General features: G+C 70.0%; 59 protein-coding genes (2 of these 59 running past the window's edge). 20 read left to right on the forward strand and 39 right to left on the reverse strand.

Annotation, left to right across the window (positions count from 1 at the left end; genetic code table 11):
* The 5 genes in view from ACZ6R6_RS04515 to ACZ6R6_RS04535 are tightly spaced (at most 5 nt apart) and all read right to left on the reverse strand, a layout consistent with a single transcriptional unit that may run on beyond the window.
* On the reverse strand, window positions 1–357 hold the start of the coding sequence (locus ACZ6R6_RS04515; RefSeq protein ID WP_470090147.1) for a DUF4910 domain-containing protein. 918 nt of this gene lie to the left of the window's left edge; 357 of the gene's 1275 nt are visible here — the first part of the coding sequence; its start codon is at window positions 355–357; its stop codon lies off the left edge, out of view.
* 4 nt (window positions 358–361) lie between these two features.
* The gene (locus ACZ6R6_RS04520) at window positions 362–1405 is read right to left on the reverse strand and encodes an NAD-dependent epimerase/dehydratase family protein (protein ID WP_470090149.1); all 1044 of its coding nucleotides are present in this window, start codon (window positions 1403–1405) and stop codon (window positions 362–364) included.
* A 5-nt stretch (window positions 1406–1410) separates the two neighbouring features.
* Entirely contained in the window at window positions 1411–2088 is a 678-nt protein-coding gene (locus ACZ6R6_RS04525; protein WP_451929544.1) for a PIG-L deacetylase family protein, read from the reverse strand.
* Window positions 2085–2879, reverse strand: a complete 795-nt coding sequence (locus ACZ6R6_RS04530) for a sugar phosphate nucleotidyltransferase (protein WP_470090151.1) — start codon at window positions 2877–2879, stop codon at window positions 2085–2087. Before ACZ6R6_RS04530 ends, ACZ6R6_RS04525 begins: the two co-directional genes overlap by 4 nt.
* Window positions 2876–4111 carry a methyltransferase domain-containing protein gene (locus ACZ6R6_RS04535; protein ID WP_470090152.1) on the reverse strand — a complete coding sequence of 412 codons (1236 nt, stop codon included), beginning with the start codon at window positions 4109–4111 and terminating at the stop codon, window positions 2876–2878. The genes ACZ6R6_RS04530 and ACZ6R6_RS04535 overlap by 4 nt, the downstream gene beginning before the upstream one ends.
* A 130-nt stretch (window positions 4112–4241) precedes the next feature.
* On the opposite strand from ACZ6R6_RS04535, the gene rfbC reads away from it, so the two are divergent.
* Window positions 4242–4865, forward strand: a complete 624-nt coding sequence (gene rfbC, locus ACZ6R6_RS04540) for a dTDP-4-dehydrorhamnose 3,5-epimerase (protein ID WP_470090154.1) — start codon at window positions 4242–4244, stop codon at window positions 4863–4865.
* Here rfbC and rfbD read toward each other — a convergent pair.
* The 7 genes from rfbD to ACZ6R6_RS04575 all read right to left on the reverse strand — a co-directional run bounded on the left by rfbD (window position 4855) and on the right by ACZ6R6_RS04575 (window position 11806).
* On the reverse strand, window positions 4855–5712 hold the full coding sequence (gene rfbD, locus ACZ6R6_RS04545) for a dTDP-4-dehydrorhamnose reductase (RefSeq protein WP_470090155.1): 858 nt from the start codon (window positions 5710–5712) through the stop codon (window positions 4855–4857). The genes rfbC and rfbD overlap by 11 nt on opposite strands.
* Entirely contained in the window at window positions 5709–6710 is a 1002-nt protein-coding gene (gene rfbB, locus ACZ6R6_RS04550; protein WP_470090157.1) for a dTDP-glucose 4,6-dehydratase, read from the reverse strand. The genes rfbD and rfbB overlap by 4 nt, the downstream gene beginning before the upstream one ends.
* Before the next feature lie 265 nt (window positions 6711–6975).
* Window positions 6976–8043 (reverse strand): glucose-1-phosphate thymidylyltransferase, encoded by a 1068-nt coding sequence (locus ACZ6R6_RS04555; protein ID WP_306860293.1) that lies wholly within the window; start codon window positions 8041–8043, stop codon window positions 6976–6978.
* Window positions 8044–8045: 2 nt separating this feature from the next.
* Window positions 8046–9500: a sugar transferase gene (locus ACZ6R6_RS04560; protein WP_306860295.1), complete on the reverse strand. Its 1455-nt coding sequence runs from the start codon at window positions 9498–9500 to the stop codon at window positions 8046–8048.
* A 242-nt stretch (window positions 9501–9742) separates the two neighbouring features.
* Entirely contained in the window at window positions 9743–10087 is a 345-nt protein-coding gene (locus ACZ6R6_RS04565; RefSeq protein WP_470090158.1) for a hypothetical protein, read from the reverse strand.
* A gap of 226 nt (window positions 10088–10313) precedes the next feature.
* Window positions 10314–10937 carry a GntR family transcriptional regulator gene (locus ACZ6R6_RS04570; RefSeq protein WP_470090159.1) on the reverse strand — a complete coding sequence of 208 codons (624 nt, stop codon included), beginning with the start codon at window positions 10935–10937 and terminating at the stop codon, window positions 10314–10316.
* Window positions 10934–11806: a DMT family transporter gene (locus tag ACZ6R6_RS04575; RefSeq protein WP_470090161.1), complete on the reverse strand. Its 873-nt coding sequence runs from the start codon at window positions 11804–11806 to the stop codon at window positions 10934–10936. The genes ACZ6R6_RS04570 and ACZ6R6_RS04575 overlap by 4 nt, the downstream gene beginning before the upstream one ends.
* A gap of 89 nt (window positions 11807–11895) precedes the next feature.
* Between ACZ6R6_RS04575 and ACZ6R6_RS04580 the strand changes: the two genes are divergently transcribed.
* A complete protein-coding gene (locus ACZ6R6_RS04580) occupies window positions 11896–12342 on the forward strand; it encodes a guanyl-specific ribonuclease (protein ID WP_470090162.1) in 447 nt (148 codons plus the stop codon).
* A 6-nt stretch (window positions 12343–12348) separates the two neighbouring features.
* Window positions 12349–12708: a barstar family protein gene (locus ACZ6R6_RS04585; RefSeq protein WP_470090163.1), complete on the forward strand. Its 360-nt coding sequence runs from the start codon at window positions 12349–12351 to the stop codon at window positions 12706–12708.
* Here the strand turns inward: ACZ6R6_RS04585 and ACZ6R6_RS04590 are convergent.
* Window positions 12618–12959 (reverse strand): hypothetical protein, encoded by a 342-nt coding sequence (locus ACZ6R6_RS04590; protein ID WP_470090164.1) that lies wholly within the window; start codon window positions 12957–12959, stop codon window positions 12618–12620. The genes ACZ6R6_RS04585 and ACZ6R6_RS04590 overlap by 91 nt on opposite strands.
* A 222-nt stretch (window positions 12960–13181) precedes the next feature.
* Here ACZ6R6_RS04590 and ACZ6R6_RS04595 point away from each other — a divergent pair, with 222 nt between their 5' ends.
* Together ACZ6R6_RS04595 and ACZ6R6_RS04600 are read left to right on the forward strand one after the other, a co-directional pair.
* Window positions 13182–15200, forward strand: a complete 2019-nt coding sequence (locus ACZ6R6_RS04595; RefSeq protein ID WP_470090166.1) for a sensor histidine kinase — start codon at window positions 13182–13184, stop codon at window positions 15198–15200.
* On the forward strand, window positions 15197–15553 hold the full coding sequence (locus tag ACZ6R6_RS04600) for a DUF742 domain-containing protein (RefSeq protein ID WP_470090167.1): 357 nt from the start codon (window positions 15197–15199) through the stop codon (window positions 15551–15553). Before ACZ6R6_RS04595 ends, ACZ6R6_RS04600 begins: the two co-directional genes overlap by 4 nt.
* Before the next feature lie 115 nt (window positions 15554–15668).
* Here the strand turns inward: ACZ6R6_RS04600 and ACZ6R6_RS04605 are convergent, their stop codons facing one another.
* Window positions 15669–16160 (reverse strand): GNAT family N-acetyltransferase, encoded by a 492-nt coding sequence (locus ACZ6R6_RS04605; protein ID WP_470090168.1) that lies wholly within the window; start codon window positions 16158–16160, stop codon window positions 15669–15671.
* A 115-nt stretch (window positions 16161–16275) separates the two neighbouring features.
* Between ACZ6R6_RS04605 and ACZ6R6_RS04610 the strand changes: the two genes are divergently transcribed.
* Window positions 16276–16908 carry a GNAT family N-acetyltransferase gene (locus ACZ6R6_RS04610; protein WP_470090169.1) on the forward strand — a complete coding sequence of 211 codons (633 nt, stop codon included), beginning with the start codon at window positions 16276–16278 and terminating at the stop codon, window positions 16906–16908.
* Here the strand turns inward: ACZ6R6_RS04610 and ACZ6R6_RS04615 are convergent.
* Window positions 16853–17581, reverse strand: coding sequence for an NUDIX domain-containing protein (locus ACZ6R6_RS04615; RefSeq protein ID WP_470090171.1), 729 nt, complete (start codon window positions 17579–17581; stop codon window positions 16853–16855). The two genes, ACZ6R6_RS04610 and ACZ6R6_RS04615, sit on opposite strands and share 56 nt — an antisense overlap.
* 105 nt (window positions 17582–17686) lie before the next feature.
* On the opposite strand from ACZ6R6_RS04615, the gene ACZ6R6_RS04620 reads away from it, so the two are divergent.
* Window positions 17687–18004: a hypothetical protein gene (locus tag ACZ6R6_RS04620; RefSeq protein WP_470090173.1), complete on the forward strand. Its 318-nt coding sequence runs from the start codon at window positions 17687–17689 to the stop codon at window positions 18002–18004.
* Window positions 18005–18122: 118 nt separating this feature from the next.
* On the opposite strand, the gene ACZ6R6_RS04625 is transcribed toward ACZ6R6_RS04620, so the two are convergent.
* The 7 genes from ACZ6R6_RS04625 to ACZ6R6_RS04655 all read right to left on the reverse strand — a co-directional run bounded on the left by ACZ6R6_RS04625 (window position 18123) and on the right by ACZ6R6_RS04655 (window position 27433).
* The gene (locus ACZ6R6_RS04625; RefSeq protein WP_470090174.1) at window positions 18123–19298 is read right to left on the reverse strand and encodes a PP2C family protein-serine/threonine phosphatase; all 1176 of its coding nucleotides are present in this window, start codon (window positions 19296–19298) and stop codon (window positions 18123–18125) included.
* Entirely contained in the window at window positions 19285–20100 is an 816-nt protein-coding gene (locus ACZ6R6_RS04630; protein WP_470090176.1) for an alpha/beta fold hydrolase, read from the reverse strand. Before ACZ6R6_RS04630 ends, ACZ6R6_RS04625 begins: the two co-directional genes overlap by 14 nt.
* A 274-nt stretch (window positions 20101–20374) precedes the next feature.
* Window positions 20375–21775 (reverse strand): dihydrolipoyl dehydrogenase, encoded by a 1401-nt coding sequence (gene lpdA, locus ACZ6R6_RS04635; RefSeq protein ID WP_470090177.1) that lies wholly within the window; start codon window positions 21773–21775, stop codon window positions 20375–20377.
* Window positions 21776–21862: 87 nt separating this feature from the next.
* On the reverse strand, window positions 21863–22531 hold the full coding sequence (locus ACZ6R6_RS04640; RefSeq protein ID WP_470090178.1) for a TetR/AcrR family transcriptional regulator: 669 nt from the start codon (window positions 22529–22531) through the stop codon (window positions 21863–21865).
* Between the two features lie 111 nt (window positions 22532–22642).
* Entirely contained in the window at window positions 22643–23644 is a 1002-nt protein-coding gene (locus ACZ6R6_RS04645; protein WP_470090179.1) for a P1 family peptidase, read from the reverse strand.
* Between the two features lie 168 nt (window positions 23645–23812).
* Entirely contained in the window at window positions 23813–24286 is a 474-nt protein-coding gene (locus tag ACZ6R6_RS04650; protein WP_470090181.1) for a hypothetical protein, read from the reverse strand.
* Window positions 24287–24694: 408 nt separating this feature from the next.
* Window positions 24695–27433, reverse strand: coding sequence for a helix-turn-helix transcriptional regulator (locus tag ACZ6R6_RS04655; protein WP_470090183.1), 2739 nt, complete (start codon window positions 27431–27433; stop codon window positions 24695–24697).
* Between the two features lie 138 nt (window positions 27434–27571).
* Between ACZ6R6_RS04655 and ACZ6R6_RS04660 the strand changes: the two genes are divergently transcribed.
* Window positions 27572–28387 (forward strand): DUF2306 domain-containing protein, encoded by an 816-nt coding sequence (locus ACZ6R6_RS04660; RefSeq protein WP_470090184.1) that lies wholly within the window; start codon window positions 27572–27574, stop codon window positions 28385–28387.
* Window positions 28388–28563: 176 nt separating this feature from the next.
* On the opposite strand, the gene ACZ6R6_RS04665 is transcribed toward ACZ6R6_RS04660, so the two are convergent.
* Complete coding sequence (locus tag ACZ6R6_RS04665; protein WP_470090186.1) at window positions 28564–29316, reverse strand: TetR/AcrR family transcriptional regulator; 753 nt, start codon at window positions 29314–29316, stop codon at window positions 28564–28566.
* A 112-nt stretch (window positions 29317–29428) separates the two neighbouring features.
* On the opposite strand from ACZ6R6_RS04665, the gene ACZ6R6_RS04670 reads away from it, so the two are divergent.
* The 4 genes from ACZ6R6_RS04670 to ACZ6R6_RS04685 all read left to right on the forward strand — a co-directional run bounded on the left by ACZ6R6_RS04670 (window position 29429) and on the right by ACZ6R6_RS04685 (window position 33486).
* A complete protein-coding gene (locus ACZ6R6_RS04670; RefSeq protein WP_470090187.1) occupies window positions 29429–30628 on the forward strand; it encodes a DUF418 domain-containing protein in 1200 nt (399 codons plus the stop codon).
* 282 nt (window positions 30629–30910) lie between these two features.
* Window positions 30911–31480: a dihydrofolate reductase family protein gene (locus ACZ6R6_RS04675; RefSeq protein WP_470090189.1), complete on the forward strand. Its 570-nt coding sequence runs from the start codon at window positions 30911–30913 to the stop codon at window positions 31478–31480.
* Between the two features lie 219 nt (window positions 31481–31699).
* Window positions 31700–32839, forward strand: a complete 1140-nt coding sequence (locus ACZ6R6_RS04680) for a sensor histidine kinase (RefSeq protein WP_470090190.1) — start codon at window positions 31700–31702, stop codon at window positions 32837–32839.
* Entirely contained in the window at window positions 32836–33486 is a 651-nt protein-coding gene (locus tag ACZ6R6_RS04685) for a response regulator (RefSeq protein ID WP_470090192.1), read from the forward strand. Before ACZ6R6_RS04680 ends, ACZ6R6_RS04685 begins: the two co-directional genes overlap by 4 nt.
* On the opposite strand, the gene ACZ6R6_RS04690 is transcribed toward ACZ6R6_RS04685, so the two are convergent.
* On the reverse strand, window positions 33483–34169 hold the full coding sequence (locus tag ACZ6R6_RS04690; protein WP_470090193.1) for a DUF2306 domain-containing protein: 687 nt from the start codon (window positions 34167–34169) through the stop codon (window positions 33483–33485). The genes ACZ6R6_RS04685 and ACZ6R6_RS04690 overlap by 4 nt on opposite strands.
* Window positions 34170–34510: 341 nt before the next feature.
* Between ACZ6R6_RS04690 and ACZ6R6_RS04695 the strand changes: the two genes are divergently transcribed.
* Window positions 34511–35497 carry an NAD(P)-dependent alcohol dehydrogenase gene (locus ACZ6R6_RS04695; RefSeq protein WP_470090194.1) on the forward strand — a complete coding sequence of 329 codons (987 nt, stop codon included), beginning with the start codon at window positions 34511–34513 and terminating at the stop codon, window positions 35495–35497.
* 115 nt (window positions 35498–35612) lie between these two features.
* Here the strand turns inward: ACZ6R6_RS04695 and ACZ6R6_RS04700 are convergent, their stop codons facing one another.
* Complete coding sequence (locus ACZ6R6_RS04700; protein ID WP_470090196.1) at window positions 35613–36284, reverse strand: hypothetical protein; 672 nt, start codon at window positions 36282–36284, stop codon at window positions 35613–35615.
* A 305-nt stretch (window positions 36285–36589) separates the two neighbouring features.
* Window positions 36590–37159, reverse strand: a complete 570-nt coding sequence (locus tag ACZ6R6_RS04705; RefSeq protein ID WP_470090198.1) for a CGNR zinc finger domain-containing protein — start codon at window positions 37157–37159, stop codon at window positions 36590–36592.
* A gap of 66 nt (window positions 37160–37225) precedes the next feature.
* Here ACZ6R6_RS04705 and ACZ6R6_RS04710 point away from each other — a divergent pair, with 66 nt between their 5' ends.
* Complete coding sequence (locus ACZ6R6_RS04710; RefSeq protein WP_470090200.1) at window positions 37226–37987, forward strand: class I SAM-dependent methyltransferase; 762 nt, start codon at window positions 37226–37228, stop codon at window positions 37985–37987.
* Between the two features lie 467 nt (window positions 37988–38454).
* Here ACZ6R6_RS04710 and ACZ6R6_RS04715 read toward each other — a convergent pair whose 3' ends face one another.
* Both ACZ6R6_RS04715 and ACZ6R6_RS04720 read right to left on the reverse strand, forming a co-directional pair.
* Window positions 38455–39612, reverse strand: coding sequence for a hypothetical protein (locus tag ACZ6R6_RS04715; RefSeq protein WP_470090201.1), 1158 nt, complete (start codon window positions 39610–39612; stop codon window positions 38455–38457).
* Window positions 39613–40774: 1162 nt separating this feature from the next.
* On the reverse strand, window positions 40775–41599 hold the full coding sequence (locus tag ACZ6R6_RS04720; protein ID WP_470090202.1) for a haloalkane dehalogenase: 825 nt from the start codon (window positions 41597–41599) through the stop codon (window positions 40775–40777).
* Between the two features lie 354 nt (window positions 41600–41953).
* On the opposite strand from ACZ6R6_RS04720, the gene ACZ6R6_RS04725 reads away from it, so the two are divergent.
* Both ACZ6R6_RS04725 and ACZ6R6_RS04730 read left to right on the forward strand, forming a co-directional pair.
* Window positions 41954–42154, forward strand: a complete 201-nt coding sequence (locus ACZ6R6_RS04725) for a hypothetical protein (RefSeq protein WP_470090204.1) — start codon at window positions 41954–41956, stop codon at window positions 42152–42154.
* A 175-nt stretch (window positions 42155–42329) separates the two neighbouring features.
* On the forward strand, window positions 42330–42518 hold the full coding sequence (locus ACZ6R6_RS04730; RefSeq protein WP_470090205.1) for a hypothetical protein: 189 nt from the start codon (window positions 42330–42332) through the stop codon (window positions 42516–42518).
* Between the two features lie 77 nt (window positions 42519–42595).
* Here ACZ6R6_RS04730 and ACZ6R6_RS04735 read toward each other — a convergent pair whose 3' ends face one another.
* Genes ACZ6R6_RS04735 through ACZ6R6_RS04745 form a run of 3 tightly spaced genes read right to left on the reverse strand, consistent with a single transcriptional unit; the run spans window position 42596 to window position 43571 of the window.
* A complete protein-coding gene (locus ACZ6R6_RS04735) occupies window positions 42596–42742 on the reverse strand; it encodes a hypothetical protein (protein WP_470090207.1) in 147 nt (48 codons plus the stop codon).
* Window positions 42743–42750: 8 nt separating this feature from the next.
* A complete protein-coding gene (locus tag ACZ6R6_RS04740) occupies window positions 42751–43104 on the reverse strand; it encodes a hypothetical protein (protein ID WP_470090208.1) in 354 nt (117 codons plus the stop codon).
* Entirely contained in the window at window positions 43101–43571 is a 471-nt protein-coding gene (locus tag ACZ6R6_RS04745; RefSeq protein ID WP_470090209.1) for a hypothetical protein, read from the reverse strand. Before ACZ6R6_RS04745 ends, ACZ6R6_RS04740 begins: the two co-directional genes overlap by 4 nt.
* Window positions 43572–43723: 152 nt before the next feature.
* Between ACZ6R6_RS04745 and ACZ6R6_RS04750 the strand changes: the two genes are divergently transcribed.
* Window positions 43724–44581, forward strand: a complete 858-nt coding sequence (locus ACZ6R6_RS04750) for a PD-(D/E)XK nuclease domain-containing protein (RefSeq protein ID WP_470090211.1) — start codon at window positions 43724–43726, stop codon at window positions 44579–44581.
* A gap of 178 nt (window positions 44582–44759) precedes the next feature.
* Here ACZ6R6_RS04750 and msrA read toward each other — a convergent pair whose 3' ends face one another.
* Window positions 44760–45422, reverse strand: a complete 663-nt coding sequence (msrA, locus tag ACZ6R6_RS04755) for a peptide-methionine (S)-S-oxide reductase MsrA (protein WP_470090212.1) — start codon at window positions 45420–45422, stop codon at window positions 44760–44762.
* Between the two features lie 132 nt (window positions 45423–45554).
* Here msrA and rarD point away from each other — a divergent pair, with 132 nt between their 5' ends.
* Complete coding sequence (gene rarD, locus ACZ6R6_RS04760; RefSeq protein ID WP_470090213.1) at window positions 45555–46463, forward strand: EamA family transporter RarD; 909 nt, start codon at window positions 45555–45557, stop codon at window positions 46461–46463.
* A 116-nt stretch (window positions 46464–46579) separates the two neighbouring features.
* Here rarD and ACZ6R6_RS04765 read toward each other — a convergent pair whose 3' ends face one another.
* Entirely contained in the window at window positions 46580–47047 is a 468-nt protein-coding gene (locus ACZ6R6_RS04765; RefSeq protein ID WP_470090215.1) for a MarR family winged helix-turn-helix transcriptional regulator, read from the reverse strand.
* 130 nt (window positions 47048–47177) lie between these two features.
* On the opposite strand from ACZ6R6_RS04765, the gene ACZ6R6_RS04770 reads away from it, so the two are divergent.
* On the forward strand, window positions 47178–47549 hold the full coding sequence (locus ACZ6R6_RS04770) for a DMT family transporter (RefSeq protein ID WP_470090216.1): 372 nt from the start codon (window positions 47178–47180) through the stop codon (window positions 47547–47549).
* Window positions 47550–47743: 194 nt separating this feature from the next.
* Entirely contained in the window at window positions 47744–48064 is a 321-nt protein-coding gene (locus ACZ6R6_RS04775) for a DMT family transporter (RefSeq protein WP_306860404.1), read from the forward strand.
* 35 nt (window positions 48065–48099) lie between these two features.
* Here the strand turns inward: ACZ6R6_RS04775 and ACZ6R6_RS04780 are convergent, their stop codons facing one another.
* From ACZ6R6_RS04780 to ACZ6R6_RS04805, 6 genes are all read right to left on the reverse strand, one after another.
* Entirely contained in the window at window positions 48100–49095 is a 996-nt protein-coding gene (locus ACZ6R6_RS04780) for a polyprenyl synthetase family protein (RefSeq protein ID WP_470090218.1), read from the reverse strand.
* 14 nt (window positions 49096–49109) lie between these two features.
* Window positions 49110–50660: an NADH-quinone oxidoreductase subunit NuoN gene (nuoN, locus tag ACZ6R6_RS04785; RefSeq protein WP_470090219.1), complete on the reverse strand. Its 1551-nt coding sequence runs from the start codon at window positions 50658–50660 to the stop codon at window positions 49110–49112.
* Window positions 50657–52186: an NADH-quinone oxidoreductase subunit M gene (locus tag ACZ6R6_RS04790; RefSeq protein ID WP_470090220.1), complete on the reverse strand. Its 1530-nt coding sequence runs from the start codon at window positions 52184–52186 to the stop codon at window positions 50657–50659. The genes nuoN and ACZ6R6_RS04790 overlap by 4 nt, the downstream gene beginning before the upstream one ends.
* On the reverse strand, window positions 52186–54027 hold the full coding sequence (nuoL, locus tag ACZ6R6_RS04795; protein ID WP_470090472.1) for an NADH-quinone oxidoreductase subunit L: 1842 nt from the start codon (window positions 54025–54027) through the stop codon (window positions 52186–52188). The genes ACZ6R6_RS04790 and nuoL overlap by 1 nt, the downstream gene beginning before the upstream one ends.
* Window positions 54028–54097: 70 nt before the next feature.
* Window positions 54098–54394 carry an NADH-quinone oxidoreductase subunit NuoK gene (gene nuoK, locus ACZ6R6_RS04800; RefSeq protein WP_306860411.1) on the reverse strand — a complete coding sequence of 99 codons (297 nt, stop codon included), beginning with the start codon at window positions 54392–54394 and terminating at the stop codon, window positions 54098–54100.
* A protein-coding gene (locus tag ACZ6R6_RS04805) for an NADH-quinone oxidoreductase subunit J (RefSeq protein ID WP_470090221.1) crosses the window boundary here: on the reverse strand, window positions 54391–54633 show its 3' portion. It continues 567 nt past the right edge of the window; only the last 243 of its 810 coding nucleotides appear in the window; its start codon lies beyond the right edge, outside the window; it ends in the stop codon at window positions 54391–54393. Before ACZ6R6_RS04805 ends, nuoK begins: the two co-directional genes overlap by 4 nt.

Consider the following 54633-nt stretch of genomic DNA (forward strand, 5'->3'; position numbering starts at 1 on the left):
GTAGTAACTCGTCCGGTAGGGGATCAGGTCGGGCTGCTCGGGCAGGGTGTGCAGATGGGGGCGGAGCTCCCGCAGGGACATGACGGCCGACACCGGGACGCTGTAGCCGACGACGTGGAGGTTGGACTCGGCGAAGTCGACCACCCGGGCGCCCGAGGCGTCCTTGACGTAGGCGTCACGGATGTTCCACTCCTTGGGCACCGTCCAGTCGAGGACCTCGGTCCCCGTCGGCACCTCGTGGATCCGCAGGGGGACCGACTCGCCGACGATCTCCAGAGTGCGGCGCACCCCGTCGCCGGTGATGCTCCGGCACAGCGGGTAGAGCCGCTCGACCAGGGCGTGCATCTGACGCCCCACGGTCTCAATCGTCACCGGCGACCGCCCCGTACGGGCGCAGCGCGCCGTCGACGCTGCCCTCGGCGCGGCGGGCCGACAGCCGGGCGAGCCTGGTGAAACGGTGCTGGAAGTCGTGCTCGGTCAGGCCGTGCCGCTGGTACGCCTCGACCAGCTCGACCGCGCCCTCCTTGACCGTCCAGCGCGCCTGGTAGCCGGGCAGTGCGGCGCGGATGCGGGAGAAGTCCACCCGGTAGGAGCGCGGGTCCGCCCCGGCCTCACCGGTGATCACCAGCTCGGCGCCGGGCACCGCCTCGACGACCTCGGCGGCGATCTCCGCCACGGTCACGTTGTTCTCCTCGGTGCCGACGTTGAACGCCCGGGCGTGCACGACCTCCCGGGGGGCGGCCAGGGCCAGGACGAACGCCTCCGCGATGTCCTCGGCGTGCACCAGCGGCCGCCACGGGGTGCCGTCGGACAGCACCCGCACCGTGCCCGACAGCAGCGCGTGCCCGACGAGGTTGTTCAGCACGATGTCCGCCCGGAGCCGGGGCGAGAACCCGAACGCGGTGGCGTTGCGCAGGAAGACCGGGGTGAAGTCGTCGTCGGCCAGCTCGGCCAGGTCGTCCTCGACCCGGACCTTGGACTCGGCGTAGGGGGTCACCGGGCGCAGCGGCGCGTCCTCGCCGACCAGGCCGTCGCCGCCGGAGGCGCCGTAGACCGAGCAGGTGGAGGCGTACAGGAACCGGCGCACGCCCGCCTCGCGGGCCAGCCGGGCCAGGCGCACCGACGCGTGGTGGTTGATGTCGTAGGTGAGCTGGGGCGCCAGCGAGCCGAGCGGGTCGTTGGACAGCGCGGCCAGGTGCACCACGGCGTCCACCCCCGCCAGCTCGTCGGCGGTGACGTCTCGCAGGTCGACCGAGTGACCGCGGGGGTCGTCCGGCATGGGACCCAGAACGCAGTCGGCGAACAGCCCCGAGTCCAGGCCGATCACCTCGTGGCCCGCCTCGGCGAGCGCCGGAGCCATCACACTTCCCAGGTAGCCCTGGTGCCCGGTCAGCAGTACGCGCATCCGGTTCATCCTCCAGCCAGATCGAGAGTCAACTTGTTGACGTGGAACGCCTCCGCGTAGCGCGCATGGCACTCGATCCCGCGGATGCGCGCCAGCCCGAGGAACGCCTCACGGTCGTACCAGGGACGCCGCCGTTGTGAGGGGTAGTGCTGTTGGAGCAGGGTCACCTTCGCCTCCGCCACCTCGGGGGTGAGCGGCTGGTAGACCGACGGCCGTCCGAGATCGCCGTCCCATTTGACGATCTCGTAGCCGAGCACCTGGTGGTCGCGGAAGGCCGTGGGCACCAGCCGGGCCAGTCCGCGGTGGTCCTGGTGGGCGTCGCCGGGGTGCGGCGCGAACATCAGGTCCGGGTCGGTCCGCGCGCGCAGCTCCTCCACGGCGCCCTTCGCCTCGTCCCAGTGCGCGGGCAGCCGCCCGTCGGGCAGCTTCAGCACGGTGAGCCGCAGGTCGGCGCCGGGGCAGAAGGCGGTCAGCGCCGCGTGCTCCTCGTCCTCCCGCTCGGTGCCGCCGCCGGAGAGCACCAGCGCGTCCACCCGGACGCCGGGGTGCGCCGAGCAGACGGTCAGCAGGCTGCCGCCCGCGCCGATGGCGATGTCGTCGCAGTGGGCGGCGAGCAGCGCGACGCTCCGCACCCCGCCGCTCCCGGCTGTCCCGCCCGCCCCGGCCGGCCGAAATCCGATCATGCCGGCTGCCCCGCGGGCTCCCGCTCCCACAGCGCCCACGGTCGATCGCCCCGCGAGTACGCCTCGTCGAGGGCGACCCGCTCCTTGACCGTGTCGGTCGGCCGCCAGTATCCGCGGTGCGGGTAGGCGAGCATCCGGCCGCGCTTGGCGAGCTCGGCGCAGCCGTCGGCGACGAGGTCGCCGCCCGGCGGGATGTGGTCGAAGACCTCCTGGCGGAGCACGAAGTATCCGCCGTTCACCCAGAGCGGCATCTGGCTGACCGGGGTGATCCCGCCGACCATCCCGCTCTCGCCGAGCTCCACGCAGTGGAAGGTGTCCGACGGCGGGACGACCATCATGGAGGCGCCCGCGTCGGACGCGGCGAAGCGGTCGATGATCTCCGGCAGCGGCGCGTCGGTGAGCACGTCGGCGTAGTTGGCCAGGAACATCTCCGCGCCGTCGAGGTGGTCGCGGACCCGGCGCAGCCGCTCGCCGATCGGCGACTCGATCCCGGTCTGCACGAAGGAGATCGACCATTCGGAGATGTCGGTGGACAGCAGCTCGACCCGGCCGCCGCGCAGGATGAAGTCGTTGGAGATGGTCTCCTGGTAGTTGAGGAAGAAGTCCTTGATGTGGTGCGCTCCATAACCGAGGCAGAGGATGAACTCCGTGTGCCCGAAGTGCGCGTAGTAGCGCATCACATGCCAGATGAGCGGCCGGGGGCCCACGAGCTGCATGGGCTTGGGCACGTCACCGGGGGTGCCGGTGCGCATCCGCGTTCCGTATCCGCCGCAGAAGAGCACGACCTTCACGGGTTCACCTCGACGATCTCCAGGCTGGGGATGGGGAAGACCAGCCGGCCTCCCCACGTGTGTACGGAGGACAGCTGGCCGGTGAGCTCCTCGCGGAGGTTCCACGGCAGGACCAGCACGTAGTCGGGCCGGTCCTCAGCGATCCGCTCCGGAGGCAGGATCGGGATCCGCGTGCCGGGGGTGAACCTGCCGTGCTTGTAGGGGTTGCGGTCCACTGTGTACGACAGCAGGTCCGGGCGGACCCCGCAGTGGTTGAGCAGCGTGTTCCCCTTGCCGGGGGCGCCGTAGCCGACCACTGTCTTGCCCTGCTCGGCGGCCTCGACGAGGAACTTCAGCAGCTCCCGCCGGACCCGGGCCACCCGGGCGGCGAACTCGGTGTATCCGGCCAGCTCGTGCAGGCCCGCGGCCTTCTCCGCGGCGAGCACCCGGTCCACCCGCTCGCCCGGCTCGCCGGCCGCCTCCTGCGGCCGCGCCCACAGGCGGATCGAGCCGCCGTGGGTCGGCAGCAGCTCGACGTCCACGAGGGACAGCCCGCCGGAGGCCAGGGCACGCTGCGCGGAGGCGACCGTGTAGTACTGGAAGTGCTCGTGGTAGATCGTGTCGTACTGGTTGTGCTCCATCAGGGTGAGCAGGTGCTGGACCTCGATGGAGACCCACCCGTCGTCGGCCACGAGCGCGCGCAGGCCCTTGGTGAATCCGATGACGTCGGGGATGTGGGCGTAGACGTTGTTGGCCACCACCAGGTCGGCGGGCCCGTGCTCGGCACGGACCGCGGCGCCGGTCTCGGGGCCGAGGAAGGCCGTCAGGGTCGGCACGCCCTTCTCCCTGGCCGCCTCGCCGACGTTCTTCGACGGCTCGACGCCCAGACACCGGATCTCCCGCTCGACCACGTGCCGCAGCAGGTATCCGTCGTTGCTGGCCACCTCGACCACGAACGAGTCGCCGTCCAGCCCCAGCCGGTCGACCGCCCCGGCGACGAACTCCCGGGCGTGCTCCACCCACGAGGTCGAGTACGACGAGAAGTAGGCGTACTCGGTGAAGGTGTCCTCTGGCGTGATCAGCGGCGGGATCTGCGCCAGCCAGCAGTCGGTGCAGACCCGCAGGTGCAGCGGGTAGGTGGTCTCGGGCTCGTCGAGCTGCTCAGCGGTGAGGAACCGCTCGCAGGGCGGTGTCGCGCCGAGGTCGACGACGCTGGCGAGGCTCGGGGAGCCGCACAGCCGGCAGGTTGTCATCAATACACTCCCTAGCCGCGGAACGCGGCTCGACCGGTCTCCATAAAGATCATTTCATCGAGCGCGAACCCTAGGATTTCGCCCGATACTTCGGCGGTGTTACACGGGTCCGCTGTGGCATGCTTCGGCCATGGAACCCCTCAGCATCGCCGGAATCTGGTGCCATACACCGCGTATCCACTCCGACCCCCGCGGCGCGGTCCTGGAGCTGTACCGCTCCGCCGACCTGGAGCGATCCATCGGCCATCGGCTGGATCTCGCCCAGGCCAACGTCTCGGTCTCCAAGCGGGGCGTCCTGCGGGGCATCCACTTCGCCGACGTCCCGCCTGGCCAGGCCAAATACGTCACGTGTGTCTCCGGGGCCGTCCTCGACGTCGTCGTGGACATCCGCGTCGGCTCACCCACCTTCGGGCGGTGGGAGGCCATGCGCCTGGACGAGGAGTCCCGGCGCGGCCTCTACGTCGCCGAGGGGCTGGGCCACGGGTTCATGGCACTCAGCGAGCAGGCCACGGTCGTCTACATGTGCTCGCAGCCCTACGCCCCCGGGCGCGAGCACGGCGTCCACCCCTTCGACCCGACCCTCGCGATCGACTGGCCCGCCGGGGTGGAGCCGATCCTGTCGGACAAGGACGCCGCCGCCCCCACCCTCAAGGAGGCCCTGGACGCGGGGCTGCTGCCCGACTACGGCGCCTGCGTGGCCTACTACGAGGGCCTCGCCTCTCCCGAGGGCCGGCCGGCCGCGCCTAGCAGTTGACGAGCACATCGGATTCCCGTAGCGCCTCGCGCCAGTCCCGCATCGGCGGCAGTCCCGCCCGGTCCCAGCGCTCGTGTCCCAGCACGCTGTAGGCCGGCCGCGACGCGGGACGCGCGAACTCCTTGGCCGGCACCGGGTTGATCCGGTCCGGGTCCGCGCCCAGCAGCGTGAAGATCTCCCTCGCGAAGCCGTACCAGCTCGTCTGACCCGCACCGGTGGCATGGTAGATCCCCGGCGGGGGGCCGGTCCGCCCCATCTCGACGAGCCCCGCGGCCAGGTCGCCGGCCCAGGTGGGCGGGCCTATCTGGTCGTCGACGACGTCCAGCACCGGCCGGGTCCGCTCCAGACCGGCGATGGTGCCGACGAAGCTCCTGCCGGCCGCGCCGTACAGCCAGGCGGTCCGCACGACGTAGCCGGTCTCGGGCAGCACCTCCAGCACGGCGCGCTCGCCGGCGAGCTTGGTGCGCCCGTAGGCGTTGACCGGGCAGGGCCGGGCGTCCTCGGGGTAGGGGTCCACCCCGCTCCCGTCGAAGACGTAGTCCGTGGAGGGATGGATCATCCGCGCGCCGAGGCGCCCGCACGCCTCGGCCAGTGCCCGCACCCCGTGCCCGTTGACGGCCAGCGCCTCGTCCTCGCGCGTCTCGGCGTCGTCCACCGCCGTCCACGCGGCGCAGTTGACCACGATGTCCGGCCGGCAGGCCGACACCAGATGGTGCACGGCGGAGGTGTCACGGAGGTCGAGCTCGTCCTTGCGGAGGGCGAGGACGGGCTCCCCCGCGGCCTTCAGGCGGCTCAGCAGCTCGGTCGCGAGCATGCCGGAGGCGCCGGTGACCAGCCACCGGCTCATGCGCCCGCCTCGCCGCGCTGCCCGGCGCCGGTGGCCGCGAGCGCGCCGTGCCCGTCGGGCCGGTTCGTCGCCGCCTTCCACCAGCCCGGGTTGTCGGCGTACCAGCGGACCGTGTCGGCCAGGCCCTGCTCGAACGGGACGCCCGGCCGGTAGCCGAGGGCGCGCAGCCGGGAGTCGTCCAGGGAGTAGCGGCGGTCGTGCCCCTTGCGGTCCTCGACGCGCTCGACCATGTCCCAGTCGGCCCCGCAGGCCGCCAGCAGCTGGGTGATGAGCTCGATGTTGCTCATCTCCGCCGTGCCGCCGATGTGGTAGACCTCGCCGGGCTCGCCCCGCTCGGCGACGAGCCGGATGCCCGCGCAGTGGTCGTCGACGTGGACCCAGTCCCTGACGTTGCCGCCGTCGCCGTAGAGCGGGACCTTGCGCCCCTGCAGGAGGTTGGTGACGAACAGCGGGATGAGCTTCTCCGGATACTGGTAGGGCCCGTAGTTGTTGCCGCAGCGGGTGATGGAGACCGGCAGGCCGTGGGTGACCGCGTAGGCGAGGGCGATCATGTCGCCGCCCGCCTTGGCCGCCGAGTACGGCGAGCGCGGCCGCAGCGGCGTGTCCTCCTTCCAGGAGCCGACGTCGATCGATCCGTAGACCTCGTCGGTGGAGACCTGCACCACCCGCTGGGTGCCCGCGTCGAGGCAGGCCTGCATCAGGGTCTGCGTGCCGAGCACGTTGGTCCGCACGAACTCCCCGGCGCCGGCGATGGACCGGTCCACGTGGGTCTCGGCCGCGAAGTTGATGACGAGGTCGTGGCCGGGCACCACGGCGGCCATCAGTTCGGCGTCACATATGTCGCCGTGCACGAAGTCGTGGGCGGCGCCCTCCAGGTTCGCCGGGTTGCCGGCGTAGGTGAGCTTGTCGACGACAGTCACGGTGGCACCGTCCGCGTTGAGCGTGCGGACGTAGTGGGAGCCGATGAAGCCGGCCCCACCGATGACCAAGATCTTCATCGGCGTTCCGGAGCGTGTGCCCCTGGCCTCGGCCACGGGCGGGACGCCCCTGCCTCCTTCCGATTGTGGTCGTGCGCGGGCTTGCGATGACCGAACGGTCCCCGGGCGGCCGCGAGGATCCCGCGGCCGGGCTGACGGGGAGGTGAAACGCCTGCTGAGCCGGGGCGGACCGCGACACCCGGCAGGGGTGGCCGCGGCCGGCCGCGGGGCAGGGGCTCCAGGCCGTGCGGGCCGGGACGTCCCGGCCCCGGCCGTGGGGAGGATCTCAAGAGCTGATCTGAACCTTGCTGTGATCGCCCAGCACGAGACGGTGGGCTCTGGGGGTCTTGGGGGCGGGGGTGACCTCGACGTCGTGTCCGATCAGCGAGGACTCGATCCGGGACACCCCGGAGATCGAGGAGCGGGGCAGCACGATCGAGTATTCGATCTCGCTGCCGTTGATCACGCAGTCGGCCGCGATGGAGGTGAAGGGGCCGACGTAGCTGTCCAGGATCCGGGCCCCGGCGCCGACGATCGCCGGGCCGACGATGCGCGACCGCTCGACCACGGCGCCCGGCTCGACGACCACCCTGCCGATCAGCTCGCTGGCGCCGTCGACCCGGCCGTCGACGCGGCCGTCCAGGGATTCCAGGACCAGCCGGTTGACCTCCAGCATGTCGGTGACGTTCCCGGTGTCCTTCCAGTAGCCGGATATGACGGTGGACTCGACCTGGTGCCCCGTCTCGATCAGCCACTGGATCGCGTCGGTGATCTCCAGCTCGCCCCGCCACGACGGCTTGAGCTCGGTCACCGCCTCGTGGATCGCGGGAGTGAACAGGTAGACGCCGACGAGCGCCAGGTCGCTCTTGGGCTCGTCGGGCTTCTCCTCCAGCCCGATCACCCGGCCTCCGGCGTCGAGCTCCGCGACGCCGAACTGCCGGGGGTCGCCGACCTGGGTGAGCATGATCTGGGCGGACGGCCGGTCGTGGGCGAACCGCTCCACGATGCCGCTGATCCCGCCGACGATGAAGTTGTCGCCGAGATACATGACGAAGTCGTCGTCGCCGAGATAGTCGCGGGCGGTCAGCACGGCGTGGGCCAGCCCGAGCGGGGCCTGCTGGCGGATGTAGGTCACCTCCAGGCCGAAGGCGGAGCCGTCGCCGACGGCCGCCTCGATCTCGGCCTGCGTGTCGCCCACCACGATCCCGATCTCCCGGATGCCGGCCGCGGCGATGGCCTCGAGCCCGTAGAAGAGCACGGGCTTGTTGGCCACCGGGACGAGCTGCTTGGCGGAGGTGTGGGTGATCGGCCTCAGCCGAGTGCCCGACCCTCCGGCGAGCACGAGTGCTTTCACGGCTAGTAGGCCCCTTCTCCGCCGGTGACGGCGCTCCAGGTCTTCCAGAGGATCTGCAGGTCCAGGAAGAGCGACCAGTTCTCGACGTAGCGCAGGTCGAGCCGGACCGACTCCTCCCAGGTCAGATCGGAGCGTCCGCTCACCTGCCACAGCCCGGTCATGCCGGGCTTGACGACCAGGCGGCGGCGCACGTCCTCGCCGTACTGCTTGACCTCCTCGGGCAGCGGTGGCCGGGGCCCGACGAGCGACATCTCCCCGCGGAGCACGTTGAGCAGCTGCGGCAGCTCGTCGAGGGAGTAGCGGCGGAGGAAGGCGCCCACGCGGGTGATCCTTGGATCGTTCCTCATCTTGAACAGCACACCGTCGAACTCGTTGTGCCGCTGAAGATCGATTTTGAGCCGTTCCGCGTCGTTGACCATCGTGCGGAACTTCACGACCCTGAACTCCCGGCCGCCCTTGCCCACCCTCACCTGCCGGAACAGCGCCGGCCCCGGGCTGGTCGCGCGGATCAGCGCGGTGATGACCAGCATGGGTACGGCCAGCACCAGCAGGGCCAGGCCCGCGCCGACCCGGTCGAACAGGCTTTTGGCCAGGTGCTTGGCGCCGTCGAACTCGGGGTGCTCGACGTGCAGCAGCGGCATCCCGGCCACCGGCCGGATGCTGATGCGCGGGCCCGCCACGTCCATCAGCGCGGGCGCGACGAACAGGTCGGTGCGGGCGTCCTCCAGGCCCCAGGCGAGCCGGCGCAGCGCGGCGCCGTCCAGCTCGGGGCAGGCCAGGATCGCCACCGCGTCGGCGTTGACCTCGGCCACCACGTCGGGGACGTCGCCGAAGCCCCCGAGCACCGGGACGCCGTCGACGTCGAGGCCGTCGGAGCCCGACGGCAGGCACGCGGCGACCACCGTCATGCCGTGGTGCGGCTGCCTGCGGAGCTGCATCACCAGGTCGAGCACCGACTCCCGGTGCCCGACGGCGACCACCTGGCGCATGTATTCCCCGAAGGACCGCCGCCGGTGGAGCCGCTTGCGCATGCGGTAGCGGAAAACGATCGTGAGAATGAGCGCGAGAGGGAACATCGCCATCACGAAGCTACGGGCGATGGTCGTCTGCGTGGCGTAGGCCCCGATCGCGACAGCGGCCGTCAGACCGACCCCGCCGTCGAAGACCGCCCGGAACTCTTCCGTCCCCTCACCATGTGCACGCTTGCGATAAGCACCTCCCACCGCCAGCGAGAACGGCCACGCCAGGGCCAGACCGAGCCCCAGCAGCGCTTCCGTCCCCGGAATGAAGGCACCGAACCAGAGCCGGACCCCGAGGACCGACTCACAGGCGACCACCGCGCACGCGAGGTCGCCGGCCAGCAGAATCCGCGCATAGGAACGTGTCCAGATGCTCGGAGCGGTACGCACCGAACTGCCCAGGAGCGCGACAGCGGGCGCCTCTGTCCCCACCCTCATACCACCCCACCCAGATGCCCCGGCATTAACAGATAACGAGACGCCTGCCTCGTTTCATCGGTTGACAGATTTCTCTAATGCATCAGGAGCGTGGATACCCATGGAAATCCTAGTGATCAAGATTCGGCAGGGGAATAGCGGCCTCCTGTCCACTACTGGCCTAAGTGGGGCAGAGGGAACATCTTGACGGAACGGTCCAAACATGTAGGACCTCCTGCCGCGATCCGCCCGGTGACCAGGAATTAGTCGTACTCGAAATCCGGCAGGGGGGACGGGGGCTCAGGACTGCGCCAGACGACGACGTAATCGTCGCGGGCGGCGTCCACCGCCTCGCCGAGCCGGTCGAAGTCGAACTCCGGGAGGTAGCGGAGCCTGGTGAGGAAGGCGGTGTCGGTGGCCGCCTGGGGCACCACGCATCCCTGGCCCTCACGGTCAAGGAGTATGTAGATGACGTCCGGATCGCCCACCACCCGCACCTCGACGACGTCCTCCCACGCGAGGGCGTCAACGCTGCCGTCCGCGTAGTGGCGGGTCACGCCTTCTTCGGTGACGTATACGTAGGAGTCCGGCACTGAATTGCCGTGCATGGCCGCGATTGTGACGACTTCAGGGCGTCCGGTGCAATAGATCCGGTGCAACAGAAGCGTGCGAGTCCGGCCACCGACACGGGCCGCTACCTGCCGCCGCACGGCCGCGCCCGGCAGGCCGCCGCACGGCCGGCGGTCCGCCCCACGGCCGGCGGTCCGCCCCACGGCCGCGCCCGACAGGTCCCACCCGCGCCCGTGCCCGTGACGGCGATCCGCCGGGGAGCCGTCAGTCCGTGCCCCAGCCGTGGTCGAGGTGGGCGGCGACGGCCCGCCGCGCGCTCTCCGCGGGCCCCCCGCCGATCGCGTCGAGCAGCGCCCGGTGCTCGGCGACCAGGACGTCCCGGTCGCTGTAGACGGCGCGCAGCCGTACCAGGCCGAGGCGGGTCTCGGCGGCCAGCACGGTGTAGAGCCGCTCCAGCCGGGGACTGCCCACCGCGACGATCAGCGCCTGGTGCAGCGCCATGTGCTCGGCCACCACGTCGGACCAGGGGGCGTCACCGGGCAGCGCGGCCATCCGGGCCAGCGCCCCGTCGGCCTCCTCGACCCGCCGCCCGGCCAGGGCGTTGGCCATGAGGTCCTCCAGCGGGCGCCGCACGAACATCAGGTCGTCCAGGTCGGCCAGGGTGACCTCGGCCACCTGCGCGCTGCGGTGCCGTTCGCGCCTGAGCAGGCCCTCGTGCACGAGCACGGCCAGCGCCTCCCGGACGGTCGGCCGGGCCACGCCGTACAGGGTGGACAGCTCCTGTTCCGGCAGCGGGGTGCCCGGGGCGATCTCGCCGGAGAGCACCCGGCGGCGCAGGGCGTCGGCGAGGGCGTTGACGGCGGAGACGGGGCGGAGCGGGATGGTCACGCCGACGACTCTATTGCCGCGACCCGGCTCCGGCGGCCCGGACGCCGCTCGGGCAGGGCCACCACGGCCAGGCTGGCGCCGAGCAGCGCCAGCCCGCCGGCCGAGGCGAGCGTGAGCCGCTCACCGAGCACCGCGACGCCGAGCAGGGCGGCGACCGCGGGCTCGGCGAGGGCGAGGGTGGCGGCGGTCGCGACGGGGGTGGTGCGCAGGCCCCTGCCGTACAGGACGTAGGCCAGCGCGGTGGTGGCGCAGCCCAGGTAGAGGGCGGTGAGCAGGCCGCGCGGCTCGGCGAGCCAGGCGGTGCCCGTCCACAGCAGGACCGGGAGCATCACGACCGCGGCCCCGCCGAACATCGCCCCCATCACCGCGCCGGAGGGGGCGCCCGCGCCGATCACCCGGGCCGCCGACACCGCGTAGAAGGCGTACAGCAGACCGCCGAGCAGCGCGATCAGGATCCCGTCCAGCCGCGCCTGGCCCCCGCCGCCGGTGAGCACGGCGCAGCCCGCGATCGCCACCGCGGTCGCCCCGGCCCAGCGCCGGGTGGGCGGCACCCGGTTGAACAGCCAGGACAGCAGGCCGGTGAAGACCGGGCCGCTGCCGATGGCGACCACGGTGCCGATGGCCACGCCGGTCCGGCTGACCGCGGCGAAGAAGCAGAGCTGGTAGGCGGCCACGGCCAGCGCGGCCGCCAGCAGCAGGCCCCGGTGCGGCAGGGATCGGAGGGCCGGCCCCGCGGCGACGGCGAGCACCAGGCCGCCGATCACCAGGCGGGCGGCGGCCAGGGAGACCGGGTCGACGCCGGCGACGAGCAGGCCGGCGGTGCCTGCGGTGCCCCAGAGCACGGCGGCTCCGACAACGGCGAGCTTCATGGCTAGATTGTCTGACAACTAGACAATTCAGTCAAGCGCGGGCGACCCCCTCCCGTTTTCCCGGGGACCCGCGCGGGTAGCTTGGCCAGGTGAGACATCGGGGAATCGCCGCGGCCCTGGCGGCGGTGGCGCTGCTGAGCGGGTGCGCGCCCGCCGGATCCGCCGCGGGTCCGGACACCCGCCACTCGGCACCCGCCAGGCCGGGGGCCTCGCCGGCGACGGCCGTCACGGCCCGGCCCGTGCCCGGCGCGCTGCCCGTCAGGGCGCTGTCGGCGCTGCCGCCCGAGGCCGCCGCCACCTGGCGGCTGATCCGCGACGGCGGGCCCTTCCCCTACCCCCGCGACGGCGTGGTCTTCCAGAACCGGGAGCGTCTTCTCCCGGTCAGGGCACGGGGCCACTACCGCGAATACACCGTGCCGACCCCGCGGAGATCGGACCGGGGCGCGCGGCGGATGGTCAGCGGGGGCGGCGCCGGCGAGCTCTACTACACCGCGGACCACTACCGGTCCTTCGTGGCCGTCGACGTGCGGAGGTGACCCGCCTTGCCCAGGGGAACATTCGAGGAGCGCGCGGCGGCCGGCCCCGGGGAGGTGCGGCCCGACGCCGCCCCGCACCGGATCGACGGCTCGGTGATCACCACCTCCGCCGGCGCCATGGCCGCGATCGCCGAGGCCCTGTCGTTCCCCGACCACTTCGGGCACAACCTCGACGCGCTGTATGACTGCCTGACCGACCTGGCGTGGCTGCCGGCGGGCGAGCACCTGCTGGTCTGGTCGGACTCCTCGGTGCTGCGGGCCGCCGACCGCCCGGCCTACGAGGCGATCCGTACCGTGCTCACCGAGGCCGTCGCCGACGACGCCCCCGGCGAGGCCTTCCTGTCCGTCCTGCTCCTGACCGACTGAGCCGTCGCCACGCAGTGCGCGCACATGGCCCCGTCCCGGCCCTCGGCGCAGGTGCACCGCCAGTGCAGGACTCCGTCGGCGAGCCGGAACTCCACGCGTGCGGCGCCGTCGTCCACCTCGGCGGCCACCACCGACGGGCTGAACCTGACCAGTTGCACCGCGCCCGACTTCTCCAGCTCACCGCCGCGGGCCAGCGCCGCCTGCCCGGCGCGGCCGGCCTCCGCCCCGATCAGCTCCGCGATCTCTTTCATGGACCCCTCCCCCTCCATAACTAGGACGTGCCCGGAGGCGTGATGGTTCGCAGTAGCCCAAAAGCTATAAATCCTTTCTTGATATGAATCACCAACATCTCTGGTCGCGGATGACCGGCGTTGCTAGGGTTTCGCCACTGTTAACCGCACATATCCGTAGTGCGAGGTACTATGGCCGGCCGCAGCCACTCGATCAGGGTCAAGATTTTCACCCTCCTTCTCGTGCCGATTGTCTCTCTTGTAGCGATTTGGGCATTTGCGGCGACCCTCACCCTGCGGAGCGGCCAGGATCTGCTGCGGGCCAGCGAAGGTTATGAGCGCGGCATCCTGCCCACCCGGACGGTCACCACCGCGCTCCAGCACGAGCGGCTGCTGTCACTGGCCGCCCTGGGCGACTCGGCCGTCCCGCGCACCGATCTCGACGCCCAGCGCATCCAGACCAACACCGCGCGGGCGGAGCTGGAACGGCTGGTCCCCGCGCTCCAGGAGAGCACGACCCCGGCCGTGTGGGACCGTATGGTCCGCCTGCTGACCACGATGGAGCGGCTCACCGAGGTCCGGAGCGGGGTCGACACCCACACCGCCGGCCAGATGCAGACCCTCGACGCCTACAGCGGGATGATCGAGGCGGCCTTCGAGGTCTACGACAAGATCCGAATCTCCTCGGACATCGACCTGAACGACCAGACCCGCGCCGTCGTCCTGATGGGGCGCAGCCGCGAGATGCTCAGCCAGCAGGCGGCCCTGATCGCCGGCGCCGTGGCCGAGGGCGGCATGACCGCCGAGGAGCGCACCGCGTTCAGCGAGCTGGCCACCGGCCGCAGGCTGCTCTACTCCCTGGGCTTCAACCAGTTCGACGAGGAGTTCCAGGGGCTCTACCGGGACCTGCAGAGCTCGGCCGCCTACACCTCGTTCGAGCGGATCGAGAAGGCCGTCACCACGGCGGGTCGGCCCGAACCCTCCTGGGTGACGGTCTCGGCCGAGCTCTCCGACACCTTCGACGGCCTCGGCGGCCAGGTCAGCAGGGGCATCACCGAACGGTCCGGGCCGCTGGCCACCGGCATCCTGGTCCAGATCGGGATCGCCGGCGGCCTTGGCCTGATCGCGGTCGCGGTGTCCATCTTCGTCTCGGTGCGCTTCGGCCGCCGGATCGGCACCGAGCTCATCGGCCTCCAGCAGGCGGCCCTCGACCTGGCGCACAAGCGGCTGCCGGACGTGGTCGAGCGGCTGCGCAAGGGCGAGGACGTCTGCTCCGAGGCCCGGGAGCTGAACTACGGCACCACCACCGAGATCGTGAACGTCGGCAAGGCGTTCTCCTCCGTCCAGCGGACCGCCGTCGAGGCGGCCGCCGGACAGGCCCAGATGCGCAAGAGCGTCAACAAGGTCTTCGTGAACCTGGCCAGGCGCAGCCAGTCGCTCCTGCACCGGCAGCTCTCCATGCTGGAGACGATGGAACGGCGGGCCAGCGACCCGGAGACCCTGGAGGACCTGTTCGGCCTGGACCATCTGACCACCCGCATGCGCCGCCACTCCGAGGGTCTGATCATCCTGTCCGGCGCGGTCCCGGGCCGGGGCTGGCGGACGCCGGTCGCGATCTACGACGTGGTCCGCGCCGCCGTCGAGGAGGTCGAGGGCTACCAGCGCGTGACGGTGAACGTGCCGCAGGGCCCCTCGGTGGTCGGCTCGGTCGTGACCGACGTGATCCACCTGGTGGCCGAGCTGGTGGAGAACGCCGCCATCTTCTCGCCCCCGCACACCACGGTGAGCGTCCACGGCGAGGCGGTGGCCAGGGGCTACGTCATCGAGGTGGAGGATCGCGGGCTCGGCATCGCCCCGGCCGAGATGGCCCAGCTCAACGAGCGGCTGGCCGACCCGCCGGAGTTCGACCTGGCCGACAGCGACCGGCTCGGCCTGTTCGTCGTGACACAGCTCGCCGCCCGGCACGGCATCCGCGTCTCGCTGCGCCCCTCCCCCTTCGGCGGCACCACGGCGATCGTGCTCCTGCCGGGCGAACTGGTCGTCGACGCGGCCGGCCCGCGGGCCGCCTACTCGGCCGAGGTCGAGTGGATCACCACTGACAGCGGTCTCCCCAAGCGGGTACGGCAGGCCACGCCCGAGCGTCAGGCCGTGCCCGCGCGGCGGCCCGTACCCGTCGAGGCGCCGGAGCCGGCCCCGAGCAGTGTGATGACGTCGTTCCGCGACGGATGGCGCCGTGCGGAGCAGGAAAGCGGGGCGGAATGACGGAACGCTGGCTCGACCAGGACGCCGGTCCCATCGTCCGCCCGTACACGCTCACCCGCGGCCGGACCCGGGCCGCCGGGGACCGCTTCGACCTGATCGCCATCGTGGTGGCGATCAGGAAACCGCCGCAGGACCTGCCGCCCGAACACAACATGATCATGAATTCCTGCCGCCTGCCGATCTCGGTGGCCGAGCTGGCCTCGGAGATCGAGATGCCGCTCGGGGTGATCCGGGTGCTCCTCGGCGACCTGCGCGAATCCGGCCTGATCACCATGCGGCTCCCCGCGGGCGATGTCGCGCTCCCCCGGGAGAGCGTGCTGCGGGACGTGCTCGCCGGCCTCAAGGCGCTGTAGCCTCCAGCGCGTCACGGCCTCCAGCACGTCACGGCCTCCTTCGCGGGACGCGGCCCCCTCGGGGCACCGCGGCTCACCGGCGCGGTGAGACGCCGCCCCCGGCCCGTGCGGCGGGTCAGTCGGTGGCCAGGCGGGCGTGCCGTTCCACGTCGTACCGCACCCCGTCGTAACACAGCTTGGCCCGCTCGATCCCCTCGGGCCGGAAACCCGCCCTGGTCGCCACCGCGCAGGAGGCCGGGTTGTTGATCCGGTGTCCCAGCTCCAGCCGGAAGAGCCCGCGCTCCCGGAACGCCCAGTCCGCCAGCTTGCGGGCCGCGGCCACGGCCACCCCGCGCCCCCTGGCGTGCGGCGACGTCCAGTAGGACACCCAGCCGGTGTCGTGCGCGTCGATGTTGCTCACCGCGACGTTCCCCACGACGCTGCCGTCCACCACCACGGCGAACGCCTGCGCGTCGTCCCGGAAGCCCCACACTCCCATCCACTCCAGCGCCGCCTGGGGCGTGTCGATCGGCCGGGCCGCCTGCTGCGCCATGTCCGGCGAGCCGAACGCGTCGAGCAGGGCCGGCGCGTCGTCGGGCCGCCAGCCCCGCAGTTCCACCTCGATCATGCCGTGCAGGGTATTGCCCCGGCGGGGACGCCGGAAGCCCCGCGACCGCGCCGGACGGCCCGGGGCCATCCACAGATCTTGTGAGAGCGCTCCCACGAAGGGCATCATTGCCTCCATGACCACTGTCAGGCCGTACCACCCCGGCGACCGCGCCGCCCTCTACGACATCTGCGTGCGGACCGCGCACGACGGTGGCGACTCCCGGCACATCTACCCCGACCTGGAGCTGATGCCGAGCATTTTCGCAGCTCCTTACGCGTTTCTGGAGCCGGAGCTGACCTTCGTCCTGGACGACGGGGACCGCGCGGTCGGCTACGTGCTCGGCACGGCCGACACGGCCGCCTTCGTCGACTCCTTCCGCTCCGCGTGGTTGCCCCGCATGAGAGAGCGTTTTCCCGCTCTCGCCGGACCGCCCGCCACTCCGAGCGAGACGATGATCGACCTGATGTACCGCCCCGAGCGGATGATCCTCCCGGAGCTGGCCGCCTATCCGGCGCACCTCCACATCGACCTGCTCCCGGACCACCAGCGCAAGGGCCACGGCCGCGCGCTGATGAACGCCTTCCTCGACGCGCTGCACCACAAGGGGGTGCCGGCGGTGCACCTGGGCATGGTCACCGCCAACACCCCGGCCAGGGCCTTCTACGACCGCCTCGGCTTCCACGAGATCCCGGTCGCCGACCCCGGTCCCCTCACCTATCTCGGCCGGCGAACGGACCGGACAGCGCCGCCCACTGCAGCAGCATGATGGTCTTCGCGTCGGCGATCTCCCCCGACTCGATCATCGCGAGCGCCTTCGCGAAGGGCAGCTCCACCAGCTCGATCTCCTCGCCGTCGTCGGCCAGCCCGCCGCCCTCGGAGGTCCGCCGGTCCGGGCTGTAGGGCGCGGCGAAGAAGTGCACGCGCTCGGTGACCGAGCCGGGGCTCATGTAGACGTCGAAGACGTGCCGGACCTCGCCGATGTCGTAGCCCGTCTCCTCCGACGCCTCCCGCCGGATCGCGGTCTCCGCGTCGTCGTCGTCGAGCAGGCCGCCGGCCGTTTCGAGGAGGAACCCGTCGGGATGGCCGTTGACGTAGGCCGGGTAGCGGAACTGCCGGATCAGCAGGACCGTCGCCCGGTCGGCGTCGTAGAGCAGCACCGTCGCGCCGTTGCCGCGGTCGTAGGTCTCGCGCTCCTGGGTGGTCCAGCTCCCGTCCAGGCGCAGGTAGTCGAACGTCGTCCTGCGCAGCACGTACCAGCTCGACGAGAGCAGATCCACCTCGCGCACCCGGACCCGGGGGTTGCCGTCCAGGTCGCGCCCGGCCTGGTCCAGGCCGGTACGGCCACGCCGGTCGGGGACGTTCACCCCGGGGAGCCGTACGGCCGGCGGATCGGTCAAGGGCGTGCGCGACGGGCCGTCCGCTCCTGCAGGTGTTCGCATGGCAGCCAGTCTGCACCAACGCCGGAGGACCCCCGGACGCGCCGGCCGCCCGCATCCGATCGGGGGTCCCAGATAGATCCGGGGACAGGTGGGCACTCAGCCCGTATGAGCGACGATTCACAGGGCCACGACTTCCGCGGGAACAACTTCAGGGACGGACCGCCGGACCGGCCCAGAACGATGGGGGAGATAGCACTGAACCTGGCGGTCAGCGAGGCGCTGGCCAACCACGGCCACCACGCGCTGGTCAACGCGCACGAGAGCGCCGCCGACAACCACGAGCTCATGGCCCGGGCGGGGGTGGGCGATGTCGACGAGCACCTCGACCTGGCGCGCTGGCACCGCTGGTGCGCGGTCGTCGAGGACCAGCTCGCCGACGAGGCGGACCAGCGGACCCCGGCCAGACGGGACGGCAACCCCTGAGGGCGCAGGCACGGCCGGCCGCCGCTCCTCCCGCGCACGGACCATAGATCCCCCCGCGCACGGACCGGACCACGGCGGAGCCCGCCCGGCCACCGGGCCGCCGGGCGGCTTCCGCCGTTCACTCCGGGATCTTGAGCACCACTACGGCGATGTCGTCGCAGGGCAGGCCGGACTGGAAGGCCACCACCTCGTCCGTCAGGTGCCCGGCGATGCCCGCCGCGTCCGCGTCCCGGCAGGCGCTGAGCGCCTGCTCCATCCTCTCCTCGCCGAACAGCTCGTCGCCGGCCCGTCCTTCGATGACGCCGTCGGTGTAGAAGACGACGGTGTCCCCCGGGGCGAGGTCGACGGCGACGTCGTGGAGGTCCACGGCCTCCAGGATCCCCAGCACGGTCCCGGGCCGGCCGACCAGGCCGAGCCGCCCCTCGCGGGAGATGTGGACGGCGGGCGGGTGACCGCCCAGGGAGAGGGTGAGGCGGAAGCGGTCGTGCGCGTCCCGGTGCACCTGCGCGTAGACGGCCGTCAGGAACCGGTCCGTCTGCTCGCCGAGCAGCACCTCGTTGAGGGTGGCGAGGACCGCCGAGGGCCTGCTGTCCCGCAGGGGCGCGGCCCGGAGGGTGTAGCGGGCCAGGCTGGTGACGACGGCCGCCTCCACCCCCTTGCCGCACACGTCTCCGAGGGTGAGCGCCCAGCCGTCCACGATCTCGTACATGTCGTAGAAGTCGCCGCCGACCTCGTCGCCCTGTCCGGCCGGCCGGTAGGTCCCGGCCACGTCCATGCCGGGGACGCGGGGCAGCGCCGGCGGGATGAAGCTCCGCTGCAGGGTCCGGGCGAGGTCGGTCGCCTGCCGCTGGGACCGTTCCGCCCGCTGCCGGGCCCGCAGGAGCTCGCGCTCGTAGTCCCGGCGGTCGCTGGCGGCGACGACGCCGATCCAGATCTGCTCCGGCCGGGTGGGGGTCCGCTCCCGCATCACCGCGTTGAGCAGGACCGGGACCCGGTGCCCGTCGACGCGTCTCAGGTCGACCGCGACCTCCCTGACCACCGCCTGCAACGCCAGCAGCGGGGCGAAGTGCGTCTCGTAGAAGATGCGGTCGCCGACCGCCAGCAGGTCGTGGATCCGGTACCGGCCGACCAGCTCGTCCCTGCGGTATCCCGTCAGGGCGAGCATCGTACGGTTGACCCTGGTAATCGTGCCGTCGCCCCGCGTGGTGAGATAGCCGCACGGAGCGTCCTCGTACAGCTCCTCCAGCTCCTCCACCGCGCCCCGGGTCGTCCGCGCGTCATCACGGGTGGCCATGGACCTCCGCCCGGAGGAAAGCCTTGATCGCGGCGATGGTCTCCTCGGGGGCGCTCAGATTGGGGCAGTGTCCCGTCGCCCGCATCAGCGTCAGCTCACTGCCGGGGATCGCGCGGTGGACGTAGTGGCCCACCTGCGTCGGGGCGAGCGCGTCCTTCGAGCACTGCAGGATCAGCGAGGGCACGGTCACCTTCGGGAGATCGTCCCGGTTGTCGGACAGGAACGTCGTCCTGGCGAACTGCTTGGCGATCTCCGGGTCGGTACGGCAGAAGCTGTTGGTCAGCTCCTCCCCCAGCTCCGGGCGGTCCGGATTTTCCATGATCATCGGAGCCATCTGGCTCGACCACCCCAGGTAGTTGCTGTCGAGCGAGGCGATGAGCTCCTCGATGTCGGCGCCGCTGAACCCGCCGACGTAGTCGCCGTCGTCGATGTAGCGGGGTGAGGGCGCCACCAGGATCAGCCGGGCGAACCGGCGGGGTTCGCGGATGGCCGCCAGCACGCCGACCATCGCGCTGACCGAGTGCCCGACGAAGACGGCCCCGGTGAGGTCCAGCTCGTCGCAGACGTCGAGGACGTCCTGCGCGTAGCCGTCGAGCGACATGTAGCGCTCGGCGGAGTAGGCGGACATCTCCGAGCGGCCGGCTCCGACGTAGTCGAACAGGACGACCTCGTACTCGTCCTCGAAGGCCGGGGCCACGTATCGCCACATGGCCTGGTCACAGCCGAACCCGTGGGAGAAGACCATGGGCCTGCCGCCCCTGCGGCCGGTGACCTTGATGTTGTTGCGGGCCATGATGTCCATTGCCTGACTTTAGCCATCACACGATAAATAACGACAAAAGCCTCAGCAAGGGCGGATATAAATTCTCAACATCACAAAATTGCCGTAAAGCGAAAAATAGCGTCAAACCTGAGGATAAGCCTTATTTACCACCGTTTTCCAGGGGCCGGCAGGACGGCCCTCGGCACCGCGGGAGGCACCGGAGCGGCGGCCGGAGAGGTCATGCCCAGGTCATGCCCGCTCCGGCACGTCGCCGGCCGCCCGCCCCGCACCTTCCCGGGGGCACCGCCGGGCCTCACATGTTGATCATGTGGCCCGCCAGGCCGTGGATCGCCTCCTTGACCGCCTCGCCGAGCGTGGGATGGGCGTGCACGTTACGCGCGACCTCGTGGACCGTCAGGTCCCACTGCTGGGCCAGCGTCAGCTCGGGCAGCAGCTCGGTGACCTCCGGCCCGATCAGGTGGGCGCCGATCAGCTCTCCGTGCTCGCCATCACTGACGATCTTGACGAACCCGGCGACGTCCCCCAGCCCGTGGGCCTTGCCGTTGGCGGTGAAGGGGAACTTGACCACCTTGACGTCGAAGCCCTGCTCGCGGGCCTGCGCCTCGGTGAAGCCGAAGCTGGCGATCTGCGGCTGGCAGTACGTCGCCCGCGGGATCATCACGTAGTCGAGCTCCATCGTCTCCTCGTCGGCGATGGTCTCCGCGGCGATGATCCCCATGGACTCGGCCGCGTGCGCGAGCATCAGCTTGGCGGTCACGTCGCCGATGGCGAAGATGTGCGGCACGCTCGTACGGCACCGGCCGTCGACGTCGATGGCGCCCCGGTCGGTCAGCTTGACGCCCGTGCTCTCCAGCCCGTAACCGGTGACGCGCGGCTGGAAGCCGATCGCCTGCATCACCTTGTCGGTCTCGAGGACCTGCTGCCGCCCGTCGCGCGAGACCGTCACCCGCACCTTGTCGCCGGAGTCGTCGATGGACTCCACCCGGGTCGAGGTCAGCACCTCGATGCCGAGCCGCTTGTAGCGCCGCGCGAGCTCCGCCGAGACCTCCTCGTCCTCCAGGGGGACGACGCGGTCGAGGAACTCCACGATCGTCACCTTGACGCCGTAGTTGTGCAGCACGTAGGCGAACTCGACCCCGATCGCGCCCGCACCCGCGATGACGATGCTCCCGGGGAGCTCGTCGCTCAGGATCTGCTCCTCATAGGTCACGACCCGGTCCGTCACCGACGTCCCCGGCAGCAGCTTCGTGGTCGCGCCCGCGGCGATGATGCAGTGGTCGAACGTCACCGTCTGGGCACTGCCGTCCCGGCCGGCCACCTGCAGCGTGTTGGCGTCGACGAAGGTGCCGCGGCCGTCGTATTCGGTGATGCCGTTCTTCTTCATCAGGTAGTGCACGCCCTTGACGCGCCCGTCGGCGACCTTGCGGCTGCGGTTGAAGGCCTCCGTGTAGTCGAAGGTGACCTGGCCCTCGACGCGGATGCCGTACGTCTTGGCCTCGTGCGTGAACAGGTGGGCGAGCTCGGCGTTGCGCAGCAGCGCCTTGGAGGGGATGCATCCCACGTTGAGACAGACGCCACCCCAGTAGCGCTCCTCGACGATGGCGGTGCTGAGTCCCAGCTGGGCCGCTCGGACGGCGGCCGTGTATCCACCCGGGCCCGCGCCGAGGACGACGACGTCATAGTGAGTGCTCATGCATCGGACGATATTGAATGGGGGGCCGGCCACTCCACAGGGGGTGGCCGTCGACCCGCCGGGAGGACGCGCCGCGGCGCGGCGGCGTCATCCCTCCCGGATCGCGTACGTCAGGACCCGCTCGCTGAGCAGCTCCTCGATGACGCCGAGGAAGTCCAGCACGGCCTCGGCGATGGCGTCGGGCTCCTCCCCCGTGACGGTGCGCCTGCCGATCTCGCCGAGGACCTGCGCGTGGACCCAGCCGATCTGCGCGGCGACGAGCCTGGGCAGCGGATCGCCGGGCGCGGCCTCCGTCTCCTCGGCGAGCACGTCGGCCAGGGCGGCGGTCATCCGCCAGGCCAGTCCCTCCAGCCGGGCGACGAGGGTGGGGGCGGCCCGCATCATCTCGAGGAAGCGCCCGAACCCCTCGGTCAGGCCGAGGTTGCGGTCGCGGCGGAGCAGCTCCTGCCGGAGGTGTCCGAGCACCGCCGCCGCGGCGGAGCAGCCGGCCTCCCGGGCCCGGACGATGTCCGCCAGCCGCCGGCCGGAGACCTCGTCGGGGGGCAGGACCAGGTCTTCCTTGGCCTCGAAGTAGTTGTAGAGGGTGTTGACCGAGACCTCCGCCGCCGCGGCGACCTCGGCGATGGTGACCTGGTCGAAACCGCGTTCCACGAACAGCTCGGTGGCCACCGTGGTGATGTGCCGCCGGGTCCGGCGCTTCTTGCGCTCCCGCAGCCCCTCGGGGGCACCGGCTCCGGCCGGGACGGAATCGATCACGATCGGTAATTTTACTTCACTGCAAACTTGGAGTCAGCTTCACGTTGGCCGCCCACGCGACGCCGACGCCCCGCCGGGGTGTCGCGGCGTACGCGCTCGGCCCCGAGGCCGTCAGCCTCCCGCGAGGGGCGGCCCGCCGCGGCGCAGGAGCGCGAGCAGGCGGGGCAGCGGTATCGCGTGCAGGGTCCGCCCGCCCATGCCCGTCATGGTCGTCGCGGTGAACAGCGAGTTCAGTACGGCCTCCTCGACGGCGTCGAGTGCTGCCTCGAACAGCGGGCTCAACGCCGCGTCCCGGGGCGGGGCGCCGTCGGACCGGACCGAGAAGGCGATGCCGTAGTCCCCGCTGCCATGGCTGTAGGAGGCGCCGACCCGGCCCAGCCCGAACACCGCGCGCCGCGCCAGGCGGGTGAGCTGGCGGGCGTCGAGGGGCGCGTCGGTCGCGACGACGACCATGCATGACCCCACCTCCGGAGTGTCGGATCCGGTCAGCCCCAGGGACGCCGGTGTGACGGTGGAGCCCAGGACGCGCAGCGTGCCGCCGAAGTTCGCCTGCACCAGCACACCGAGGGTGACCGGCCCGCCCGCCAGGTCGAGCACCCGGGAGGCGGTGCCGACGCCCGCCTTGAACCCCAGGGCTCCGGTGCCGGTGCCCGCTCCGACGCACCCCTCCGCCACCGGCCCCGGCGCGGCGCCGTGGACGGCCTCCAGCACCTGCTCCTCACCGACCGGGCGGGCCCGGATGTCGGAGAGGTATCCGTCGTTGCACTCCCCCACCACCGGGTTGAAGGTCCGCACGTCCGCGCAGTCCGGCCGGGCCAGCATCCAGCTCACCACCGCGTCGGCCGCGCGGAAGGCCGACAGCGTCGCGGTGAGCACGACGGGCGCCTCGATCAGCCCGAGCTCGGCCAGTTGGGTGGCGCCGACCAGCTTGCCGTGGCCGTTGCCGGCGAACAGACCCGCCGGCAGCGGCGCGTGCGGGGCGACGCCGTCGGGGACGATCGCGGTCACGCCGGTGCGGATGTCGGGCTCCCGCAGGACGGTGCAGTGCCCGACGCGTACGCCGGGCACGTCGGTGATGGCGTTGTGCTCTCCCGGCTCATGCTCGCCGATCACGATCCCGAGATCACGCGCGCGTCGACCGCGCCCCATCGCGTTCATTGGTCACCTTCCGTCAGCGGCACCGGGCCGGGCCCGGTCAGCACAGGGCCGAGCATGATCCTCCCCTAACGTGGTCCGGCGCCGGCACCGCGGAGCGCCCCGGCCGCCTCCACCGGCGACCGGTCAGTAACTGCGCGGGCCACGGCCGCCGAACAGGGATCCGATCACCTCGTCGACGCGGCTGAGGATCCCGGAGTCCCCACCACCGACGCCGGAGTCCTTGCGGCCGGGAGGCCGGACGGTGGTCCCGGAGGACACCCGGTCGCCGGTGCGGTCGCCCCCGTAGTACCAGCCGTAGGAGCCCCGGCCGGACTCGTCGTCGCCGGCCCGGCACCTGTCGTCGTCGACGACCCGGTAGCCGCCGTCGGCCCCGAGCGAGGCCAGATCCACGCAGTGGGCCGAGCTCTCCCGGCGGCCGCCGTCCTCAGGGCGCCACGCCGACCAGAAGCTCACGCCCAGCACGGAGACCAGGACGACGATGATCAGGACGGCGGCGAGCCTGCCCGTGCAGCCGGACGGTTCCGCGGACGGCTGCGGACCGTCCACGGGATCGGACAACCGTCTGGGCGCATACGGCTCGTCTGCCTGAGTCATCATCGCTTCCCTGCTGCTGTGCGGGCGTCACGAGCCCGCGCCGTCCGGTGACCGGTGTCCGCTCCGGCGGCGTCTCCGCCACCGGCCGAACTCTCCTGGCTGGGACTTGTCGCTTACTTGTGGGCGGTTGAGACGGCGGCGGATCCCCCATGCCGTCTGGCCGGAACTTTTCGCGTATTGGCCATCGGGCCATTTCCGGCCGCCGTCCGTCCTCGGCTGGGACGTCTCCGGCGTCGTCGAGTCCACCGGGTTCGGGACGGCGCTCTACGGGGTGCCGTCAAGAACGGGGTGCCGTCAAGGGTCGTGTCACGGATACAGGCGATCAGGTTGACCCCGGTGACAGCTGCGTCGCGCCTCCTGACGCCGGCGGGGCGTGCGGCTTGATGCCGGGGCAGGACGGGCACGCCTCCGTCAGTCGAGGTCGAGGTCGAGGTCGAGGTCGCGGAGTTCGGCGCGGGTGGAGATCCCGAGTTTGGGGAACGCCCGGTACAGGTGCGAGCCCACCGTGCGCGGGCTGAGGTGCATCCGGTCACCGATTTCGCGGTTACTCAGCCCCTTTGCGGCGAGCCTGGACACTTCCAGTTCCTGCAGGCTGAGCAGGGCGGCGACCGGCCGGCCCGGGCGCGGCAGGGTGCCGCCGGCCGCACGGAGCCGGGCGAGTGCACGCCGTGCCCAAGGTTGCGCCCCGAGCGTGTCGAAGGTCTCGCTCGCGGCCCTGAGCATCGGCTGGGCCTCGGTTCTGCGGTGGTTGCGGTGCAGCCACTCGCCGTACAGGAGTTCGGTCCGGGCCCGGTCGAAGGGGCGCTGATCGAGCCCGCAGTTCGCCAGCGCGCTCCGGTAGTGCGATTCGGCGTGGGCGCCGTCCGAGAGCATCGCGTGGGAGCGATGCTTGCCGCTCCGGGCCATGGGCCCGCCGATATCACCGGTCCGAGGCTCCATGGCCTCGACGATCCGCCGGGCCGTCTCCGGATCCCCGGCGCGTACAGCGGCCTCGACCAGGTCCGGGAGCATCGTGAGCGCGACGAAGTCATTGGAGTGGGGCGAACCCCGCTCGAACAGGCGCGTCAGCTCCGCGAACGCCTCCGCTGACGAGCCCTCCCCCAGTGCCAGCAGCCCCAGCGCGCCGGTCGCCGTCGCAGCGGCGATGCGCTCGCGCAGCGGGAACGCGATCTCCAGTGCCTGCCGGGCATACCGGCGGCAGGCCGCGGCCTCGCCACGCACGGCGGCGAACCGGGCCGACTGGGCGAGGAAGTTGGCCGTCCGGCCCCGCTGGCCGGTCTCGTAACTGAAGCGGAGTCCTTCCTCGGCATGCGCGGTCCCCTCCGCCCAGTGCCCGAGCCGGAACTCGATGTCGGCCTGGTAGAACAGCACCTCGGTGAGCAGCGCGGCGGAGCCTTCGGCGCGGACCCGGCGGCCGGTGGCTTCGGCGAGCCGGAGGGCCTGGTGGTCGTCGGGCCCCATCCAGCCGATCACGGTCGCCCACATCCACTGCCGCTCATCGCCGCCGCCTCGGCCCCGAGGCAGGGCGCCTGGCAGTTCCCACAGCTCGGCCCCGGTGATGGCGCCCTCGAAGCCGCCGAGGAGACCCGCGGCGGCGCGGAGCGTCGCCGGTGAGCAGTCCAGGCCGGTGATGCGCCGGGTCGCCAGCAGCGTCGCCTCCATGTCTCCGGCGTGCAACGCCGATCCGGCCGCGAGCAGGAGGATCCAGGCGGCCTCCTCGGGCTCGGCCGACGACATGAGCTCGGCGCACCGCATCAGGTGTGAGTAGGCGATCGCCGGGTCCCCGCCGTACAGCTCGATGGTCCCGTTGAGCTGGGCCAGCGTCACGGCGGGCACGGGCTCGGCCATGACCTGGTCGACGAGCGTCCTGGCCAGGCCGGGCCGGCCCGCGTCCAGCGCCACGAAGGCGGCGGTCACCGTCCTCTGGCGGCGATCGGCGGGCGACTCGCTGAGCCGCGCGGCATGCTGCAGGACGGAGATCGCCGCCGCCGCGCCGCCGCGCCGCCGGGCGGCGTCGGCGCTGTGCTCCAACTCGGCGGCGATCCTCTCGTCCGGTGCGGTCGTGGCCACGGCGCGGTGCCAGATCGCCTGGTCGTCCTTTCCGGTCGCGCTCAGGTGCGCGGCGATGGCCAGGTGCGTGGCGCGGCGGTGGTCGAAAGGCGCGTCCGCGTAAACGGCGGAGCGGATCAGCGGGTGCCGGAAGCGGATCTCGATCCCGTTGAGTTCCACCAATCCCGACCGCTCGGCCGGGTCCAGCGCGTCGGCCGGCAGGCCGAGCCGGGCGGCGGCCCCGAGCACGGTGCCGGCGTCCCCGGTCTCCTCGGCCGCCGCCACCAGCAGTACCGCGCGAGCGTCCGCCGACAGGCCTTCGACCTGGCGCAGGAACGCCGCCCGGACTCTGGCGCTTACGGGCAGGGTTCCGGTCATGGCGAGGTCGGGCATGGCACGATCGGGTCCGTCGAGCCGGGCCAGCTCGATCAGGGCGAGCGGGTTGCCGCCGGTCGCCGTGATGAGGGCATCGCGTTGGCGCGCGGGCAGCGTCCAGCCGTGCGCGTCGAGCAGCCGCGCGGCGTCCTCCGGCGGCAGCCCGTACAGCACCAGTTCGGACAGCCCGGCCGTGTTGACCGGCAGCGGCTCGGGTTCGCGTACGGCGAGCAGCATCGCGACGGGCTCGTCGGCCAGCCGGCGGGCGGCGAACAGCAGGGCGGCGGCCGAGGCGCGGTCCAGCCACTGCACGTCGTCGACGGTGACCAGCAGCGGGCGCTCCGCCGCCACCGCCGCGAGCAGCGTGAGCACCGCCGCAGAGACCAAGAAGTCCGAGACCGGGAAGTCCGGGGCCGCGGAGTCGGTGAGGCCGAGCGCTCCGCGCAGCGCCTCGGCCTGGGCGCCGGGCAGCGCGTCAAGGTGATCGAGCACCGGCCGGAGCAGTCCGAGCAGCCCGCTGAACGCGTGCTCGACCTCGGACTCGACGCCGGCGCACGCGAGCACCCGCATGGGCCCGGAGGTCGCCGCGCTCTCGGCGGCATGGCGCAGCAGCGAACTCTTGCCGATGCCCGCCTCGCCGCGCAGGACCAGCGCCCCGCTGCGTCCGCCTCGCGCGTCGGCGAGCAGCCGGGCGATGGTCTCTCGTTCCCGGTGCCGGCCGTGCATCACTTTCCCCGTCTCCGCCGGGGGTGTCCCGGGCGACTGCAGTCGGTTCGACTCTGGCCTCGGATCCGCCGGCCCGCGAGGCTGGCCGCAATGGGCGGGCTGTGCGCGCCTGCCGCGACTTCGGTGAGGAGACCTTCTGTGGCCACGACGTTGATGGGACCGGGTTCGGCGCCCGGCGAGGACGGGGCGGGGACGCCGCCTCCGCACCCGGCGGCGCGGTCACGGCGTCGGCGCCAGCTCCGCTGGATCATTCCGCTGTCCGTCGTGATGCTCGCGTTCGTGGTGTACTCGGTGCCGCCGTACCTCACCTTCGACCCGGCGCAATCACGGGTTGAGCTGTCCGATTCGCCGCCATTTTTCTACTCCCTGCTCGTGGCGCACATCATCTTCGGCACGGTGGCCCTGCTGGCCGGGTGCTTCCAGGTGTGGCCGTGGTTCCGCCGCTCCTACCCCAGGGCTCACCGCTGGATGGGGCGGGCGTATTTCTTCCTCGGCGTGTTCCCCGCCGGCATCACCGTTCTCGGAGTCGCCCCGTTCGGCCACACGGGGTTCGGCGGAAACACCGGGAACACCATGCTGGGCGTGGTGTGGCTGGTCACCGGTATCGCCGGGTGGCGGATGGCGCGGCAGCGACGGTTCCCCGAGCACCGCAGGTGGATGATCCGCAGCTACGCGCTGACCACGTCCATCGTGGCGAGCCGGCTGTGGGCCGGGGTGCTGCTCGCCGTCCAGCTGCCGCGGCTCGACAGCGCCTACGGCGGCGACCAGCAAGCGATGATCGAGGTGATCGGTTCCGCCGGCGTATGGCTCAGCTGGGTCGTCAACCTGCTGATCGCGGAATGGTGGCTGGAATACACGGACCACACCGGCAAGCCCAAGTCCCGCAGACGTCCGCGGGTCCGCGCCGCCTCCGCGTCCACGGCCGCCTCCGGGGCAGGACGGCCCGCCGGCTGAGCCGGGCGTCGTGATCGGCGATCCGGTTGGCGGCCGACCTCCGGATCCGGCCACCGGCGGCACGTGAGCGGTCGACCGGGAGGTCACCTCGCTCGTGAACGGGATGACAGGGCGGCCGACGCCGTGGACGCCCGCGGACAGGCGGAGGCCGCCGGGAAGGCCCGCCGAACGGCGGCTCAGGACTGCTCCATCCGTACGGCCACGCCGTCGAGGATCAGCTCCAACCCGAGTGAGAAGTCCGCGTCGGCGACCGTCTCGTCGGGGGTGTTCGACGGCGGCGTCTCGAACAGTGTCGAGGAGAACAGCCGGGCCGTCTCGGGGAAGCGCTCGGGGTCGACGAGCCGCACCAGCGCGCGGGCCTGGTCATGCTCGGCGTCGGCCTGCCCCTGACCTTCGGCTCTGCTCTCGGCGAGGTCGCTGTGCTGCCGCACGGACTGGAGCACGTAGCCGCCGATCAGCGACAGGACGCCGACCTTGTGCGCCCAGTCGAGGCGGGTGCGGGACATGATCGCCAGCGCGGCCTCCATCCACGCGATCCGGTTCGGTCCGGAAGGCGGTCCGGAGACGGGCACGCGCGTCAGCCACGGCCGGCGCTGGAACACCGCGCGCTGCGCGGAGGCCCACCTGCGCAGCCCTTCGCGCCAGTCGCCGGTGCCCATGTCCGGCGGCATGCCCAGGGCGTAGTCGGTCATGAGCGTGAGCAGCTCCTCCTTGGATCCGACGTGCCTGTAGAGCGACATCCCCGTGAAGCCGAGGCTCTTGGCGACCTTGGGAATCGTCACGCCGCCGAGCCCGTCGCAGTCAGCGATCTCCACCGCCGTGGCGACGACCAGGTCGACGTCGAGGGCCGCGGGCCGCCCGAGACGCGAGGACTCCGTCATCCTCCACAGCCGGCGCAGCGCCGCCGGAACGAAGTTCTCGCTGGTCATGGCTCCCTCGTTCACTCCAGGAATTCAGTCCCATCATGCCAGGGCCCTCATTAATATACCTGTGATACTTTCTCTGTGAAACTAACGCCTGCATCTCAGGAGAGACACGAACATGAGCATTCACACCGCACCGCGGACATCGAGAGGTCCGGTGCGGCGCGCCGAACGCGCCCTCGCACCGGACCTGGCCCGGGGCGCGATGTTGCTGATCATCGCGCTGGCCAACGTCGCCGGAGTCGTCTTCGCCGGCGAGCCCGGCCTCGACGCCACCCCGGACGGCGTCGACCGCGGCTTGAACTTCCTGCTCTTCGAACTCGTCCACGCCCGCGGGTACCCGGTCTTCGCCGTGATGTTCGGCTACGGTCTCGTCCAGCTCGCCCGCCGCCAGGACGCCTCCGGGGCCACGCCGGAGCAGGTTCGCTCGGTGCTGATGCGCCGCAACCTCTGGCTCGTCGCCTTCGGATCCGTACACGCCGCGTTGCTGTACTACGGTGACTTCCTCGGCGCGTACGGGATCGTCGGGATCGCGATGACCCTGGTACTGCTACGTCGCGGCGACAAGTTCCACCGGACCGTGCTGGTGCTCTGGGCGCTGTACGCGGTCGAGATCCTGGTCCTCGGTGTCATCGTGCTGAGCGGCGCCCTCGGAGGTCAGGGCGGGTCGGCCCCGCTGCCGACGGGCCACGTCGACTCCCTCGCCGCAGCCGGATACTTCGCGTCCATGCTGGATCGCCTCGCCGAATGGCCGATGCACACGCTGACCGTCCTGCCCTTCATCCTCATCGCCTGGCTGGGCATGTGGGCCGCCCGCCGGCGCATCCTCGAAGAGCCCGCCCGCCACAAGACCCTGCTCGCCTGGACCGCCGTCCTCGGACTCGGCGTCGCCGTCGCCGGAGGTCTCCCGGCCGCCCTGGTCAGCGCTGGATGGCTGCACGTCGACGAGTCGGCCGCCCGTCTGATGTTGCTGCTCCATGGCGGCAGCGGCATGTTCGCCGGACCGGGGTACGTGGCCGTCTTCGGCCTGATCGTCATGCGGATCACCCGGCCCGGCCCCGTTGTCGGCGCGCTCTCGGCCCTGGGCCGGCGTTCCCTGTCGGGATACCTGTTCCAGTCGGTGGCCTGGCTCGTCCTCCTGGCGCCCTTCACGCTCGACCTCGGCGACCGTTTCGACAGCCCCACAGTGGCCGGCCTGGTCATCGCGGTGGCCGTCTGGCTCGCGACCGTCCTGATCGCCCGCCTGCTCGACAAGCGTCATCAGGCTGGTCCCGCCGAGATCGCCCTGCGCCGCCTGACCTACGGGCCTCGGGCATAGCCGGGGTGTCGGCCACGGCGCACGGGCTCGGCGAGACGGGCCGCACCACCGGCAAGATCGTGCTCACCGCGGAAGTCCCCGCGGGACGGTAGGACCCGTGCCGGCCGGCGACAGACCGGAAGGGCGGGTCACGCGCCCGTCCGGGGGGCCGGGGGCCTCGGCGGCGGCGGCGAGCGGCGCGGCCCGCCTCGCCGGGTCCGGCGTATTCCGGTTGACACCACTCTGGTTGTAGTACTACGGTGTGAATCACTACAGGCGAAGTACTACAAACGGAGTAATAGCATGCGGAAGCTGATCTACTATGTCGCCGTCACCATCGACGGCTGCATCGCCGGCCCCGGCGGCGAGTTCGACTTCTACCCGCTGGCCGACGACATGGCGGCGTGGATGAACACCGAATACCCGGAGACCGTTCCCGGCCACATACGCGCCCAGATCGGCCTCGACGCGCCGAACCGGCGTTTCGACACGCTGCTGATGGGCCGCGGCACCTACCAACCGGCCCTCGACGCCGGTGTCACCAGCCCCTACCCGCACCTGAAGCAGTACGTCATCTCGACCACGATCCCCGAGATCGCCGATCCCGCGCTGGAGCTGGTCTCCGGCGACCCCGTCGGGCTGGTGCGCCGGCTGAAGCGGGAGGAGGGCCTGGACATCTGGCTGTGCGGGGGCGGGAAGCTGGCCGGCGCCCTGCTCCCGGAGATCGACGAGCTGATCGTCAAGAGTTACCCCGTGGTCGCGGGCGCCGGCCTCCCCGCCTTCGCCGGAGAGTTCCGCCCCACACCCTTCACCCCGACCCGGAGCCGGTCCTTCAGCAACGGCGCCACCGTCACGTGGTACGGCAGGGCGTGAACCCCGGACGGCCCTCCCGCCGGGAGGCGACGGCCCGGCGCTCGCCATGACGCCGGGCCCGCAGCCCGCACCGCCACGCGGCGACGACGGAGCCGCACGGACCTCCGTCCGGCGACGACGGAGCCGCACGGGCCTCCGCCCCGGGGCCGCGCGACGATGGAACACACCTCTCACGCTCCGGGCCGCCCCGAGCGGCATGGGCTCTCGTAACATGTCTACGTGCTCGCCCTTTTCCGCTCCGTGTGGGACGAGCCCCGTCCCGCCGACCCGCCGTCGCGGGTGTGGCGGGACTGGGCACTCGTGGGAGTGCTCGTGCCGGTCGCGATACTCGAAGGGGTCCTGCGGCCCGATCTTCCGTGGCGGGCCGTCTCGCTGATCGTCACTGTCGGGCTGGTGCCCACCTTGCTGTGGCGCCGGACCAGACCGCTGCTGGTGGTCGCGATCGTCTTCACCACCACGAGCCTGGCCCCGCTGCTGACGGCCGGCGACGCCCCCGAGACATACACGATGGCGTACCTGCTGATCGTGCTGTACTCGCTGTTCCGGTGGGGGTCCGGACGCGAGGTCACGGCCGGACTGACGATCATGATCGCCGCGGTCTCCCTCTCGCTGCTCCTGGGCCGCCTCACCCCCGGTGACACGGTCGGCGCGTTCGCCGTCACGTTCTCGGCCGTCGCCCTGGGCGGGGCACTCCGCTACCGGGCCGGGGCACGGACGCGCGAGCTCGACCAGATCAAACTGCTCGAACGAGAGCAGCTCGCCCGCGACCTGCACGACACCGTCGCCCATCACATCTCGGCGATGGCCATCCGGGCACAGGCGGGCCTCGCCACGTCGGCGTCACGGCCGGACACCGCGACCGAGGCACTCCACGTGATCGAGGCCGAGGCGGCACGTGCCCTCGACGAGATGCGCGCCATGGTCCGTCTCCTGCGCCGGGACGGACGCGCGGACCTGACGCCCGGCCGCCACATCACCGACCTCGAACAGCTCGCGAGCCGAGGCGGCTCCGGCCCGTCCGTCGACGTGGAGATCTCGGGCGACCTCGACGGCCTCCTCCCGTCGGTCGAGGCCGCCGTCTACCGCATCGTCCAGGAGTCGGTCACCAACGCCCGACGGCACGCCCGGCACGCCACCCGTGTCGAGGTCCGCGTCGTCGCCGACGACACATCCGTGCGCCTGCGGGTGAGCGACGACGGCGACAGCGGCCTCATGCGCCCGACCGCGTCGCCGGGATACGGACTCATCGGCATGATCGAACGCGCTGACCTGCTCGGCGGCACCTGCGAAGCCGGTCCCGGCCCCGACCGAGGCTGGACCGTGACCGCCGTACTGCCCCGGGCCGGAGCGGTGAGGTGAGCATCCGGGTGGTCGTCGCCGACGACCAGGAGATCGTCCGCACCGGGCTCACGATGATCCTCAACGCCCAGCCGGACATCGAGGTCGTCGGCGAGGCCGCCGACGGGCGCCGCGCCGTCGAGCTCGCGCGTCGCCTGCGCCCCGACGTGTGCCTGTTCGACATCCGCATGCCGGGCCTCGACGGCATCGAGGCCACGCGCTCCCTCGCCGGACCGGACGTCGACTCCCCCCTCGCCGTCGTCGTCATCACAACTTTCGACCTCGACGAGTACGTCTACGCCGCCCTGCGCGCCGGCGCCCGGGGTTTCCTGCTCAAGAACGCCGGGGCCGCCATGCTCTCCCAGGCCGTCCACGCCGCCGCGGACGGCGAAGCGCTCATCGCCCCGAGCGTCACCGCGCGACTGCTCGGGACCTTCGCCCGCACCGGGCCCTCCGCACTGCCGGTGCGCCCCATCGAGGTGCTCACGGACCGGGAGGAACAGGTCCTGGCCACCGTGGCACGCGGGCGGACCAACAACGAGATCGCCGATGAGCTCCACATCTCTCTCAGCACCGTCAAGTCCCACATCGCCAGCCTGATGGCCAAGCTCGGCGCCCGTAACCGCGTCGAGATCGCCATGTGGGCCTATGAGACCAGGCGCGTCTAGGACCGAGCCGGGTGCGGGATCCGGCCGGCTGGCCGGCTACGGATGATCCATTCGGCCACGGCGAGGTTTATCACCCAGCCGGCGCCCATGAGCAGCGCTCTGGAGAGCTCGCCCGGTGTGCCGGCGATCAGGACCCAGAACAGGTGGGTCAGCACCTGCGTGCCCGCGCCCAGGCCGATCGCGTAACCGCGGATCATCCAGGCGCGGTGCCGGACGACGTCCCGCCGCCGGATCGCGGCGGCGCCGAGGAGGATGGCCAGGGCCATGGCCGAGCCGAACACGAGCCGGAGGCCGGAAAGGAGATCACCGTCACCGTCGGGGCGGGGATAGAACACGGTCATCCACAGCCCCGAGAACGCCGCGACGAGTCCACACGGGATCAGGACCCGCCCGGCGACGCGGTGCCAGGCGGACCCTCGCCGGCGGAGACGGGGAACGGTCTGAAGAGCCCCCACCACGCTGTACAGGCTGACGCTGAGGATGTGCAGCACCACGGGCAGGGGCGCCGCGAAGAACCGCGCGTTCTCCGGGGTGATCTCCGCTCCGCCCGTCAGCTCGGCCAGGCGGACGGCTCCGGCGGCCACCGGAACAGCGCTGAGCACGATCAACGCGGCGGGTACGAGCCAGTCCGCCTTGGCGGCGGAGGCCGCGGCGGAAGTCCCCGCCGTGTCCCGGCCATCCACCGGCAGGCCGCTCCGCGGCGGCCGCGGAGACAGAAAGCGCCCTGTCGGGCTCTCGTCGGTCATGACCCGATCGTGACGGCTGGGACGGTGACGGCTCATCGGCAGAAGGGCCCGGTCCGAGTCGGCCGATCATCCGCCAATCAGGCGTACTTTCAGCCGATGAGCCCGCTGGGCTGGCCTTCTACGCTGATTTCCGTGGCGCGAAGCACACTTGCCGCCGTCCGGTCGGCGATGTCCGCGCCCTGTCGATGCGGGCCACGATGTCGATCCGTGAGTGCGGCGGCCCCGATGGACCCGCGGCATGACCGACACCCGCACCCACGGTGGATGAGGAGAGTGCGATGAAGGCGTTCGTTCTGCGTTCGTATGGCTCACCCGACGTGTTGGAGCTCACCGACGTCGACGTTCCGGTGCCCGGCGACGGCGAGGTGCTGGTCCGGGTACGCGCCACCTCCGTCCAGCCTTACGACTGGCACCTGATGAGAGGCGAGCCGTACGTCTCGCGTCTGATGCCCGGGGGACCCGGGCTGCGCAGGCCGAAGATCAACATCTTGGGTGCCGACATCGCGGGGCAGGTCGAGGCGGTCGGCAAGGACGTGACGGAGTTCCGGCCCGGCGACGAGGTGTTCGCGATGCCCAAGCAGGGCGGCTTCGCCGAGTACGCCTGCGTCCGGGAGAGCGAACTGGCGCCGAAACCGAAGAACCTGTCGTTCGAGCAGGCGGCGGCGGTGCCTCTGGCGGCCGGCACCGCCCTGCTGGGCCTGCGCGACGAGGGACGGATCCAGCCGGGACAGAGTGTTCTCGTCAACGGGGCCTCGGGAGGCGTGGGCACCTTCGCCGTGCAGATCGCCAAGGCGTTCGGCGCGCGGGTCACCGGCGTCTGCAGCACCCGGAACGTGGACCTGGTCCGATCGATCGGCGCGGACGAGGTCATCGACTACACCAGAGAGGATTTCCTGCAGAACCGACAGCGCTACGACCTTCTGCTGGACATCGCGGGGAGCCGTCCGGGGTCGGCATGCCGGCGGGTGCTGACCCCCCGGGGGACCTACGTCGTCGTCGGCGGACCGGGCGGCCGATGGGTGCAACCGGTCGATCACATGTTCTGGGCGCTCGCGATGTCACCGTTCGTGTCCCAGAAGATGGCCGTGGCGGACGTGGTCCGATGCACGGAGAACAGGCAGAACCTGGTGACGCTGACCGGACTCATCGAAGACGGCAGGGTCACTCCGGTCATCGACCGCTGTTACCCGTTCGCGGAGATCCCGACCGCCGTCGGATATCTGGAGGCGGGACATGCTCAGGGGAAGGTCGTCATCGAGATCTGAGCCACCGGATCCGAGCTTCCGGCCCCCTCGTGACGCGGAGACATCCCCGGGCCGCAGGCGGCTGCGTCAACGGATCCGCCACGCCCCGGCTCCGCTTTCCATCCGGCGCCGGACGTCAGGTCATCACCGACTCGCCACCGGGATAGGTGAAGGACGACCGGGGCGAGTAGAAGCCCCACACGATCTGCAGCGGATCTGCGGGGCGGAGAGCATAGACGGAGTGGCTCGGCTCCAGGAACTCCAGCGACACGATCTCGAACGGGTCCACCGGTTCCGCCACGAAGGGGTAGATCCCGCTGAGCCTCTGCCCGCCGACCTCCGTGATGTAGCGCAACTGGCCACGGTTGACCGCCGTACCGGTGTCGCCGACCCGCGCGGTCGTGCGGATCACCGGCACACCGTCCGACTCGGTCGTCGCGACCAGCTTCCTGCCCCTGACCTCGATCGTGGTACGGCCTGCGGTGGCGGGCACACCTCGGGCGGCCGCGTAATCCCGCACCGCCGCGCTGGAGTTGAAGTAGTGCGTCCACCAGCGGCCGGGGGTCACGCCGTCAGGAGCGTAGGCGTGTTCCAGGTCCGGCCCGATGTAGGTGAGCGAATACGCGCCGAAGCCCGAGGTCTGCTCGGGCCGGTCGACGACGTACTGATTCATGAAGACCTGCCGGTTGGGCATGGGCTTCAGACCCTCGGGAACCAGGGCCGCGACGGCTCCGGGATCGGCCGGCACCCAGCCGAAGTAGATCATCCGGCTGTTGACGACGAGCTGGGGCGCCACGAGTTCGGACACGACTTCTCCCTGGCTATCGACGGCGTTACAGCCGGAACATACGTCACGTCCCCACGGAGAACAATGATGGACATGCGGCGCTCGCCGACTCCCGGGGACCGCGGGCCGCGGGGCGGGTGCACCGTCTGAACCGGGCCGCCCCACCCGCCCGCGCCGACGACCGCACGCACACTCCGGCGACCGCACACCCGCGCGCCCCGCACGCCCCGCACGCGCACGCATGCACGCATGCACGCATGCACGCATGCACGCTCAGACGATCGCACGCACCCGCCCGGCGGTCGGCAGCCGTCGGGAGCGCGCCATCACGGGACTCTGCCCCTGGCCCGGAAGGCCGCGGTCTTGACCCGGTTCTGGCATGCGGTGCCGCAGAACCGGCGGGTGCCGTTGCGGGACACGTCCACATACACCCGATCACAGTGCGGCGCCGTACACACCCCGAGACGGTCGTGGAACTCGCTCCCCAGCACGATCGCGAGCCCGGTGGCGCAGCTCGCCGCCCAGTCGCCGGTCATGGTGCCGCCGGGGCCGTGGAAGTGCAGGTGCCACGGCTCCCCGTCGTGCCGTTCGAGCAGCGGCCGGGCGCGAGTCGCCTCAAGAAGGCCGTTGACCTGCAGGGCCGCCGCGTCGATGTCTCCCGTCGCGACGGCGTCGAAGACCACGCGCAGCCGCGTCGCGATCTCGACGAGCTCACCGGCCTCCCCATCAGTGACCTCCCGGTGACTCGGGTAGCCGGTCCGCAGGGCCTCGGTGGCGGCGGCGGCGAGATCACGCGGCGGCGGGAAGGCGCGGCCCCGCCTCTCCCCGGGGGTCAGCTCGTTGACCAGACCCACCGCCACCCGGACGATCGCATCAGCGTGACTGTTGAAATCCACTTGACCAGTTACATCCTCGCACTTTAGCTTGTGACTGCCACAAGCTTAAACGACAGTCACAAGGAGATGATTGTGCTCACCCACGATGCCGCACTCGACTGGATCGCACGCTGGGACCGCCAGCAGGAGGGCTACCTGCCCGACCGCGAGGAGCGCTTCACCGTGTTGATCGACGCTGTCGAAGCGACGGGCCGCCCCGATCCGCTGGTCATCGACCTCGGCTGCGGACCGGGCTCACTGTCCGCCCGCCTTCTGGAGCGGCTGCCCGGGGCGACGGTGATCTCGGTCGACGCGGACCCGCTGCTGCTCGGCCTCGGCCGGGCCGCCTACCCTCATCTGAGGTTCGTCTCCCTTGACCTGCGCACACCCGGATGGGCCGACTCCCTGGGCCTGGACAGGCCGGCCGATGTCGCGGTGAGCACCACCGCGTTGCACTGGATCTCCGGCTCGGACCTCCCGAAGATGTACGCCGAGCTGGCGACCGTGTTGCGTCCGGGCGGGCTCCTGCTCAACGGCGACCACATGGAGACCGACGACACCGCTCCGGCCGTCGCCCGCCTCGAACGCGCCGTGCACGACCGGGCGACCGAGCGCGTGTTCGCCGGCCGGCGCCCCGAAGAATGGCGCCAGTGGTGGGACGCGGTCGCCGCCGACCCCGCCTTCGCCGAGCTCCGCTCCGCACGCGCCACCGCGGGCGCCGACCACACCGGCTCGGAGTCCCCCCTGCTCTCCACCCATGTCAGCGCCCTCCGCGACGCCGGCTTCACCGAGATCGGCTCCCTGTGGCAGCGCGGCAACAACCGGCTGCTCTGCGCCGTCCGCGGCTGAACCGCCGTTCCCGGCCCCTGGCGCCAACGGTCAGGCCGCTCTCGTTGACGCTCCGGTACAGCCGTCCGGATCGGACATGGTCAGCACGGTGGCGGCCGGCCAAGACGGAGATCTCCTCCATGGCGGCTACTTTCAACCGGCGCACCTGCCGACGACTGACCAGCCCCTGACCGGCGCTCCCCTGGCGGCGTGAACACCGGTCTCATCCGCACAGTACGGTCGCGCCACCTCTGTACGGCACCGCACGCCGTTTGAGTGCCTCCTGGAAACAGGAGCCCGGTGAGGATCCCGCCGAAGACCCTCGCGTTCACTTCCCTGATCCCCAAGGTATTGCTGGGCGCCGCCCTTTGGAGACGTCGGCTCAGCCGTACGGCAGTTGCGGCAGGAGAAGCGGCTCGCTGCTCTTCGCGTCGGCATGGTTCACGAAGAGCAGCACGTGGCGCGGCGGCCGTCACGGGGTGAGGGACTCAGCCCGTGTAGTCGGTGGTGTGGGTCTCAGAGCCGGTCGGCCATAGATATTTGCCGTCGTCGGTGGTCGAATAGGCGCGGTTACCGTCTCCTGGACGGGCCTGAATGAGATTGCGGCGCCAGGTGGAGCCGCGAGCCGACCCGCTCCAGAAGTTGCCGTACAGGAAGCCGTACAGCTGCTCGAGTTCCGCCGAGAAGACGTTGTCGGTGACGGTGATGTTCTTGGCGTTGTTGACGACGCCTATGGAAATCGCGTAACCCCAGCCGGAGACGTAGTTGTCCGTGAACTTGATGTTGTCGTATACGCCGTCGCCCTGAAGGGCCAGGGCATTGGTGTTGCCCAACGAGGCCAGGGTGTTGTGGTGGACGATCATGGGACCGCCGTTGCCTTCGCTCTGCGGGCCTATGCCGTCGTGGTGGTAGACGTCATGTGACGTATCGGCCATGTCATGGATGTAGTTGTTCGTCCAGGTCGACGGGCGGCCCGGGAAACCCGTCACCATCTCCATACCCGCGTTGCCCCAGATGTCATTGTGATCCATGACAGCCACGGCTTCCTTCATCGTCGTGGCGAGCTGCCAGGACTTGTCGAAAGGCGTACCGGGCTTGGAATGAGACGACGAGACGGTGCCATCGTTCCCGGGAGGCATCGAGTAGGAACTCGGCTTGAACGTCGAGTAGAGGAACTTGATGTTGTTGTCCGAGTAGATCTGGACGAGATTGTCATTGGGGTTGGTGCCCTCGAACAGACAGCCGACGAACGTGAGATTATCGCCGTAGATATAAACCTTCAGGGCCCGGAAGCGCTTGAAGGAGATGACGCTGTTGTCGGGGAAATCCAGCGTCAACGGTTTACTGTCGCTCATATTCGGCGCATAGTCGGTGAGCTTGCCCGGATACGCCCCCAAGCCCAGGCCCCCGGCATTGGCCGGCGTATTGGCATAGCCGGTGTTCGAGAAGTCCGGCCAATATCCGGAACCGTCGTTGGGCCGGGCGCTGACGGCCGCAACGGCTTTTTTCGGCCGGGGCTTGCTGGATTCACCGCCGGCGGAGGCGCTTGACGGCAGAGCGGCTGCGAGGAACGCGAGAGCGGCGACGGCGGCGACGCAACTCCGGGCGAGCGCACGGACGAGCGGGAAGCGGAGGCGATCGCGCATGCCTCGGCGATGTGATGGCTTGATTTTTGTGCTCCGATACATTCGGCTAAGAGCTCATGCTGTCCAGCCGACAGAACGAGCTATCAGCTATTGAGGTCAAGGCCCTGCGTGATCCGGGAGGATCACCCGCGAGGTGTGCGTGGCAGACCTCAGCTGTCAGGGGTTCGTGCTCATACCTGAACCCGCTCGCCCTCGTCCGCTACGTCCTCCATGGCCGGCGGCGATGATCACGAAACGATACACCCACAAGATCTTTGACACACCATGAACGACCAAGCGTGACCCGATGAGGGCTCACCGGGGTTGAGCCGGCGGCGTCAGGCGCTGTCACCACCTGGGGTGCCACCACCTGGGGTGCCGCCTGGCCCGTGGGGCGGACGACCGGCTGTCGTTCTCACGGAAGGAGACCTTCGGGTTCGCCGCCTACCTCGCGGTCGCCCTCCTCGCCTCGGCTGTCAACGGCTTGGCCGCCACTGCCAACCTCAGGCGCGTTCGGCGCCCACCTACGGGCCCGCGACTACCACTTCGGCCCCTGCGCCCTGTGCTTCTCCCCGGCGACAGCCGCTCTCGCCGTGAATCTGGCCTACCACGGCCCCTGGTGATCCCGGCTGGTCGGGTCCACAGCGACGGGCACCGCACGAATCAGGTCGGCAAGACCTCCCAGAGGCCGAACCGCCTCACCAGGTTCAGCCTCTGGGGCGTCTTGCCGCCATGCGTTCAGGCCGATCAGGCCTCACCGGAGGTCAGGCCCACCGAGCAGGAAACACCCGTGCCCGCCAACGCAATGTGACCGGTGACGCAGGAAGGGGCTATCCGCTCCTGGCCCTGGACCAGCCCAGGGAGAAGCGATGTTCCCGGCCAGAGTGATGCGATTTTTTCGGTGCTCATCTCCACTCGCAATGGCGACGAGCTGCCCAAAAACATACTCGCCGCACATTGGGGTCGGCGACCGAATTGTTCGTCTACCTTAAGCAGCGTGATCTATGACGGTCTACGCGCGGTGAGGCCATGACTGCCGGCGCGCCTCGGTAGAGGACAAAACCCGGGGATGCACCTGCGTATCAGGGCAAGGGGTGATATCTCCAACAAGTAAAAGGGGAGGGGGGCGCAACATTCTCACCTGGCACGGCCAGGTCACGAAGAAGGGCTCATTGCATCGTTTTCAGGAGAGATCTCGTAGCCAGGAGGCGATGGCCGCTCCGATTTGATCGGGAGCGTCTTCCTGAACCATGTGGCCACCCGTAATCGTGATGTGTGCTTGATTCGGCCACGACCGGGCGACGGCCCGGTGTGTTTCGAACATCGTTCCTGGAACGGCCTCGATGAACAGTTTGGGAACCGGAGACTTCGCGAGCCATGCCGCATAACGCGTGATGGCGTCGTGGACATCGCTTGGTTCGCCCGCGACGGGCACCTCGCGCGGCCAGGTCAACGTCGGCCTGCGTGACTCGCCAGGTTCCGTGTAGGGACGGCGGTAGACGGCCATCTCCGCCTCCGACAGCCCTCGCAGCACCTCTGCGGGCAAGACGTCGTCGACGAAGAAGTTCCGGTCGAGAACCATCTCTTCACCTGTGGCGGAGCGGATCGCTTGAAAGAGCCGGATCGCAGGCTCCGGCCAGTCGCTCCACGAGGGGATCGGGGCCACGAACGCCTCCATGTAGGCGATACCCCGGAGTGCGGAAGGGTGACGGTACGCCCAATCGAAACCCAGAGCCGAGCCCCAGTCCTGCAGCACCATGACCACTCGCTCACGTACGCCGAGGGCCTGAAGGAACGCGTCGAGATAGCGGCGGTGTTCGACGAAGCGGTATGAGCCCGGCCCGCTGGCCGGGAGTTTCGCGGAATCGCCCATCCCGATCAGGTCCGGGGCGATGCAGCGCCCCTTACCCGTCAGATACGGGATTACATTTCGCCATACGTACGACGAAGTCGGGTTGCCGTGAAGAAAGACGATCGGATCACCTTCTCCCTCCTCGACGTATGCCATTTCAAGCCCGTCTATCTCAATACGGCGCTTCCGATACGTTCCTCAGCCGAGATCATGACTCTCCTCATTTTGGTTCGCCTTCCAGCTGAACATGCTGATTATCGGTGTGGTTTGATCAGATCTGATAAAAGTCCGGCGGGCGCTTAGGGAGGCCGTTGACCCGGCAACCGCACGGCGAGTCCCACCGGTGGTTCGACGCTCCGCGAGACCCATACGTCGCCAAAAGCACATGTACTTCGCGAATCCCTGATTTCCGCAGGTTCTGGCTTCAGTCGGAGATTCTGCGGCACGACCCGGGTCTTGCAACAAGGCCCCCGGTGCGCCGTACTCTGCGACCACTGTCGGCCTGGCCTCATGCTCGTCCTGGCCGAGCGTCGCGAACTGGATCAGGCCGTCACCACCGCCGAGACCATGTTGGAGCGCGCGCAGGGCATGGAGTCCGAGCGCATCGCCGAACGGGTCGCCACGGTGGCCGACGCGTTGAGCCCCTACGACGCCCGTGCGGTGCGGGAGTTTCTGACGCGGGTGCGCCAGCAGGCACGCGTGCCCTTGTAGCGTAGAGCCGAGATCAGGCAACCGCACCGGGAGTACGCCGCATGCGCTGGCAGGTCAACTCCGAAGAGCCTCTCTACACCGACCCGTGGCTCGACATCCGGGTGACGGATGTCGAGCTGTCCGACGGCGGGCATCTGAACCATCGCTGATCCGCACCGCGCCCGGGGCCGGAGCCGTGGTCGTCGACGAGCGACGCCGGGTGCTGCTGATCTGGCGCCACCACTTCATCACCGACTCCTGGGAATGGGAGGCTGAGCGCGTCGAGTGGATACCGCTGGGCGACATCCCTCGACTGGTCAGGAAGGGCGACATCGTGAGCGGCACCAGCATGGCCGCGCTGTTGTACGCCCTCACCGAGCTGTAGAAACCGGCTGAAGTCCGGATAGCAGGACGGCTCGCGCCCAGGAGTTGAGCGCGAGCCGTACAGCGAGATCTGTGAAGCTACTCCTCGGTCGGGACCAGGCCCGTCTGGCAGGCGCCCCACCCCGACGGGTCACCTAGCTTGACGTTGGTCCCGCCGATACCGCAGTAGCCGCCGGGGTTCTTGAAAAGGTACTGCTGGTGGTAGCACCTGGTTTCACGCAGCAATTGGGGGGCTATTCGGTGTCCTTGGGGTGTCGTGGCGACGCATAGATCACCCAGATAGTACGAGCGACGTCATCGATGGCATAGCGCACACGGCCGCCGCTGGTGACCTCGAATTCCCACTGCTCCAGATCCCTGCCGTTGTGGCGATGAGTCGCGAGGTCGCCACGCAGGCGATGTTGCCGGTCGTGGCTGGAGCGTGAACGTGGATCAACCCGCAGTACCTCGAAGCATCGGCGCGTATTGGCCAAGGCATGACGGCACAGTTCCTCCCAGCCCCTGACTGCGTCGCTGGTACCGAACCGGACATCCCACTCGTCATCCGGCGGTGGCACCGTAACTCGATCTCCGCGCTTCGGGCTCATGGCGAAACCTGCACCGGCCCAAAGTCTCCACTCGTGGGCCGGCGAGCCTCGGCGTACTGTGCAGGGTCAGCCTTGATTCTGGCAGTGGCCCGCCAGCCTGCAATGACCTCCTGGGCGGTGGCATCGACATCCAGCTCGGCTGCGTCGGAGAGTGCTTCGACCAGCTCGAGCGTGAAGGCGCGAAGTTCGTCCGAGGACAGGTGGCGGACCCAAGGGAAGACCTCCGGCATGGCTATGACCAGCGCACGCGCGGTGGGATCATGCTTGATCAAGGCAAGAAACAGCCGGGACGCCGTGGCCAGCGTCCGTTCGCGTTCCTCTTCACGGTCCGCCGCGGTCAAGTAGAAGTCTGGAGCATCCCGATGCGTGACACGCACGCGTCCCAGGCGCGCCGCGCGCTCGGCGACCGCCCGGGGATTTCTAGACAGGTCAGAGAAGGTCACCGCGTCGGCATGGCTAGTGCTCACTCCACGAGTGTACGTCAGAACACGTTCTGATGAGCGGCCCGCGACCGTGACCGTCATCGCCATGGCCCAGGCCGAGCGGGCCGATCCAGGAGTGCCACAGCGGTCGCACGAGAGCGCTTCAGCGGTTTCGCCTGCAGCAGTAAGATCACGAGGTGACGAGAAGGGCCCTCGAAAGAATCGCAGATTTGATCAGACGCGCCGACGCCTTTGCCCACCTGGCCAGTGAGGTGCAGAATGAAGCCGGAAACGGTCGAGAAGACCTTCTCCGCCGGCTTGCCAACGATTACGGCGTTTGGTACGCGGAAGCCTTGACTGTAATCCCGCCCGACCACATTGGGGTTTTCCGCAAGGAATACGAGGGAGGGTTTCCGAACTACAAGATCAAGCACTTTCTGCAAGCCGGGCTCGAGCTCAACACCATGTTCGTGGAGCTGGCCGCACAGGGCACGATATCCAAATGGTTATACCCGGCCAAAAGCGCATTTCTTGCACCCCTTTCCGGGCAGAAGCAAATCCTACGGAACGCTGCCGCCCTCGCAGGCGGGCACCCTGGGGTCCTGGCCACGCTTGACACCCTCGAAGATGTCTTCCGTAGACTTCCGACCGCGCTGGCCGTTCTACGCCAGAACGTCCGCGGACGGCCAGGCATCGCGGTCAACGATGAGTACGACCTGCAGCGAGTCGTGCACGCTGTTCTGTGTCTGCACCATCTCGACGTCCGCTCGGAAGAGTATGGACCAAGCAGGGCAGGTGCGCATCCCCGCCTCGACTTCCTTCTCAAGGACGAGCGGATCGCCGTAGAAACAAAAATGACCCGGAGCAACCTGGGGCCACGGCGACTTGGAGATGAGCTTGCACAGGACATCCTGCGCTACAGGACACACGACCATGCGGATGCATATTTCGCGCTTGTATATGATCCGGACAAGCACATCATCAACGCGTCCGGCTTCGAACGAGACTTCCCGGCAGAAGCTGCGTTCCCGGTTCGAGTGGTGATCATCCAGTAGAACATTCAGACACCACCGCGAGCGGCTTCCAGTGGTTACGCACGGCTCGGAACCACTGGAATGCCATCCCAGAGCAGGGTGCTCATGCCGGAGGCGGACGCCTGCTCACCCAGGGCTGCCGTTTAGGCGTCGCTCAGAAAAACGGCTGAATCCTTCGCCGCTGGATGGCGTCGAGAATTCACTCACCGGCCGGCGCGATGCCTACCGGGCAGGAGACCCCGGTGCCGCCGATGCCGCAGTAGCCGCCGGGGTTCTTGAAAAGGTACTGCTGGTGATATTCCTCGGCGAAGAAGTAGTCACCGGCCGGGGCGATCTCGGTGGTGATCTGGCCGTAGCCGGACTCGGTGAGCACCTTCTGGTAGGCCTCACGCGAGGCCAGGGCGGACTTCTCCTGCTCGGGCGAGTGGAAGTAGACAGCCGAGCGATACTGGGTGCCGACGTCGTTGCCCTGGCGCATGCCTTGGGTGGGGTTGTGGGCCTCCCAGAAGACGCGCAGCAGCTCCTCGTAGGAGACCCGGGACGGGTCGAAGACCACGCGGACGACCTCCGTGTGGCCGGTCTGGCCGCTGCAGACCTCTTCGTAGGACGGGTTGCGGGTATAGCCGCCCGCGTAGCCGACCGAGGTGGAGACCACGCCGGGAGTCTGCCAGAACTTGCGCTCGGCGCCCCAGAAACAGCCGAGGCCGAAGTCGGCGATCTCGCTCCCCTCGGGGTACGGCGGAGCCAGCGGGGCGTCGAGGACCGCGTGGCGCGCGGGCACCGCCATGCGGGCGTCCCGCCCCGGGAGCGCGTTCTCCGGGGACACCATGGAAGTCTTGTCCTTACCGAACAGCCAGCCCATTGCGAACCTCCTCCTGACCTCTGTGACAGAGGCAACCATCCTGGGGCGCACGGTGTTCCCGTAAGAGCAACTTAACAGTAATGCAAGATCCACTAATTTGTGTTAAATCGCGTAAGCAGCCAAAATGGCTACATGCCTGAATCGCGCCAAGGAGTCCTGTACGGCATCGCCGCCTACACCATGTGGGGCCTGTTCCCGCTGTACTGGCCGCTCCTGAAACCCTCAGGCGCCCTGGAGATCCTGGCCCACCGGGTCACCTGGTCCCTCGTCGCCGTCGTCGCCATCCTGGCGGTGCGGCGTCACTGGGCCTGGATCCGCGAGCTGCTGCGCACCCCCCGGAAGATCGGCCTCCTCGCCCTGGCCGCGGCGATCATCACGGTCAACTGGGGTGTCTACATCTACGCCGTCAACACCGGGCATGTGGTCGAGAGCGCGCTCGGCTACTTCATCAACCCTCTGGTCAGCGTGCTCTTCGGCGTCTTCCTCCTCAAGGAGCGCCTGCGGCCGTGGCAGTGGGGCGCGGTCGGGCTGGGCGCCCTGGCCGTCGTCGTCCTCACCCTCGACTACGGCCGGCTGCCGTGGATCGCGCTGGTGCTGGCCTTCAGCTTCGGCACCTACGGGCTGGTCAAGAAGATCGCGCAGGTCGGCGCGGCGGAGAGCATGACCATCGAGACGCTGGTGCTGCTGGCACCCGCGCTCGGCTATGTGATCTATCTGCAGGGGCAGGGCGCGGGCACCTTCGGGAGCCTGGGCCTCGGCCACACCCTCCTCCTGGCCGGCAGCGGTGTGATCACGGCCGTCCCGCTGCTCTGCTTCTCGGCGGCCGCGATCCGGGTGCCGCTCACCACCATCGGCCTGCTCCAGTACATCGCCCCGGTGCTGCAGTTCCTCGTCGGCGTGTTCGTCATCCACGAGGCCATGCCGCCCAGCCGCTGGATCGGGTTCGCCATCGTCTGGCTGGCGCTGTCGGTCTTCACCTGGGACAGCCTCCGCGCCGCCCACGCGGCCCGCCGTACGGCGCTGGAGACCGTGACCGTGTAGGGGCGGGGAGGGGCTCCGGATCCGCGTGCCGCCGCGACGGGCGGCCCGCAGAAGCTCGGGCGGGCGGGCGTCGGCGGACGGTCAGGGCGGGCCCACCCCCGGCGGCCGCGGAAGGCTCACGCGGCGCGCAGCGCGGTCACCACGGCGGCGAGGTCCGGGTCGGCCCGCGCGGCCTCTTCCAGCGCCTCCCGCAGGGTCTCCTCATAGGTGGCCGCCGCCTCGGCGTATCGGGTGCGGCCGGCGTCGGTGAGCACGGTGTAGACCCCGCGCCTGTCGTTGGGGCACAGGTCCCGGTAGGTGAACTCGGCCTCGTGCAGGCGCGCCACCAGGCGGGTCACCGAACTCTGGTTGAGGCCGATCTTGTCGGCCAGCTCCTGCATGCGCAGCTCGTGGTCGGGGGCCGCGGCCAGATGACCGAGCGCGCGGTGTTCCGACAGGCCGATGCCGTGCCGGCGCTGGAGCACGGCGGCCAGCCGGTTCTCCACACGCACGTGCAGGGCCAGGACGCGGTTCCACATCGAGGCGTCTCCGGACGGCGCCGGCGGCGCGGGGAGCTGGACCCCGGAGGGGGCTGAAACGGTCACGCACACCTCCTTTCACATCCGACCCTCCATGAGCCGGACTTGACACAATATACATGTGCATACATGCTTTGTCGTGTCACCAGAAACATGCATATACATGCAAATATATCCTACGTAAGGAGCCCAGCCAATGGCCTGGATCTACCTGCTCATCGCCGCCGTCTTCGAGGTCGTCTTCGCCCTGGCCACCAACGCCACCGAGGGCTTCACCCAACTGGGTCCCTCACTGCTCACGGTGGCCGCCGCCGGCGGCGGCATCTTCTTCCTGAGCCTGGCCCTGAAGACCCTGGACGTCGGCGTCGGCTACACCGTCTGGACCGGCATCGGCTCGGTCGGCACGGTCATCCTCGGCACCGTGATCTTCGGCGAGGAGCTCAACACGTGGAAGGTGCTGGCGTTCCTTCTGATCATCGGCGGCGTGCTGGGCCTCAAACTCGCCGACCGCGTCTCCCAGCGCGGGGCCGAGCCCCAGCAGGCGGCCTCCGAGCACGTCGCCACCTGACCCCGCACGGTCTCCCCGGCTCCGCCCCGCGCCCGTCAGCACGCCCCGCCCCGCACCCGGCGCGACCCAACCCGCGCCAGTCCCACACACGACACCCGGCGCGACCCGTCCCGCGCCGCGCCGGTCCCGCACACCCCGTCCCGCACCCGACACCCGGCGCGACCCATCCCGCGCCCCACCCAAGGAGCACCACCATGGCCTGGATCTATCTCTCCGTCGCGATCGTCTTCGAGATCGGCTTCGCGCTCGGCACCAACGCCACCCAGGGCTTCACCCGGCTGTGGCCGTCCGTCTTCACCCTGCTCTCGGCCGCCGGCGGCGTCTTCACCCTCAGCCTTGCCCTGAAGACCCTGGACGTCGGCGTCGGCTACACCATCTGGACCGGCGTCGGCTCCATCGGCACGGTCGTGCTCGGGGCCCTCATCTACAAGGAGCGGATCACCCCGGCCAAGCTCGTCTCCTTCGCCTCGATCATCGGCGGCGTCGTCCTGCTCAAGATCGCCGCGGGGATCTGACGGCCGGGCGGGCCCCCGCCGGAGCCCGCGCGCGGTCAGCCGGAGCGCTCGACGACGTAGTCGCAGAGGGCGAGGTAGGCGGCGCGGGCGGGGATGTCCGGCAGGCCGTTCAGGTCCTCGCGGGCCCGGTCGACCCAGGCGGCCAGCTCGGCACGGGCACGGGCCATGGCCGGGTTCGCGCGCAGCAGGCGGAGCGCCTCCTCGACGTCGTCCTCGGCCACCGGCCCGGCCAGCAGCTCGCGCAGGCGGGCGTCCTCGGGGGCGTCGGAGGACAGCACGTACAGGACCGGCAGCGTCCGGATGCCCTCCCGGAGGTCGGTGCCGGGCGTCTTGCCGGACTCGACCGAGTCGGAGGCGACGTCGAGCAGGTCGTCGCCGAGCTGCCAGCCCACCCCGATGGCCTCGCAGGCCCGGGTCAGCCGGTCGACGATCTCGGGCGAGGCGCCGCTCAGCAGGGCGCCGAACCGGCCCGAGGTGGCGATCAGGGAGCCGGTCTTGTCGGCCAGGACGTCGATGTAGTGGGCCACCGGGTCCTCGCCGGGGCGGGGGCCGATGGTCTCGCGGATCTGGCCGCGGACCAGACGGGAGAACGTCTGGGCCTGGATGCGGATGACCTCGGCGCCGAGGTCGGCGAGGATGTCCGAGGCCTGGGCGAACAGGTAGTCGCCGGTCAGGATGGCCACGGTGTTGTCCCAGCGGGCGTTGGCCGAGGGGGAGCCCCGGCGCACCGGGGCCTCGTCCATGACGTCGTCGTGGTAGAGCGACCCCAGGTGGGTCAGCTCGATGACCACGGCCCCGGGCACCACCTCGGGGGCCTCCGGCGAGCCGAACTGGGCGGCGAGCAGGACCAGCATGGCCCGGAACCGCTTGCCGCCCGCCTCGATGAGGTGCTTGGACGCCTCCGTGACGAAGGCGTCCTCACTCTCGACCGAGGTCCGCAGCAGCTTCTCGACCTCGGCCAGCCCGCTAGCGAGGTCCTGCGCCAGCCGCTCGTCGATGAATGGCAGATCAACAACCGGTGGCGCAGCCATGAAGCCTTACTCCTCTAACGAATGAACAGTGCGGACGCAGCCTGGTCCGCCAGATCGAGCACCGGCTGCGGGAAGACCCCCAGCACTACCGTAGCCGCTGCCGCCAGAGCGACCACAGCCGAGGTGCCCACGGTGGGCGCGGCGATGGTCGGCCCGTCGGCGGCCGGCTCGCTGAAGAACATCAGCACGATCACGCGGACGTAGAAGAACGCGGCGATCGCCGAGCTCACCACGCCCACGACGACCAGCGGCAGCGCGTTGCCGGCGACCGCCGCCGCGAAGACGGCGTACTTGCCGAAGAACCCGCTGGTCAGCGGGATGCCCGCGAAGGCCAGCAGGAAGAACGCGAAGATGCCCGCCAGCACCGGGGACCGCTTGCCGAGGCCGGCCCACCGGGACAGGTGCCCGGCCTCGCCGCCCGCGTCGCGGACCATGGTGACCACCGCGAAGGCGCCGACCGTGGTGAAGCCGTAGGCGGCCAGGTAGAACAGGATGGCCGACAGGGCCTGCGCGTTCTGCTCGAAGGTGCCGATCGCGATCACACCGGTGAGCAGGAAGCCCGCGTGCGCCACCGACGAGTAGGCCAGCATGCGCTTGATGTCGGTCTGGGTGATGGCCAGGATCGCACCGACGATCATGGTCAGGATCGCGACGCCCCACATGACCGGCTGCCAGTTCCACTCCAGGCCGCCCAGGGCGACCCAGAAGACCCGGAGCACGGCGCCGAAGGCCGCCACCAGGACGGTGGAGGCCATCAGGGCGGTGACCGCGGTGGGCGCGCCCTGGTAGACGTCGGGCTTCCACGCCTGGAACGGCGCGGCACCGATCTTGAACAGCAGGCCGACGCCGAGCATCGCGGTGCCGATGAGCAGCAGGGTGTCCTGGCCGGCGACCGTGCCGAGCGAGTCGGCGATGGCCTTCAGGTCGATCGAGCCGGCGTAGCCGTACACCAGGGCCATGCCGTACAGGAAGAAGGCCGAGGAGAACGCGCCGAGCAGGAAGTATTTGACCGAGGCCTCCTGCGAGAGCAGGCGGCGACGGCGGGCCAGGCCGCACAGCAGGTACAGCGGCAGGGACATGACCTCAAGGGCCACGAACATCACCAGCAGGTCGTTGGACGCGGGGAACAGCAGCATGCCGCCGACCGCGAACAGCAGCAGCGGGTAGACCTCGGTCTGGGCGAACCCGCTGCGGACCGCCTCCTCCTCGTCGGGGCTGCCCGGGACGGCGGCCGCCTGCGCGACGAACTGCTCGTCGTCGTTGATCAGCAGCACGCTGACGAAGGCCAGGATGAGGATGATGCCCCAGATGAACAGGGAGGGCCCGTCCACCGCGACCGCGCCCATGGCCGCGGCCTTGTCCGGCAGGCCGTTGGCGGCCGACAGGATGGTCGTGACGAACGCGCCGAGCAGCGCCAGCAGCGTGAGCGGCACGTGGATCGACTTGCGCAGGTATCGGGGCGCGAACGCCTCGACCAGCACCCCGATGATCGCCGCGCCGAACACGATCAGCATCGGGGACAGCAGCGCGTATTCGATCGTCGGAGCTTGGATGGTGCCGTTCACTGCCCGGCCCCCTTCTTGTCAGCGACGGCTGGGGTGAACTGGTCCACATGGACGTTGGACAGCGTCTGGTCCACCGCGGGGTTGATCACGTCGAGGACCGGCTTGGGGAAGAAGCCGAGGGCGATGATCACCGCGATCAGCGGGGCCACCACCCACCTCTCCCGCGCGTTCAGGTCGGTGAAGCCCTTGACCGACTCGGCCGTCGGGCCGTTCATCGTCCGCTGGTACATCCACAGGATGTAGATGGCCGCCAGGACCACACCGCTCGTGGCGATGATCGCCGGGACCATGTAACGCTCGTAGGTGCCGAGCAGGACCATGAACTCGCTCACGAACGAGGACAGGCCCGGCAGGGAGAGACCGGACAGGCCGGCGATCAGGAAGGTGCCGGCCAGCAGCGGGGCGACCTTCTGCACGCCGCCGTAGTCGGCGATCTGGCTGGACCCCCGGCGGTAGATCAGGAATCCGGCGATCAGGAAGAGCGCGCCGGTCGAGAAACCGTGGTTGACCATGTAGAGGGTGGCGCCCGCGCCACCGTTCGCGGTCATCGCGAAGACGCCCAGCGCGATGAAGCCGAAGTGCGAGATCGAGGTGTAGGCGATCAGGCGCTTCATGTCGGTCTGGCCGATCGCCACGATCGCGCCGTAGACGATGCCCACCACCGACAGCACGATCACCAGCGGCGTGAAGAACTTCGCCGCGTCCGGGAACAGCTCCAGGCAGAAGCGGAGCATGCCGTAGGTGCCGACCTTGTCCAGCACGCCGACCAGCAGCACCGCGGCGCCGGCCGGGGCCTGGGCGGCCGCGTCGGGCAGCCAGGTGTGGAACGGCCACAGCGGCGCCTTGACGGCGAAGGCGACGAAGAAGCCGAGGAACAGCCACTTCTGCGTGTTCGGGTCCTTGATGACCCCGACCAGCTCGGGGAACATGAACGTGCCCTTGGCGGCGATCACGTAGAGCGCGATCACCGCGACCAGCATGAGCAGCCCGCCGAACAGCGAGTAGAGCAGGAACTTCACGGCCGCGTAGGACCGCTGGGCGCCGCCGTACGACCCGATCATGAAGTACATCGGGATCAGCATGGCTTCGAAGAAGACGTAGAAGAGGAAGATGTCCGTCGCCGCGAAGACGCCGATCATCATCGCTTCCAGCACCAGCAGCAGCGCGAAGTAGGTCTTCACCGACCGCTTGGGCGGGGCCGCGGCCCCGGTGCCGTCGGCGTCGTGCCAGGAGGCGAGGATCACGATCGGCACGAGCACCACCGACAGCGCGATCAGCACCAGGGCGATGCCGTCCACTCCGACGCCGTAGTGCACGCCGAAGCGGGGAATCCAGTCGTATACCTCGGCGAACTGGAAACGCGTCTCCGAGGAGGGGTTGAACTGGGCCGCCACGACACCGGTCAGCGCCAGCACGACCAGCGAGACCCCGAGGGCCAGTTGCTTGGCGAGCTTGTCACTCTTGGTGAGGGAGACCCCGACCGCGCCCAGCACGGGCACGGCCATCAGGATCGAGAGCCAGGGCATCACATGTTCCCTACGTAGAGCAGCGCGCCAACGACCACGGCGGCACCGAAGAGAATGGACAACGCGTAGGACCGCACGTAGCCGGTCTGGATGCGGCGCAGCCGGCCGGAGGTCCCGCCGATCGTCGCGGCCAGCCCGTTGACCAGGCCGTCGATGCCGCGGTTGTCGACGAACACCGCGATCCGGGCCAGCCACTGGCCGGGGCGCATGAACAGCGTCTCGTTCAGGGCGTCGCCGTACAGGTCACGACGGGCGAAGGTGGTGAGGAACGAGCCGCGCGGGGCGACCTGCGGCACCTCGGCCGCGCCGTAGCGGATCCAGGCGAAGGCGGCGCCGACGGCCACCAGCGCGAGGGTGGCCAGGCCGGGAACGCTGGCGAAGTGGAACTTCGGCAGCTCCTCGGGAAGGCCGACGGCCGGGGCGAGGAACTTCATGAACCGGTTGTCCAGGATCAGGAAGGCGCCCAGGAAGATCGAGCCGATCGACAGGATGATCAGCGGGACCGTCATCACCGCGGGCGACTCGTGCGGGTGGGCGTCGTCGGCCCAGCGCTTCTTGCCGAAGAAGGTCATGAAGACCATCCGCGACATGTAGAAGCCGGTGATGCCGGCGCCCACGACCGCGAGCCAGCCGAGGATCTCGCTGTGCTCCATGGCCGTCTCGATGATGCCGTCCTTGGTGAAGTAACCGGACAGCAGCGGGAAGCCGATGATCGCCAGGTAGCCGATGATGAAGGTGACCGCGGTGATCTTCATCACCGAGAACAGCGCGCCGTACCGGCGCATGTCGACCTCGTCGTTCATGCCGTGCATGACCGAACCGGCGCCGAGGAACATGTTGGCCTTGAAGAAGCCGTGCGTGATCAGGTGCGCGATGGCGAAGGCGTAGCCCGCCGGGCCGAGGCCCGCGCCGAGCATCATGTAGCCGATCTGCGACATCGTCGAGCCCGCCAGGCCCTTTTTGATGTCGTCCTTGGCACAACCGATGATCGCACCGGCGAGCAGCGTGGCCACACCGACGACGGTGACGGCGATCTGCGCGGGCGAGCCCATGACGTAGAACGCGCCCGACCGGACGACCAGGTAGACGCCGGCGGTGACCATGGTCGCCGCGTGGATGAGGGCCGAGACCGGGGTCGGGCCCTCCATGGCGTCCAGCAACCACGACTGCAGCGGGAGCTGGGCCGACTTGCCGCAGGCGCCCAGGAGCAGCAGCAGGCCGATGGCGGTCATCGTGCCGTCGGAGGCCTCACCGGCGAGCGGGAAGACCTTGCCGAAGGCGACCGAGCCGAACGTGGACCAGATCGTGAAGATCGCGATCAGCAGGCCGAAGTCGCCGACGCGGTTGACGATGAAGGCCTTCTTCGCGGCGGTCGCCGCCGAGGGTTTGAACTGCCAGAACCCGATCAGCAGGTAGGAGGCGAGACCCACGCCCTCCCAGCCGATGAACAGGGCGACGTAGTTGTCGGCCAGCACCAGCAGGAGCATCGCCGCGACGAACAGGTTCAGGTAGGCGAAGAACCGGCGCCGGTCGGTGTCGTGCGACATGTAGCCGATCGAGTAGATGTGGATCAGCGAGCCCACACCGGTGATCAGCAGGGCGAAGCTGATCGACAGCGGGTCGATCAGCAGCCCCATGTCGGCGATTCCGGGGATGAACTGGTAGAGCTCGATCCCCCGGCGCCGCTCCGACTCGGGCAGGCCGAGCAGTTCGACGAAGGAGACGACGGCCACCACGAAGGCGGCCAGCGACATGGCGACACCGAGGAAGTGGCCCCAGCCGTTGGTACGGCGCCCGCCCAGCAGCAGGATCGCGGCCCCGAGCAGCGGCAGCGCGATCATCAGCCAGGAGACCCCGATCACTCCACCGGAGTGCTGGATGATCTCAACAGGAGATTCCACCGGCCACCTCTTAGTACTTCAGCAGGTTGGCGTCGTCCACCGACGCGGACCTGCGGGTTCGGAAGATCATCACGATGATGGCAAGGCCGATCACGACCTCGGCCGCGGCCACCACCATCACGAAGAACGCGATGAGCTGGCCGTCCAGGTTGCCGTGCTGCCTGGCGAAGGTGACGAAGGCGAGGTTGCAGGCGTTGAGCATGAGCTCCACGCACATGAACACCACGATCGCGTTACGCCGCGTCAGCACGCCGATGCCACCGATCGCGAACAGCAGCGCGGAGAGCACCAGGTAGTGAGTGGTCACTTGGCTTCCTCCTGACGGGCCGCGTCCTCCGCGACGACGTCTTCCTCAGCGGCGGCGTCCTTGTCGACGACCTGCTTGACGAGCGCCGCCTTCGCCGGGTCGGTCGGCCTGACGCCGTCCTCCTCGTGCCGGGCGAGCACCCGGTTGATCGACTTGGGCGACACCGAGCCGTCGGGCAGCAGGGCCGGCATGTCGATGGCGTTGTGCAGCGCGTAGGTGCCCGGGCCGGGCAGCGGCGA

The sequence above is a fragment of the Streptosporangium sp. NPDC048886 genome, assembly GCF_055586905.1.

Excerpts from the sequence above, each read along its gene's own strand:
- ACZ6R6_RS04520 (WP_470090149.1), bottom strand. The coding sequence starts at position 1,405 with ATGCGCGTACTGCTGACCGGGCACCAGGGCTACCTGGGAAGTGTGATG.
- ACZ6R6_RS04525 (WP_451929544.1), bottom strand. The coding sequence starts at position 2,088 with ATGATCGGATTTCGGCCGGCCGGGGCGGGCGGGACAGCCGGGAGCGGC.
- ACZ6R6_RS04535 (WP_470090152.1), bottom strand. The coding sequence starts at position 4,111 with ATGACAACCTGCCGGCTGTGCGGCTCCCCGAGCCTCGCCAGCGTCGTC.
- rfbC (WP_470090154.1), top strand. The coding sequence starts at position 4,242 with ATGGAACCCCTCAGCATCGCCGGAATCTGGTGCCATACACCGCGTATC.
- rfbD (WP_470090155.1), bottom strand. The coding sequence starts at position 5,712 with ATGAGCCGGTGGCTGGTCACCGGCGCCTCCGGCATGCTCGCGACCGAG.
- rfbB (WP_470090157.1), bottom strand. The coding sequence starts at position 6,710 with ATGAAGATCTTGGTCATCGGTGGGGCCGGCTTCATCGGCTCCCACTAC.
- ACZ6R6_RS04560 (WP_306860295.1), bottom strand. The coding sequence starts at position 9,500 with ATGAGGGTGGGGACAGAGGCGCCCGCTGTCGCGCTCCTGGGCAGTTCG.
- ACZ6R6_RS04565 (WP_470090158.1), bottom strand. The coding sequence starts at position 10,087 with ATGCACGGCAATTCAGTGCCGGACTCCTACGTATACGTCACCGAAGAA.
- ACZ6R6_RS04575 (WP_470090161.1), bottom strand. The coding sequence starts at position 11,806 with ATGAAGCTCGCCGTTGTCGGAGCCGCCGTGCTCTGGGGCACCGCAGGC.
- ACZ6R6_RS04590 (WP_470090164.1), bottom strand. The coding sequence starts at position 12,959 with ATGAAAGAGATCGCGGAGCTGATCGGGGCGGAGGCCGGCCGCGCCGGG.
- ACZ6R6_RS04600 (WP_470090167.1), top strand. The coding sequence starts at position 15,197 with ATGACGGAACGCTGGCTCGACCAGGACGCCGGTCCCATCGTCCGCCCG.
- ACZ6R6_RS04605 (WP_470090168.1), bottom strand. The coding sequence starts at position 16,160 with ATGATCGAGGTGGAACTGCGGGGCTGGCGGCCCGACGACGCGCCGGCC.
- ACZ6R6_RS04610 (WP_470090169.1), top strand. The coding sequence starts at position 16,276 with ATGACCACTGTCAGGCCGTACCACCCCGGCGACCGCGCCGCCCTCTAC.
- ACZ6R6_RS04615 (WP_470090171.1), bottom strand. The coding sequence starts at position 17,581 with ATGCGAACACCTGCAGGAGCGGACGGCCCGTCGCGCACGCCCTTGACC.
- ACZ6R6_RS04620 (WP_470090173.1), top strand. The coding sequence starts at position 17,687 with ATGAGCGACGATTCACAGGGCCACGACTTCCGCGGGAACAACTTCAGG.
- ACZ6R6_RS04625 (WP_470090174.1), bottom strand. The coding sequence starts at position 19,298 with ATGGCCACCCGTGATGACGCGCGGACGACCCGGGGCGCGGTGGAGGAG.
- ACZ6R6_RS04630 (WP_470090176.1), bottom strand. The coding sequence starts at position 20,100 with ATGGACATCATGGCCCGCAACAACATCAAGGTCACCGGCCGCAGGGGC.
- lpdA (WP_470090177.1), bottom strand. The coding sequence starts at position 21,775 with ATGAGCACTCACTATGACGTCGTCGTCCTCGGCGCGGGCCCGGGTGGA.
- ACZ6R6_RS04650 (WP_470090181.1), bottom strand. The coding sequence starts at position 24,286 with ATGATGACTCAGGCAGACGAGCCGTATGCGCCCAGACGGTTGTCCGAT.
- ACZ6R6_RS04655 (WP_470090183.1), bottom strand. The coding sequence starts at position 27,433 with ATGCACGGCCGGCACCGGGAACGAGAGACCATCGCCCGGCTGCTCGCC.
- ACZ6R6_RS04665 (WP_470090186.1), bottom strand. The coding sequence starts at position 29,316 with ATGACCAGCGAGAACTTCGTTCCGGCGGCGCTGCGCCGGCTGTGGAGG.
- ACZ6R6_RS04670 (WP_470090187.1), top strand. The coding sequence starts at position 29,429 with ATGAGCATTCACACCGCACCGCGGACATCGAGAGGTCCGGTGCGGCGC.
- ACZ6R6_RS04675 (WP_470090189.1), top strand. The coding sequence starts at position 30,911 with ATGCGGAAGCTGATCTACTATGTCGCCGTCACCATCGACGGCTGCATC.
- ACZ6R6_RS04695 (WP_470090194.1), top strand. The coding sequence starts at position 34,511 with ATGAAGGCGTTCGTTCTGCGTTCGTATGGCTCACCCGACGTGTTGGAG.
- ACZ6R6_RS04710 (WP_470090200.1), top strand. The coding sequence starts at position 37,226 with ATGATTGTGCTCACCCACGATGCCGCACTCGACTGGATCGCACGCTGG.
- ACZ6R6_RS04715 (WP_470090201.1), bottom strand. The coding sequence starts at position 39,612 with ATGCGCGATCGCCTCCGCTTCCCGCTCGTCCGTGCGCTCGCCCGGAGT.
- ACZ6R6_RS04720 (WP_470090202.1), bottom strand. The coding sequence starts at position 41,599 with ATGGCATACGTCGAGGAGGGAGAAGGTGATCCGATCGTCTTTCTTCAC.
- ACZ6R6_RS04725 (WP_470090204.1), top strand. The coding sequence starts at position 41,954 with ATGCTCGTCCTGGCCGAGCGTCGCGAACTGGATCAGGCCGTCACCACC.
- ACZ6R6_RS04740 (WP_470090208.1), bottom strand. The coding sequence starts at position 43,104 with ATGAGCCCGAAGCGCGGAGATCGAGTTACGGTGCCACCGCCGGATGAC.
- msrA (WP_470090212.1), bottom strand. The coding sequence starts at position 45,422 with ATGGGCTGGCTGTTCGGTAAGGACAAGACTTCCATGGTGTCCCCGGAG.
- rarD (WP_470090213.1), top strand. The coding sequence starts at position 45,555 with ATGCCTGAATCGCGCCAAGGAGTCCTGTACGGCATCGCCGCCTACACC.
- ACZ6R6_RS04770 (WP_470090216.1), top strand. The coding sequence starts at position 47,178 with ATGGCCTGGATCTACCTGCTCATCGCCGCCGTCTTCGAGGTCGTCTTC.
- ACZ6R6_RS04775 (WP_306860404.1), top strand. The coding sequence starts at position 47,744 with ATGGCCTGGATCTATCTCTCCGTCGCGATCGTCTTCGAGATCGGCTTC.
- ACZ6R6_RS04780 (WP_470090218.1), bottom strand. The coding sequence starts at position 49,095 with ATGGCTGCGCCACCGGTTGTTGATCTGCCATTCATCGACGAGCGGCTG.
- ACZ6R6_RS04790 (WP_470090220.1), bottom strand. The coding sequence starts at position 52,186 with ATGCCCTGGCTCTCGATCCTGATGGCCGTGCCCGTGCTGGGCGCGGTC.
- nuoL (WP_470090472.1), bottom strand. The coding sequence starts at position 54,027 with ATGATCGCGCTGCCGCTGCTCGGGGCCGCGATCCTGCTGCTGGGCGGG.